Annotated in this window: 44 protein-coding genes; 17 read left to right on the top strand and 27 right to left on the bottom strand. The window is 57.3% G+C overall.

All coding sequences use genetic code 11. The features are described 5' to 3' along the window. Positions 1-65 precede the first annotated feature (65 nt). Entirely contained in the window at positions 66-2249 is a 2184-nt protein-coding gene (locus AC2FIS_RS16935) for an esterase-like activity of phytase family protein (RefSeq protein WP_496774513.1), read from the top strand. A 101-nt stretch (positions 2250-2350) separates the two neighbouring features. On the opposite strand, the gene AC2FIS_RS16940 is transcribed toward AC2FIS_RS16935, so the two are convergent. The 7 genes from AC2FIS_RS16940 to AC2FIS_RS16970 form a co-directional block, all read right to left on the bottom strand. Continuing rightward, positions 2351-2977, bottom strand: a complete 627-nt coding sequence (locus tag AC2FIS_RS16940) for a hypothetical protein (RefSeq protein ID WP_496774514.1) — start codon at positions 2975-2977, stop codon at positions 2351-2353. A 226-nt stretch (positions 2978-3203) separates the two neighbouring features. Next, positions 3204-3671, bottom strand: a complete 468-nt coding sequence (locus tag AC2FIS_RS16945) for an Hsp20 family protein (protein ID WP_496774515.1) — start codon at positions 3669-3671, stop codon at positions 3204-3206. 122 nt (positions 3672-3793) lie between these two features. Further along, the gene (locus AC2FIS_RS16950) at positions 3794-4609 is read right to left on the bottom strand and encodes a trypsin-like serine peptidase (RefSeq protein WP_496705902.1); all 816 of its coding nucleotides are present in this window, start codon (positions 4607-4609) and stop codon (positions 3794-3796) included. Then, positions 4606-5400 (bottom strand): trypsin-like serine peptidase, encoded by a 795-nt coding sequence (locus AC2FIS_RS16955; RefSeq protein ID WP_496769581.1) that lies wholly within the window; start codon positions 5398-5400, stop codon positions 4606-4608. Before AC2FIS_RS16955 ends, AC2FIS_RS16950 begins: the two co-directional genes overlap by 4 nt. A gap of 118 nt (positions 5401-5518) precedes the next feature. Further along, positions 5519-6835: a glycolate oxidase subunit GlcF gene (gene glcF, locus AC2FIS_RS16960; RefSeq protein WP_496774517.1), complete on the bottom strand. Its 1317-nt coding sequence runs from the start codon at positions 6833-6835 to the stop codon at positions 5519-5521. A gap of 4 nt (positions 6836-6839) precedes the next feature. Then, positions 6840-7940, bottom strand: a complete 1101-nt coding sequence (locus AC2FIS_RS16965; RefSeq protein WP_496774519.1) for an FAD-binding protein — start codon at positions 7938-7940, stop codon at positions 6840-6842. A 25-nt stretch (positions 7941-7965) separates the two neighbouring features. Beyond that, positions 7966-9414, bottom strand: a complete 1449-nt coding sequence (locus AC2FIS_RS16970) for an FAD-linked oxidase C-terminal domain-containing protein (RefSeq protein ID WP_496774521.1) — start codon at positions 9412-9414, stop codon at positions 7966-7968. 80 nt (positions 9415-9494) lie between these two features. Between AC2FIS_RS16970 and AC2FIS_RS16975 the strand changes: the two genes are divergently transcribed. Further along, on the top strand, positions 9495-10205 hold the full coding sequence (locus tag AC2FIS_RS16975) for a DUF599 domain-containing protein (protein ID WP_496774522.1): 711 nt from the start codon (positions 9495-9497) through the stop codon (positions 10203-10205). Positions 10206-10240: 35 nt separating this feature from the next. Continuing rightward, a complete protein-coding gene (locus AC2FIS_RS16980; protein WP_058273023.1) occupies positions 10241-10588 on the top strand; it encodes a hypothetical protein in 348 nt (115 codons plus the stop codon). Between the two features lie 3 nt (positions 10589-10591). Here the strand turns inward: AC2FIS_RS16980 and AC2FIS_RS16985 are convergent, their stop codons facing one another. The 4 genes from AC2FIS_RS16985 to AC2FIS_RS17000 all read right to left on the bottom strand — a co-directional run bounded on the left by AC2FIS_RS16985 (position 10592) and on the right by AC2FIS_RS17000 (position 13470). Next, positions 10592-11077 (bottom strand): flavodoxin family protein, encoded by a 486-nt coding sequence (locus AC2FIS_RS16985; protein WP_496774523.1) that lies wholly within the window; start codon positions 11075-11077, stop codon positions 10592-10594. A gap of 1 nt (position 11078) precedes the next feature. Continuing rightward, positions 11079-11549 carry a 23S rRNA (pseudouridine(1915)-N(3))-methyltransferase RlmH gene (rlmH, locus tag AC2FIS_RS16990; protein ID WP_496774524.1) on the bottom strand — a complete coding sequence of 157 codons (471 nt, stop codon included), beginning with the start codon at positions 11547-11549 and terminating at the stop codon, positions 11079-11081. Positions 11550-11593: 44 nt separating this feature from the next. Next, complete coding sequence (gene rsfS / locus AC2FIS_RS16995; protein ID WP_209599225.1) at positions 11594-11953, bottom strand: ribosome silencing factor; 360 nt, start codon at positions 11951-11953, stop codon at positions 11594-11596. A 164-nt stretch (positions 11954-12117) separates the two neighbouring features. Continuing rightward, positions 12118-13470 (bottom strand): mechanosensitive ion channel family protein, encoded by a 1353-nt coding sequence (locus AC2FIS_RS17000; RefSeq protein ID WP_496774525.1) that lies wholly within the window; start codon positions 13468-13470, stop codon positions 12118-12120. Positions 13471-13572: 102 nt separating this feature from the next. On the opposite strand from AC2FIS_RS17000, the gene AC2FIS_RS17005 reads away from it, so the two are divergent. From AC2FIS_RS17005 to leuB, 7 genes are all read left to right on the top strand, one after another. Next, positions 13573-13671, top strand: coding sequence for an isopropylmalate isomerase (locus tag AC2FIS_RS17005; RefSeq protein ID WP_112297173.1), 99 nt, complete (start codon positions 13573-13575; stop codon positions 13669-13671). A gap of 52 nt (positions 13672-13723) precedes the next feature. Then, positions 13724-15127 (top strand): 3-isopropylmalate dehydratase large subunit, encoded by a 1404-nt coding sequence (leuC, locus tag AC2FIS_RS17010; RefSeq protein WP_496774526.1) that lies wholly within the window; start codon positions 13724-13726, stop codon positions 15125-15127. Between the two features lie 37 nt (positions 15128-15164). After that, the gene (locus AC2FIS_RS17015) at positions 15165-15719 is read left to right on the top strand and encodes an HdeD family acid-resistance protein (RefSeq protein ID WP_496774527.1); all 555 of its coding nucleotides are present in this window, start codon (positions 15165-15167) and stop codon (positions 15717-15719) included. Positions 15720-15761: 42 nt separating this feature from the next. After that, positions 15762-16367 (top strand): 3-isopropylmalate dehydratase small subunit, encoded by a 606-nt coding sequence (gene leuD / locus AC2FIS_RS17020; protein ID WP_058273030.1) that lies wholly within the window; start codon positions 15762-15764, stop codon positions 16365-16367. A 329-nt stretch (positions 16368-16696) separates the two neighbouring features. Continuing rightward, entirely contained in the window at positions 16697-17527 is an 831-nt protein-coding gene (locus AC2FIS_RS17025) for a hypothetical protein (RefSeq protein ID WP_496774528.1), read from the top strand. After that, positions 17524-18555 carry an endonuclease/exonuclease/phosphatase family protein gene (locus AC2FIS_RS17030; protein WP_496774529.1) on the top strand — a complete coding sequence of 344 codons (1032 nt, stop codon included), beginning with the start codon at positions 17524-17526 and terminating at the stop codon, positions 18553-18555. Before AC2FIS_RS17025 ends, AC2FIS_RS17030 begins: the two co-directional genes overlap by 4 nt. A gap of 166 nt (positions 18556-18721) precedes the next feature. Beyond that, positions 18722-19825 carry a 3-isopropylmalate dehydrogenase gene (leuB, locus tag AC2FIS_RS17035; RefSeq protein ID WP_108861675.1) on the top strand — a complete coding sequence of 368 codons (1104 nt, stop codon included), beginning with the start codon at positions 18722-18724 and terminating at the stop codon, positions 19823-19825. A gap of 48 nt (positions 19826-19873) precedes the next feature. Here leuB and AC2FIS_RS17040 read toward each other — a convergent pair whose 3' ends face one another. Continuing rightward, complete coding sequence (locus AC2FIS_RS17040; protein WP_496774530.1) at positions 19874-22060, bottom strand: transglycosylase domain-containing protein; 2187 nt, start codon at positions 22058-22060, stop codon at positions 19874-19876. 259 nt (positions 22061-22319) lie between these two features. On the opposite strand from AC2FIS_RS17040, the gene AC2FIS_RS17045 reads away from it, so the two are divergent. Together AC2FIS_RS17045 and amt are read left to right on the top strand one after the other, a co-directional pair. Continuing rightward, positions 22320-22658, top strand: coding sequence for a P-II family nitrogen regulator (locus tag AC2FIS_RS17045; protein ID WP_058273036.1), 339 nt, complete (start codon positions 22320-22322; stop codon positions 22656-22658). Positions 22659-22691: 33 nt separating this feature from the next. Further along, positions 22692-24002, top strand: a complete 1311-nt coding sequence (gene amt / locus AC2FIS_RS17050) for an ammonium transporter (RefSeq protein ID WP_496774532.1) — start codon at positions 22692-22694, stop codon at positions 24000-24002. A gap of 54 nt (positions 24003-24056) precedes the next feature. On the opposite strand, the gene AC2FIS_RS17055 is transcribed toward amt, so the two are convergent. The 3 genes from AC2FIS_RS17055 to sseA all read right to left on the bottom strand — a co-directional run bounded on the left by AC2FIS_RS17055 (position 24057) and on the right by sseA (position 26539). Further along, a complete protein-coding gene (locus AC2FIS_RS17055) occupies positions 24057-24353 on the bottom strand; it encodes a YciI family protein (RefSeq protein WP_496774533.1) in 297 nt (98 codons plus the stop codon). 147 nt (positions 24354-24500) lie between these two features. Beyond that, positions 24501-25685: an amino acid aminotransferase gene (locus AC2FIS_RS17060; protein WP_496774535.1), complete on the bottom strand. Its 1185-nt coding sequence runs from the start codon at positions 25683-25685 to the stop codon at positions 24501-24503. Next, positions 25685-26539, bottom strand: a complete 855-nt coding sequence (gene sseA / locus AC2FIS_RS17065; protein ID WP_496774536.1) for a 3-mercaptopyruvate sulfurtransferase — start codon at positions 26537-26539, stop codon at positions 25685-25687. Before sseA ends, AC2FIS_RS17060 begins: the two co-directional genes overlap by 1 nt. A gap of 611 nt (positions 26540-27150) precedes the next feature. Here sseA and AC2FIS_RS17070 point away from each other — a divergent pair. Beyond that, a complete protein-coding gene (locus AC2FIS_RS17070) occupies positions 27151-28257 on the top strand; it encodes a peptidoglycan-binding protein LysM (protein ID WP_496774537.1) in 1107 nt (368 codons plus the stop codon). Positions 28258-28388: 131 nt separating this feature from the next. Here AC2FIS_RS17070 and AC2FIS_RS17075 read toward each other — a convergent pair whose 3' ends face one another. Further along, on the bottom strand, positions 28389-28943 hold the full coding sequence (locus tag AC2FIS_RS17075) for a helix-turn-helix domain-containing protein (RefSeq protein WP_496774538.1): 555 nt from the start codon (positions 28941-28943) through the stop codon (positions 28389-28391). Between the two features lie 107 nt (positions 28944-29050). Between AC2FIS_RS17075 and ilvD the strand changes: the two genes are divergently transcribed. Both ilvD and AC2FIS_RS17085 read left to right on the top strand, forming a co-directional pair. Continuing rightward, complete coding sequence (gene ilvD, locus AC2FIS_RS17080) at positions 29051-30883, top strand: dihydroxy-acid dehydratase (protein ID WP_108861683.1); 1833 nt, start codon at positions 29051-29053, stop codon at positions 30881-30883. A 115-nt stretch (positions 30884-30998) separates the two neighbouring features. Next, positions 30999-31448: an NUDIX hydrolase gene (locus AC2FIS_RS17085; protein WP_496774539.1), complete on the top strand. Its 450-nt coding sequence runs from the start codon at positions 30999-31001 to the stop codon at positions 31446-31448. A 9-nt stretch (positions 31449-31457) separates the two neighbouring features. On the opposite strand, the gene AC2FIS_RS17090 is transcribed toward AC2FIS_RS17085, so the two are convergent. Next, on the bottom strand, positions 31458-32276 hold the full coding sequence (locus AC2FIS_RS17090) for a sulfotransferase family protein (RefSeq protein WP_496774540.1): 819 nt from the start codon (positions 32274-32276) through the stop codon (positions 31458-31460). Positions 32277-32420: 144 nt separating this feature from the next. On the opposite strand from AC2FIS_RS17090, the gene AC2FIS_RS17095 reads away from it, so the two are divergent. Beyond that, entirely contained in the window at positions 32421-33998 is a 1578-nt protein-coding gene (locus AC2FIS_RS17095; protein WP_496723588.1) for a DUF5928 domain-containing protein, read from the top strand. Between the two features lie 45 nt (positions 33999-34043). Here AC2FIS_RS17095 and amaB read toward each other — a convergent pair whose 3' ends face one another. Both amaB and AC2FIS_RS17105 read right to left on the bottom strand, forming a co-directional pair. Then, positions 34044-35540 carry an L-piperidine-6-carboxylate dehydrogenase gene (gene amaB / locus AC2FIS_RS17100; RefSeq protein ID WP_496774541.1) on the bottom strand — a complete coding sequence of 499 codons (1497 nt, stop codon included), beginning with the start codon at positions 35538-35540 and terminating at the stop codon, positions 34044-34046. An 18-nt stretch (positions 35541-35558) separates the two neighbouring features. After that, entirely contained in the window at positions 35559-36665 is a 1107-nt protein-coding gene (locus tag AC2FIS_RS17105; protein WP_496774543.1) for a saccharopine dehydrogenase family protein, read from the bottom strand. A 417-nt stretch (positions 36666-37082) separates the two neighbouring features. On the opposite strand from AC2FIS_RS17105, the gene AC2FIS_RS17110 reads away from it, so the two are divergent. Next, positions 37083-40721 carry a flavoprotein gene (locus AC2FIS_RS17110; RefSeq protein ID WP_496774545.1) on the top strand — a complete coding sequence of 1213 codons (3639 nt, stop codon included), beginning with the start codon at positions 37083-37085 and terminating at the stop codon, positions 40719-40721. Here the strand turns inward: AC2FIS_RS17110 and AC2FIS_RS17115 are convergent. The 8 genes from AC2FIS_RS17115 to AC2FIS_RS17150 all read right to left on the bottom strand — a co-directional run bounded on the left by AC2FIS_RS17115 (position 40718) and on the right by AC2FIS_RS17150 (position 53518). Further along, positions 40718-41881, bottom strand: coding sequence for a hypothetical protein (locus AC2FIS_RS17115; protein WP_496774546.1), 1164 nt, complete (start codon positions 41879-41881; stop codon positions 40718-40720). The two genes, AC2FIS_RS17110 and AC2FIS_RS17115, sit on opposite strands and share 4 nt — an antisense overlap. A 16-nt stretch (positions 41882-41897) precedes the next feature. After that, positions 41898-45161, bottom strand: coding sequence for an adenylate/guanylate cyclase domain-containing protein (locus tag AC2FIS_RS17120; protein ID WP_496774547.1), 3264 nt, complete (start codon positions 45159-45161; stop codon positions 41898-41900). Positions 45162-45293: 132 nt separating this feature from the next. Further along, the gene (locus tag AC2FIS_RS17125; RefSeq protein WP_108861691.1) at positions 45294-47003 is read right to left on the bottom strand and encodes an ABC transporter ATP-binding protein; all 1710 of its coding nucleotides are present in this window, start codon (positions 47001-47003) and stop codon (positions 45294-45296) included. A gap of 4 nt (positions 47004-47007) precedes the next feature. Further along, on the bottom strand, positions 47008-47958 hold the full coding sequence (locus tag AC2FIS_RS17130) for an ABC transporter permease (protein ID WP_058273051.1): 951 nt from the start codon (positions 47956-47958) through the stop codon (positions 47008-47010). Further along, entirely contained in the window at positions 47955-48932 is a 978-nt protein-coding gene (locus AC2FIS_RS17135; protein WP_113789228.1) for an ABC transporter permease, read from the bottom strand. Before AC2FIS_RS17135 ends, AC2FIS_RS17130 begins: the two co-directional genes overlap by 4 nt. Positions 48933-49104: 172 nt before the next feature. Then, on the bottom strand, positions 49105-50670 hold the full coding sequence (locus AC2FIS_RS17140) for an ABC transporter substrate-binding protein (RefSeq protein WP_496774548.1): 1566 nt from the start codon (positions 50668-50670) through the stop codon (positions 49105-49107). A gap of 126 nt (positions 50671-50796) precedes the next feature. Further along, positions 50797-52377, bottom strand: a complete 1581-nt coding sequence (locus AC2FIS_RS17145; RefSeq protein WP_496723604.1) for an ABC transporter substrate-binding protein — start codon at positions 52375-52377, stop codon at positions 50797-50799. 169 nt (positions 52378-52546) lie between these two features. Continuing rightward, positions 52547-53518: an alpha/beta hydrolase gene (locus AC2FIS_RS17150; RefSeq protein ID WP_496774549.1), complete on the bottom strand. Its 972-nt coding sequence runs from the start codon at positions 53516-53518 to the stop codon at positions 52547-52549. Positions 53519-53863 lie beyond the last annotated feature (345 nt).

Raw genomic sequence — 53863 nt, forward strand, 5'->3', positions numbered from 1 at the left:
CGTCACATCCCTGCAATGACCCGCGTTCATCCCCCTCTCATCCAAGTGAGAGAGGATACCACCCGATGTCATTGCGCTGTGTCTGCCTGACATCTGCCCTTGCGCTGACCGCCGGTCAGGCAGCGGCAGAAATGAATTTCAACCGAATTGCGTCTTTCCCCGTCGTCAAAAACATGGCCGAGGGGGCGGATACCACCCGCGAAACCTCGCCCGAGATCATCGCGGCGACAGCGGACGGCATGACGCTGGTCTATACCGACAGCCCGCTGGGCATGATTGGCATGGTCGATATCACCGACCCCGCGAACCCCGCACCGCTAGGTGCGATGGACGTGGGTGGTGAGCCGACATCCCTGGGGATCGTTGGCGCGACGGCTTTTGTCGGTGTGAACACATCGGAAAGCTATACTGCCCCTTCGGGCAAGCTGATCTCGGTCGATATTGCGGGCAAGGCTGAAACCGGTGCCTGTGATCTGGGTGGTCAGCCCGACAGTGTCGCGATTGCCCCGGATGGCAGCTTTGTTTCCGTAGCCATCGAGAATGAGCGTGACGAAGACCTAAACGACGGGGTCATCCCGCAGCTGCCTGCCGGGACACTGGCGATGGTGCCGCTGAAAGACGGCGCACTGGATTGCGCAGGCATGAAGATGGCCTCGCTGACCGGGCTGGCCGACATTGCCCCTACTGATCCCGAGCCTGAGTTTGTCGACATCAACACCCTGGGAGAAACCGTCGTCACCCTACAGGAAAACAACCACATCGCGGTCGTCGACAAGGATGGCAACGTGGTCAGCCATTTCTCGGCGGGTAGCGTGGATCTGGAAGGCATCGACGCCACCGACGAACGCGGTGCGCTGATCTTCACCGAAAGCCAGCCGGGCCGTTTGCGTGAGCCTGATGCAGTGAAATGGATCGACAACAACCATTTCGCAACCGCCAACGAAGGTGACTACAAAGGCGGCTCGCGCGGCTGGACGATCTTCCACAAGGACGGCACCGTTGTTTACGAGAACGGTACCGAGTTTGAGAAAGCCATCATCCAGATCGGTCACTATCCCGACAAACGCTCGGACGCCAAAGGTGTTGAGCCTGAAAGTGTGACCGCAGCGACCTTCGGTGACACACCAATGATCTTTGTAGGGGCCGAGCGCGCCTCGGTCGTGGGTGTCTATGACGCCACTGACCCGGCCAACCCGGTTCTGAAACAGCTGCTGCCCTCGGGCGTTGGCCCTGAAGGTTATGTTGCGATCCCGGAACGCAACCTGCTGATCTCGGCCAATGAAAAGGACCTGATCGAAGACGGCGGCCCGCGCGCGCATGTGATGATCTACGAATATCAGGACGCCCCGGCCACCTATCCGCATCTGACATCCGCAGGGGCGGATGAGCTGATCGGCTGGGGGGCGCTGTCCGGTCTGGTGGCTGATGAGGACGGCATGATCTATGCGGTCAACGACAGCTTTTACGGCTTCCAGCCTTCGATTTTCAAGATCGACCCCAGCCAGAAACCCGCCCGCATTGTGGATGTGATCCGCATCCACCGTCAGGACGGCAACCCGGCACAGAAGCTGGATCTGGAGGGCATTACGCTGGACGGTAAGGGCGGGTTCTACGTCGCCTCCGAAGGCCGCACCGACCGTGTTATCCCGCATGCGATTTACCACGTGTCCGCTGATGGCCAGATCAAGGATCGCAAAGGCGAGATCGGCCTGCCACCTGAGCTCATGGCCGTCGAAAAGCGCTTTGGGTTTGAGGGCATCACCCGCGTTGGCAACACCCTGTGGATGGCCGTTCAGCGCGAATGGAAGGACGACCCTGAAAACCACGTGAAACTGGTGGCCTACAACCTTGAGACCAAAGAATGGGGCGCGGTGCACTATCCCAAGGCGGACCCGGAAAAAGGCTGGGTCGGTCTGTCGGAAATCGTGGCCTTTGGCGACCACGTCTATGTCATCGAGCGCGACAATCAGCATGACCACCGCGCCGTGACCAAAAAGGTCTACCGCATACCGCTGTCAGAGATGACCCCGGCCCCGTTAGGCGGCCCCCTGCCCGTCGTCAGCAAGCTAGAGGTCCGCGACCTGCTGCCCGACCTGACCTCAACCGGCGGATACGTCCTGGACAAGATCGAAGGCCTGGCCATCCTGCCCTCGGGCGAGGCGTTTGTGATGACCGACAATGACGGAGTCGACGACGCCTCAGGCGAGACGATGTTCTGGTCGATCGGATCGGTTATGGCTGGGAACTGACCTTCATTGCCAAATTCAAAGATCACCCTGCGTAATTATCGCGCAGGGTTTTTGTTCGAGAACCTTTGCAGCAGCCGAATAGAGGACATATCCCAGAAAATTCAGTGGTTGCGCCAACGGAGCCAAAGAAGTCGGACCAGTGGAAAACAACTGAAAAACATCACGAGAAGCAGCATTCCCACTGCCCAGGGATCAGTCAGCAAAATAAGTATGGGCTTTGGCCTTTCCGAAACAGGCTCTGACTTTGGACGAAACACATGTTCAAACGTCCAAGCTGATTTTGTCTCGTCAGATAACTTGGACCACCCAACAACACGGATTGCATCCGTTTCACCGTAAGTGAGCAGCAGGTCTGTCTCTCCGTTGAACCCTGGGACCTCGGTCAATTCGACCATTTCCTCTGGCACGTCGCGAAACCTGATCCTATTTCCCATGGCGCTTTGATCAACGATCGTGTCAGCCCCATCACCCAATTCAAAGGTATAAGTATCTACAGCATCATAGCCAACGAGCAGGTCGTTTCCTTCTGCACCCCAAAATGCGTCTCTGAGACTGGTGCCTCCGAGATCGTTGTCAGCAGAATTTCCATTTCGAACTAAACCGATATTCAGTGCTGGACCGCTGCCAATCATGTCGGAATAATCTTTAGTCAGGGCCGGAGGTGCAACCTGAGCCGAGGCAAGAGTCGGAAGAAACAAAAACAGGACTGTACCAACAAGTCGGAGCATCAAATTTCCAGTATGACCAATGTACCCACATTGGCAGTACAGCACTTTAAAAACAAGTCTGAACAAAACCTTAGCGGTCTATGTATCGATTGGAAAATGCCGTCTGGAGACAGACTACAGTTCTTTTAGTACTCCCCAAAAAACAACGCCCCGCGTCTGGAGGAACGCGGGGCGTGTGGTGCGATAATCCAGAGAGGAACGATTATCGCGGCGTATAGCGGTCGCCTTAGTTCACGGCTTTGGCGTCGACCACGTCCTTTTCAATGGCATTGGCCGAAGAAATCTCGATCCGGCGCGGTTTCAATGCCTCGGGCACTTCGCGCTTCAGGTCGATGTTCAGCATGCCGTTTTCATGGCTCGCGCCGATGACCCGTACGTGATCAGCCAGAGCAAAGCGGCGTTCGAACGCGCGGGTGGCAATGCCGCGGTGCAGATAGCTGCGCTCTTTGTCCTCGGCGGTTTTTTTGCCAGCAACGATAAGGGCGTTTTCTTTCATTTCGACCGACAGGTCATTTTCCGAAAAACCGGCGACAGCAACCGAGATTCGATAGGTGTCGGCATCGGTCTTTTCGATGTTGTAAGGCGGGTAGCTCGGCTGAGCCACATCATTGGTCAGCACGCGATCCATCATGTCGGCGATCTGGTCGAAACCAACGGTGGCGCGGTGCAGGGGTGCAAAATCAAAACTACGCATGTGTCATATCCTCATATCAGAGCGATCTGTGTTCTGCCCTCCGTTTGGACGGGCATCTGGTTGATACGGGCCCCGTTCGTGGCGACCCGATACAGTTCACATGGGTAGCAGTTTGATCGAGTTCAACCCCCGCCCGAGCTAATGAATTTCGCGCCGGAATTCGACTTGCCGGACCCGACCTGCAACCGGCGGATCGTTGCCTGTGGACGCGGCGCATCGCGTCGCAGGTCCGCCTTTAGTTCGGCAACGATTCCAGATAGTTCCATGCCAAATCCTACTTTCTGATACCCGTTGGACGCGACTGCGGAAACCACAGACAGAATCTGCCAACGCGGGCCGTTTTTGGCAAGTAAGGCAGAACCTGAGGACCCAAAGGTGATATCGCAGTTGAAAGTTATCAATCCCTGGTTTCGATCTAATATCCGACAGGACCTTTCACGTGTAATCGCCTCGGACCGACCGCGCCCGTATGAGGCCAGGCTGACCTCATTTCCCGAGACCCTACCCTGATGCAGGGCAAAAGGATCGGCGATGGAATATGGGATTGGCTCGTCCAGACGCATCAGAGCCACATCAACCTTCACCCGCGGTGCCGACACCGGGCCGTTTGCCACGAAATCCGGGTGCGCCGCGATTTGAATTACCTTGCGGTCGGCTAATGCGTCCTCGCCGCTTAACCCCGCCCGAAAAGTCACCATTCCCGGCGGGTACGGTTCGCCGGTGGCCTTGTCCAACGCACAGTGCGCAGCGGTCAAAACCAGATCCTGCGCAATCAGGGTGCCTGTGCAAAACCCGTCATCGCCGATGTCCAGACGTCCAACCGCCTCCCACCCGTAAAGGTCATCGCGGTCCGTCAGTTTACGCTTGGCGGTCTGGGCGTAAGTTGCAGAAGCGGAAATTGAAAGAAACAAAAGAAAATTCAGAAAAAAGCGACTCATGGTTTTATGAACCTTGCTCCAATATTGCGGCGTGTCCCTCCTTGGGAGGAAGATACGCCAAATCCGCGGCCAGCCGACAATTCTGCCTGCAGCAGTTCCAATGAATCTTCGACCGCGGTGCCGACGGCCACGCGCTGCCCGTTGAATTCGGCCTTGGCTGCGACGACCGAAACGATGCGCGGCCGGTCCCCTTCAAAGGAAAAGACCGGTGCGCCCGACGACCCGAACTCGACGTCACAGGACAACACCAAAACGTTGGATGTGCGCGTCATGACCGAGCACACTTCTTGCAACGAGGGAGCCTCGGCCCGATCCTGCGCGTAGGACACGACCCCCACTTCGGCACCTCGGGCCGGACGGTTTCCGGTCTCGAACGGAATTACGCTCGTATTGCGGATCGGTTGCCACAGCTCGATCAGCGCGATGTCATTGTACAGCCGCGAGGCCGTTGCCTCGGTGCTGTATTCGTAGTCTGGGTGAACAACAGCGCGACGTGCGGCCCGATAGGCCGATGCACGCCCAAGACGCCAGGCGGCCAGAAACTCGACCTCTGCCAGGTCAATCCGTTGACCAGTTACCTTGTCGAACAGACAATGGGCAGCCGTCAAAACCTGGGTTGGAGAAATCAGTGTCCCGGTGCAAAACCCGGCGCCGTCCTTGATATCCAGGCGCCCGACCGCCATCCACGCGCGCCCCGCATCGGTGGTGTCTAGGCTTTTCAACCCGGTATCCTGGGCTGCGGCGGACAACGGCGTCAAAGCCAGCGCCAATGCTGTGATCCAGTTTCGCAAACGGCACTCCGGCTTTGCTGTTGACGTATTCTCCTACGTCTCCGGTGCGGCAAAAATAGGGCGATGACGCCCGCGTCTGTTTAACGGGGCGAGTGGTGCGCAGTTGCATCAGCATGGTCTACCTAAGGACCGGAACCTCAGGTTTGGCTGGTTCATGCAATGCCCGCGGCTCCGGCCCGCCGGTTGCCCAATCCAAAAGCTCGACCGTGTGCAGCACGGGAATGTTGGTGCCAGAACCGATCTGCATCATGCATCCGATATTGCCCGCCGCGATCACGTCCGGTTTTTTGGCTTCCAGCGTTTTAATTTTACGGTGCTTCAGCTTGCCCGAAATCTCTGGCTGCATCAGGTTGTAAGTCCCCGCGCTACCGCAGCACAGGTGACTATCTGCAGGCTCTAACACGGCGAAACCAGCCTGTTTCAGCAGGCTTTTGGGGTGCGTTTTGATCTTTTGACCGTGCTGCAAAGAACAGGCTGCATGATATGCAACGGTCAGGCCCTTGTCTTCACCTACAGGCAGTTCCAGCTGGATCAGCAGTTCGCTGATATCCATTGCAATCGACGACACCTGCGCCGCGTCTTCGGCCATGGGATCATTGCGAAACATATGGCCATAATCCTTGACCGTCGTACCGCAGCCCGAGGTATTGATGACGATGGCGTCCAACCCGTCGCCGTTCATTTCTGCGGTCCAGGCCCTGATATTGGCTTTTGCGGCCTCATGGCTTTCGCGGGTCTTGCCCATGTGATGGGTCAGCGCGCCGCAACACCCTGCCCCTTCGGCCACGACGACCTCGCATCCTATCCTGGTCAAAAGCCGAATAGTTGCGTCGTTAATGTCAGTATTTAAAGCTTTTTGCGCACAACCCGTCATCAGTGCAACACGCTTGCGCTGTGGTCCTTTAGCCGCAAATCTCTGCGGGTCGTCATTGCGACTGACGGGCGGAATATGTTTGGGGGCCATATCCAACATGGCACGCAACCGGGCGTCAGGCATCAGAAAGCGGAATGGCCGCCCCAGTTTCGCCCCGATCAAAGCCCAGCGGAACCGCATCGGATAAGGCAGGATCTGTGCCAGCACCCTACGCAGTGCACGATCCGAGAAGGGGCGTTTATAGTTCTCTTCGATGTATTCCCGCGCGTGATCGACCAGATGCATGTAGTGCACGCCAGATGGACACGTGGTCATACAGGCCAGGCATGACAGGCAGCGGTCGATATGCTTGACCGTTTTCTCATCCGGCACACGCTCGTTTTCCAGCATGTCCTTGATCAGGTAAATGCGCCCCCGTGGACTATCCAACTCGTCCCCCAGCACCTGATAGGTCGGGCATGTGGCTGTACAAAACCCACAATGGACGCAGTTTCGCAGGATTTCATTTGATCTTTGGATCGCGGGATCTTGCAACTGCTTTTCGGTGAATGTCGTCTGCATCGGCTTACCCCATCAACCCCGGATTTAACAAACCGCGGGGGTCGAATCTTTGACGAATTCCTTTGATTAGAGCCGCAATGCCGGGTGCCTCCGGTTGAAAACGCCCCAGTTCGGCCAGTGTTTCGGACCCTGCCCGCACGATGTTTGCGTGACCGTCAAACGCGCCTAATTGCGCCCGCAGATCAGTACCAACCGGCACCAAGGCCCAGATCAACCCACCGCCCCAATCAAACAACGTCCGATCTGCCCGGATGCGCGCAACGATGTCCGGCGCATCCGTGGGTTTGACCGAAATACGCCAGACATCACCGCTTTGTTCGTGGAAACCGGCTGCATCACGCAGGTCGGCCCACAATGTGCCAGGATGCTCAAGTTCGGCAACCTCGCCGAAACCAGACAGTAGGGATTTCAGTTGATCCGACCGGTATGTCACCGAACCCGCAAATCCTTCGAGGCGCAGTAAGGCGCACCCCATGTCTGGGTCGTACGCTGCTCCGCTGACTTCAAAAGGGGATTTCAATGCGGCGGACAGCGCTGCAATTGCGGTGGTCACATCGGGTACCTGAATAGACAGCGTTGCCGGGACTTCGGGCTTGGGCAGTACCTTCAACGACACTTCGGTCAAAACACCCAGAGTGCCCCAGGATCCCGCCATCAGCTTGACCAGATCATAGCCGGTAACGTTCTTCATGACCCGACCGCCATTCTTGACGACCTGCCCCATGCCATCGACATAGCGCACGCCCAGCAGAAAATCGCGGCATGCCCCTGCCTGTACCCGCCGAGGCCCAGATACGTTGGCCGCCACAACGCCTCCTATTGTCGGTGTGCCACTGGTTCCCAGCAATCCCCGGTGATCCATCGGCTCAAAGGCCAATTGCTGACCTTCAGCGTCTAACGCGGCCTCAATCTCTCCAACCGGCGTGCCGGCCTTCGCCACCAACGTCAGCGCGCCGGGTTCATAAAGTGTGACGCCGGTGAGCTCGCTGGTGTCGATCACCGCGTCTGGCCCCGCAATACCGCGCGTACCGCCTCCCTTGATATGGACCGGTTCATTCAACCCGGCCACCATCTCGGCCAGTTCGGCTTCTGTCTTTGGTTTCATGACAATTCTTCTTTGTTAGAGCCGATTATTCTGCGGCGATCCGCGCGTTGCGTCGGGACTTCGACGCCTGCAATGGGAACACTTTGGCCGGGTTCAGCAGCCAATTCGGGTCGAACACATCCTTGATGACCATCTGAGCCTCAAGGTCCGCAGCCGCGTATTGGTGGGACATCAGATCGCGCTTTTCGATCCCAACGCCGTGCTCACCTGTCAGGCAGCCACCCACATCAACGCAAAGCTTCAGGATATCAGCTCCGAACGCCTCGCATTTCTCAAGATCACCAGGTTTGTTGGCATCGAACAGGATCAATGGGTGCATGTTGCCATCGCCTGCATGAAACACATTGCCGACCGGCAAGCCGTATTCTTCGCTCATTTCACCAATCCGACGCAACACTTCCGGTAGGGAAGAAACCGGGATCGTCCCGTCCAGACACATGTAATCGTTCAGCTGACCCATCGCGCCGAAAGCCGACTTGCGCCCCAGCCAGATTTTCGCGCTTTCTTCGGCCGACTGGCTTTCGCGCAGTTCGACCGGATTGTGACGCTTGGCAATTTCGATGATTTTTGACAACTGATGGTCCATCTCGGCCTCGGACCCCTCGACCTCGACAATCAGCAAAGCGGTGCAGTCGGGGTAACCGGCATGGGCGAAATTTTCACAGGCCTGGATGCACAGAGTATCCATGAATTCGATCGCAACCGGCAGGATGCCCGACTTGATAATGTCCGAGACGCATTGCCCGGCAACCTCGTTGTCATCAAACCCCATCAGCACGGGTCGCGCGCCCTCGGGTTTGCGCAGGATACGCAGCGTGGCTTCAGTCACCACGCCCAACTGCCCTTCAGACCCACAGATGACACCCAACAAGTCGAGACCGCCAGAGTCCAGATGCGCGCCGCCAATCTCGACCACGCTGCCATCCATCAGCACCATCTTTACGCCCAACAGGTTGTTGGTGGTCACGCCGTATTTCAGACAATGCGCCCCGCCCGAGTTCATCGCGATGTTCCCAGCAATGGCACAGGCGAGCTGTGAGGACGGATCTGGCGCATAGAAGAAGTCGTCTTCCTCGACTGCACCGGTCACGCTCAGGTTCGTGCGGCCTGATTGAACGCGAATGAAGCGGTTGTCATAGTCGACCTCCAGCACCTCGTTCATCCGGGCGACTCCAAGGATGACGCAATCCGCCGTTGGCAACGCGCCACCTGCCAAGGAAGTACCCGACCCGCGCGGAACCACAGGGACGCCTTCTTCATTGCAAATGCGTAAAACGTCCGAGACCTCTTGCGTGGTCGACGGTAGAACCGCCAGCATCGGAGGGCACCTATACGCCGTCAGTGCGTCACATTCATAAGCGCGTGTCTCGGACGGCTCGTGAATAACCGCCGCTTCGGGCAAGACCTGCAACAAACGTTGAAGAACCACGGCCTTGCGGCGCAGAACGTCAGGATTTGGCGTTGGCATTTCCATGGTCGATCCCCTATTTGGTAAAATAATATTACCAATTTCTTCATCTGGCAAGTTCTCATGTCTGGTCCTAAGGTCGCAGCATGACTTGGATTGATCGGGCACAATTGTTTTCACCGCTGGATTATGCGGCCATTGCCGTGTTGCTGATCACCTGGCTGTGGATCGGTTGGCGAATCGAAAATCCCTCACCCAATAAGCATTCCGTCACGGTGATGATGGATGACTATCGTCGAGAATGGATGCGGGAAATGGTCACCCGGCAACCCCGAATGTTTGACGCGCAGGTGGTCGCGGCGATGCGGCAGGGCAGTACGTTTTTTGCATCGACCACGATGATCGCCATCGGGGGCGGATTGGCCCTGCTGGGCAATACCGAACGCCTTGCCGGCGTCGCCAATGATCTGGCCATCGGCAGCGCACCGGCCATGGTGTGGGAGATCAAGATTCTGATCATCATCCTTTTTCTGGCCAATGCATTCCTGAAATATGTCTGGGCGCACCGGTTGTTTGGCTATTGTGCGGTTCTGATGGCCTCGGTGCCCAATGAACCGTCGGACCCACAAGCCTATCCGCGCGCAGCACAAGCGGCCGAGATCTGCGTCACCGCGGCGCGCAGCTTTAACCGCGGTTTGCGCGTGACTTATTTTGCCCTGGCATCCGTTGCCTGGATACTTGGGCCTGTGGCGTTGCTGCTGGGCACGGCGATCACGTTCGGTGTCCTATACCGGCGCGAGTTTGCGTCGCATTCCCGGCTGGTCCTGCTGTCCCAACCGCGCGACACGGATTCGTGATCGCGAAGCCGACGGACACAGCCTAGGATCGCCACATGCGGTATTTGATTCTCAGCCTTCTTCTCGCCAGCCCAGCGCTTGCCGACCCTTCCGTAATTGAAAAAGTGGCGGCCAGCCAAAGCGGTGACACGTGGCGATTCGACGTGACGATCCGCCATCCCGATACCGGGTGGGATCACTATGCCGATGGCTGGCGCGTTCTGGACATGGACGGCAATGAACTGGGCATGCGCGTATTGCATCACCCACATGAGAATGAGCAGCCCTTTACACGCTCACTATCCGGAGTGGCGATTCCAAATGGCGTGACACAGGTTCAGATTCAGGCGCGGTGCAGTGTCGATGGCTGGGGTGACGAGACGACGTTGGTCACACTGAACTGATCTTCAGAACACACCCAGCGCCAGACCCGCACCCAACGCAGCCCCAATATCACGGCACTCATCCAGTTGGTTTTGCGGGATGGTCTTTTCGGCCAGAATAGCCTCGGGCGTTTGCGCATGGGTGCAGATGATCAACGGAGGCTGAACCTCTTTCAACCGCCAACCGGTGGCAATCCGCGCGGTTTGACGGGCCGCATTCTCGCCATCGGACCCAGCACAAATCATCTGCGCATACGGTCGCCCTTCGATCTTGCCCAGCACAGGGTAGTAGCAGCGGTCAAAGAACTCTTTCATCAGACCTGAAATCGCGGCCAGATTCTCGGGCGCGCAGAAAATATACCCATCCGCGGCCAATAGATCCTCAGAGGTCGCCTGATCTGCAGTTTTCAGAACCGTTTCCGCTTCGTCCCGCGCTCCTGCCGCAGCGGCTTGGGCCATTTGACGGGCTCCGCCGGTGCGCGAATGGTAGACGATCAAAAGCTGCGCCATGTCAGACCCGGTGATAGGGACCGCCCGACAGGATGGTCGCGGCCCGGTAAAGTTGCTCGGCCAGCATCACACGGACCAGCATATGGGGCCAGACCATCGACCCGAATGAGATGGAAAAATCGGCCTCGGCCCGCAGATCAGAGTCTATTCCGTCCGCACCGCCAATGATCAATGCCAGATCCTGCCGCCCGGCATCGCGCCAGCCACCCAGTTTCTTGGCAAAATCAGGCGAGGACATCACCCGCCCGCGTTCATCCAACGTGCAGATCACCGCGCCTTTGGGCAGGGCCTTGCGCAGCAACGCGGCCTCAGCCCCCATGCCTGCGTTTTTCTTGTCTTCGACCTCGACCACCCGTGCTGGACCAAGGCCCAGCGCGCGGCCGGTCCGGTCAAATCGGGTCAGGTAATCGTCAAGCAGGGACTTCTCCGGTCCGGCACGCAATCGCCCGACCGCACAAATGCTTATACGCATATTTCTCTCGCCTCCGGCCTGTTAATGCAGGCCGGGATGGCGCCTCAGTTGGCCGAGGCGCTGCCGCCCTGAGGCAGCCACATCTTTTCCAGCTGATAGAATTCACGCACTTCGGGGCGGAAGATATGGACGATCACGTCGCCCGTATCGATCAGCACCCAGTCGCCGGTATCCTTGCCTTCGACCTTCGAGGTGAAACCGAATTCCTGCTTGATGCGATCCGTCAGCTTTTCCGCCATGGCCGAGACCTGACGTGTCGAACGCCCGGACGCAATGACCATGTGATCCGCGACAGACGACTTGCCTTGCAGGTTGATCTGCACGACATCTTCGGCCTTGTCATCGGAAAGTGAGGAAAGGATACGCTCAAGCAGCTTGTCGCTGATTGACTGAGAGTGGGCCATTACATTGGCCCCATCATCGGCGGGCAAACCCGCCTGTGTATGTAGAGACAGGACATAGTCCTCCTTTGTTGCGCGCCGCCAAACCCCGGCGCAGGGGTACTAATAAGGTAACAAGGGGAATGCAACATTTCAATGAACGGGCGCTTTTGCGGCCGCACGGGCGCTCACTCTTTGGCGATCTGTTGCGAGTCTGCGCCGTCGGGCAGCAGCCGAACCTCGCGCTGGGGGAAAGGAATCGATATCTCCTCGGCCTTGAAAGCGTCCCAAAGGGCGAGGTAAACATTGCCCCTGATATTGGTAAGCCCCTTGGTCGGATCGCTGATCCAGAACCGCAGCACATAGTCCACGCTGCTGTCGCCGAACCCGGTTATATGGCAGACCGGCTCATGCGAACCGCCGCTGAGAACACGTTTCACTGTCTTGACCGACCGGATCGCCGTGGCGCGTACCTGATGCGGATCGTCGTCGTAGCTGGTGCCAAAATCCAGATCCAGACGCACATACCGGTCCGAATGCGACCAGTTCACGACCTGATTGGTGATCAGATCCTCGTTCGGGATCAGGTATTCACGCCCATCTCGGGTGACCACTGATACATAGCGCGCGCCCAGCGCATTGATCCATCCAAAGGTGTCACCTAACGAGATCACGTCGCCCGGTTTGATCGAGCGGTCCATCAGGATGATGATCCCAGAGATCAGGTTCGACACCACCTTTTGCAGGCCAAACCCGATGCCCACGCCGATCGCGCCTGACAACAGCGCGATACCTGTCAGATCAAACCCAAGCGTGCGGATGGCCGCCATAAAGACAGCGCCGTACAGTAGAACCTGAATGCCCTTTGCCAACAGAACCTGCATCGAAGGCGTGATGTCGTCGTTCCTCTGCAATCCCCGCTCGGCCGTGCGGGTCCCGATGCGGGCCAATGTCAGCAGCACGCCGATCAGCAATACGGCCTTGAGAATCCCCAGCGCCGAGATGTGCAGATCACCGATGGAAATCGCCACGCCGTCCAAAAACTCGGCCACATCATCGGTCAGATTCAGCGCAACCAGCGTTGCATAGACCCACATTGCCCATTTGAAGATCCGCCGCAGCGTACGGTTGCGGACAAGTCGCGCCACCAGCGCGATCGCCAGCCAAGCGGCGGCCAATGTCGCGATCACGCCGATAATGTAACTGTGCGACGGCCAGGTCACATTCTGCATGAACAGGTACAGCGTCCAGGACAACAAAACGAAATAGACCAGTGTTAGGCGCTGCATCAGCTGAACCAGAGTGCGCAGCCGCCATTTGGGCCAGCCGGTGCGGGCACGTGCCCAGGTTTCCCACCGGTTTTGCGTGACCAGCTTGAGCACATATGCCAAAGCCCACAGAGCGAGAATGATGATCAACTGGTGCCGCCGCCAACCCGGCGTGACGATCAGATCAACAAGTTTTCCGAACTGCACGGAAAACCCCGCCACCATGTTTTCATAGAGTTCCGACAGCGAGCTGGGGATCAGGTCTTGGTTCATACAGGTCTCCTGAATAGCAGCTTGGACAGCAACTCGGGGTGATGCAAGCCCGAGGCCGGATTGAACCTTGATTGACGGGCACCCGCGATATATCTGGTGCGCATGAGACTCAACTTGGCCCCTGCTCCGACACTGCAAGACCGCACGCGCCTGCGTGAACGGTTCTTTGGGGCCGCCCGCACGGTTCTGGCCTGCCTATAGGCGGCACCCAGCCACTCGCCAGCTATTTCTCATTACATACGGGAGAGGACCAATGTCCCCCAAAACACTCTATGACAAGATCTGGGATGCCCATGTCGCGCACGAAGCCGATGATGGCACCTGTTTGCTGTATATCGACCGCCATCTGGTTCACGAAGTAACCAGCCCGCAGGCCTTTGAAGGGCTGCGCATGGCCGGCCGCCCGGTGCGCGCACCGGAAAAGACCATTGCGGTACCGGACCACAACGTTCCGACCACCGCCGATCGTGTGAACGGGATCGAAAACCCCGAATCACGCATTCAGGTCGAAGCGCTGGACAAAAACGCCAAGGATTTTGGCATTCACTATTATCCAGTTCATGACGTGCGTCAGGGCATCGTCCACATTGTCGGCCCGGAACAGGGATGGACCCTTCCCGGTATGACCGTGGTTTGCGGCGACAGCCACACCGCAACGCACGGTGCCTTTGGCGCGCTGGCCCATGGCATTGGTACGTCCGAAGTTGAGCACGTTCTGGCCACGCAGACCCTGATCCAGAAGAAATCCAAGAACATGAAGGTCGAGATCACCGGCAAATTGCAGCCGGGCGTGACCGCCAAGGATATCACTCTTGCTGTGATCGGCGAGACCGGTACCGCCGGCGGCACCGGCTATGTGATCGAATATTGCGGTGAAGCGATTCGCGATTTGTCGATGGAAGGTCGCATGACCGTCTGCAACATGGCGATCGAAGGCGGCGCGCGCGCCGGTCTCATTGCTCCGGATGAAACCACCTATGACTACGTCAAAGGTCGCCCACACGCCCCGAAGGGCGCGCAGTGGGAAGCTGCCTTGAACTGGTGGAAAACGCTCTATACCGACGATGACGCACATTTCGACAAGGTCATCACCCTGCGCGGCGAAGACATCGCCCCTGTAGTCACCTGGGGCACCAGCCCCGAGGACGTGCTGCCGATCACCGCAACTGTACCGAACCCCGAAGATTTCGAAGGTGGCAAGGTCGACGCAGCCCGCCGCTCGATCGAGTATATGGGTCTGGAAGCCGGTCAAAAGCTGAGCGACGTCGAGATCGACACCGTTTTCATCGGCTCCTGCACCAATGGCCGCATCGAAGACCTGCGTGCCGCGGCCGAGATCCTGAAAGGCAAAAAGGTCAAGGACGGCATGCGTGCCATGGTCGTGCCCGGTTCGGGTCTGGTCCGTGCTCAGGCCGAAGAAGAAGGTCTGGCCGAGATTTTCAAAGAGGCCGGCTTCGAATGGCGTCTGGCAGGATGTTCAATGTGTCTGGCGATGAACCCTGACCAGTTACAGCCGGGCGAGCGCTGTGCCGCGACCTCGAACCGCAACTTCGAAGGCCGTCAGGGACGGGGAGGACGTACCCATTTGCTAAGCCCTGCAATGGCTGCCGCAGCGGCAATCACAGGACGGCTGACAGACGTCCGTGAATTGATGTAAGGTCCCCTCATATCTAGATATTTGAGGAATAAAAAACATGAGTGACTGGGTCAAATGGCTCCTGCTGGGGCTTCTGTCCATAGCGTTCGGTATCTTTGTACTGGGCGCGCCAGTTGTGGCGTCTGTCGCCGTGACAGTAGTAACCGGAGTGTTGCTGCTGATCTCGGGGGCGCTGCAAGTTGTTGGCGGCTTTACGGTAGAAGGCACCGGCAACAAAATTCTGTCATTCATCATGGGTGCGGTGATGCTGTTTCTGGGCTGGTCCTTTCTGGATCACCCGCTGCAGGGAACCCTGACACTGGCAACCGTGATGCTGATCCTGTTCATGGCAGGCGGCATCGCGCGGGTCATTCTGTCGTTCCAGATGAAAGGAACACAGTTTTTCTGGCCCACGATGACCTCGGGCATCTTGTCGATCGTCCTCGCGGGCATCATCTGGACATATGTGGGAAGCGATCCTCAGGTGCTGCTGAGCATTTTGGGTATCTTCCTGGGCATTGAGATGCTGTTCAACGGGTTCGGTTTGGTCTTCATGGCGTTCTTCATCAGGAACGCACCCGACGACGCAACAACAGAAGCGAAACAAGCTTAAACGCGGGACACGGGCGCGGCCCTCTCTCGCAGGAGTGTAGACATGGAAAAGTTTGACAAAGTCCACGGGGTGGCCGCCCCAATGCCGCTGATCAATATCGACACCGATATGATCATCCCGAAAGTGCATCTGAAAACCATCAAACGGTCCGGCCTTGGTGTCGTGCTGTTTGATGAGATGCGCTATCATGAACATGGTGGCGAAAACGAAGACTTCGTGCTGAACAAACCCGCATATCGTCAGACAGAGATCCTGGTAGCTGGCGACAATTTCGGCTGCGGCTCGTCGCGCGAACACGCGCCCTGGGCGATCAAGGATTTCGGCATCAAGGTTGTGATCTCAACCAGCTTTGCCGACATCTTCTTTAACAACTGCTTCAAGAACGGCATCCTGCCCATCGTGGTCGAAGAAGAACACCACGCGATCTTGATGGAAGATGCGCATAAAGGCGAAAACGCCCGCATGACCGTGCATCTGGAAGATCAGCAGATCACCACCTCGGATGGCGTTGTGATCGAGTTCAGTGTCGACCCACATCGCAAGCATTGCCTGCTGAATGGTTTGGACGATATCGGCCTGACGATGGAAAAAGATCATCACATCGACAAATTCGAGGATCACGCAAGCCAGGCCCGCCCCTGGGTGTGATTCCAAGAACGAATCTGTGGATACTCAACCTATCGGGGTCGCCTGGGCGACCCCTTTCGCGTTCTTGGGGTTGATGACCCGGCAACCACAACATGTGGTACTCCCCTTCTGATACACGCCGAATTTGCGACAGAAATGATGCAAAGGCGCACCAGTTTTGCCATCTTTTTGCCTGAAATTCCGTGTTTTCTGCAGCTTGGCTTGAGCGGATTGCCGCTTATCGTCAGTGTTGGCGATAATAGAGGCACCCGTCGATTAACAATGATCGGGCACAAGTTGGGACGAAACCGTCAAAGAAGCGGTCAATCCGGTTTGAAAGGGTTTGGATAGTGATTGCGCGCACAACAGGGGCGGCGATTCGGGGATTATTGGTCGCACTAATGGTGCTGACACCCGCGTTGTACCTGCCTGTAACGTCTACGAATGGGACCGAGATTGTCGTCTTTCTCGCCATTCTTGCGTTTTTCCTGACATTCGCTGAATACAACTCTGCTTTTCCCAGCTTTATCGAATTCCGCGATGCGCCGCCTGTGAACCGTTTGCGCTTTGTCGGGCTGATGTCGATGATCACGTTCCTGACGTTGATCTGCAAGAACGCATATACGCCGACCGGCCTGACGACGACCTTCTATTCCTTTGGCCTGGGCGTCGCAAATGTGGTCGACTTTCCCTATTCGCCAGTACGGCTGATCATCCTGATGCTGCCAACTGATGCAAGCGTGCCCTTGATCGAACTTGTCCGTATTTCTGCCAGCGTCGCGTATGTCGCTGCTTTGGTGACGATCGCCAGCTTTGCCTACGCGGTGAAAGTGCGCGGCTGGCCGACCGGAAATGGCGCCTTCAATGTCTGGACCAATCTTCCGCTGTTCGACCCCACCAAAGGCGGTGACGTAGTTACTCGCCTGCAGCGCGACGGTCGGCTGAACATTTGCATCGGTATTCTGCTGCCCTTCCTGATCCCGGCGCTGATCAAACTGCTGACTGACTATGCCGATCCGATCTCACTGAGCAATCCTCAGACCCTGATCTGGACGCTCAGCGCCTGGGCCTTCCTACCGGCCAGCATGATCATGCGTGGCATGGCGACCCTGCGCATTGCCAATCTGATCGTTGAAAAACGGCGCGCCTATTCCACAGCCGAGTCTACCCAGACCGCATGATCCGCATCCTGATCCTGCTGCTGTTGCCCGTTGTGGCGCAGGCAGAGACGATCCGTATTGCCACCTACAATACAGAACTCAGCCGCGATGGTCCGGGGTTGCTGTTGCGCGATATTCGCCGCGGTGATGATCAGGTGATGGCGGTCGTTGCGGTTTTGGCGGACACCCGCCCCGACATCATTGCGTTGCAGGGGATCGACTGGGATTTCGAGGCGCTGGCGCTGGCGGCGCTGGCAAACCGGTTGCGCGAGGCCGGATTGGATTATCCCTACACTTACACGGCCCAACCAAATTCCGGCCTGGAAACGCATCTTGATCTGGACGGAGATGGTCGCACCCACGGCCCTGGTGACGCACAAGGCTGGGGTCGCTTCACCGGTCAGGGCGGGCTGGCCGTGATGTCCCGTTATCCCATCGCTTCGGATCAGGTTCAGGACCTTTCCAACCTGCTATGGATGGAACTGCCCGGCGCTGAACTGCCCCAACATGACGCAGGCCCCTACCCGTCAGAACCGGCGCAGAACGTTCAGCGGCTCTCATCCGTGGCGCATTGGATTGTGCCCATTAAAACTCCAGCGGGGCAGCTGGATTTGATGACTTTTCATGCCTCACCCCCCGTGTTTGACGGACCCGAGGATCGCAACGGTCTGCGAAACCGGGATGAAATTCGCCTTTGGTCCGCAGTCATGGATGGGGCAGTCGGGCATAAACCTGATCGTCTGTTTGTCATCGCGGGTGATGCCAATCTAGATCCAGTGCGGGGTGATGGACGCAAAGAGGCGATCCGAGAGTTTTTGAACGACCCCCGCCTTCAGGACCCTTCACCCGCAGACCCCTCAGGCGATTTGACCACGGTGGTTTGGAAAACGGTTGGTCCAATGCGGGTCGATTACGTCTTGCCATCGGCCCAATGGCAGGTGGTGGATTCCGGGGTGCACTGGCCCGCCGCGGGCACCGAAGAACGCAAAACCGCCGAAAGCGCCAGCCGTCACCGGCTGATCTGGGTCGACCTGACACTGCCTCGCTAATAGGGCCCTTTGCGCCATGATCTGGCCCGCAAAACAGGCCTGACGCAATTTTCAGACGCTAACGGAAACAAACCTGTATTTTCCTAGCTCTCAGGCGGGATCGTCTCATTGACCCGATGCCGCGCAGGCGCTAGGGCCTGTGCTGTAAAACGCAAGGAGATCCTTCATGTCCAACCCCTCGCTCCTCATCCTGCCCGGAGACGGAATTGGCCCCGAAGTCATGGCCGAAGTGCGCAGAGTCATCGACTGGTTCGGTGCGAAACGCGGCCTGGAATTCGACGTGAGCGAGGATCTGGTCGGTGGTGCCGCGTATGACGCGCATGGCAAGCCCCTGTCGGACGAGACGATGGCCAAAGCGCAAGAGGTCGACGCGGTTCTGCTGGGTGCTGTTGGCGGCCCGAAATATGACGATCTGGATTTCAGCCTCAAGCCCGAGCGCGGCCTGCTGCGCCTGCGCAAGGAAATGGACCTGTATTCCAACCTGCGTCCTGCACAGTGCTTTGACGCGTTGGCCGATTTCTCGTCGCTGAAGAAAGACATCGTTGCCGGTCTCGATATCATGATCGTGCGCGAGCTGACCTCGGGCGTCTATTTCGGCGAGCCGCGCGGCATCTTCGAGGAAGGCAATGAGCGTGTTGGCATCAACACCCAGCGCTATACCGAATCTGAGATCGAACGCGCCGCGCGCTCGGCATTTGAGCTGGCAATGCGCCGGAACAAAAAGGTCTGCTCAATGGAGAAGGCCAATGTCATGGAATCGGGCATCCTATGGCGCGAAGTTGTGAACCGTGTGGCCAAGGATTACCCCGAGGTTGAGCTGAGCCATATGTATGCCGACAATGGCGCGATGCAGCTGGTGCGCGCGCCCAAGCAGTTCGACGTCATCCTGACCGATAACCTGTTTGGCGACATCCTGTCGGATTGTGCCGCGATGCTGACCGGCTCGCTGGGAATGCTGCCGTCGGCCTCGTTGGGTGCCCCGATGGCGAATGGCCGCCCCAAGGCAATGTACGAACCCGTCCACGGCTCGGCCCCGGATATCACTGGACAGGGCAAGGCCAACCCGATCGCCTGTATCCTCAGCTTTGCCATGGCGTTGCGGTATAGCTTTGATCAGCTTGAAGAGGCGGATCGTCTGGAAGCCGCGATCGAGAAGGTTCTGGCCGACGGTGTTCGCACCGGCGATCTGCTGGCCGATGAAGGTGTCACACCGGTTTCGACCACGGAAATGGGCGACGCCATTTTGGGTGCTCTCGACGACAGTCTCTGATCAGGCCCGCATTCAATTAAAAAGGCGGTGCCCAGGGCACCGCCTTTTTTAGTTTCCGCCGAAGATGTTGTTCAGCAGGTTGTTGATGGCCCGGTCCAACCCAGTTTCATTCTTTCGGCGCTGCTGCTGCGGCTGAGCAGTTCTAACCGGTGGGTCCGGGGCGAGCATCGGCAATGGCGTCGGCGTCATACCTTCAGTCACGCGCAGCATGGTTTCTTTCCAGATTTCCGCAGGCAAACCGCCTCCGGTCACGCCGGACAGCGGCGTGTTGTCGTCATAGCCCATCCAGATGCCCGTCACGTAATCGGCCGTAAAGCCAATAAACCAGGCATCCCGGGCGGCTTGCGTGGTTCCTGTCTTGCCCGCGACCTGCCATCCGGGCAGTTGTGCACGCGCGCCGGTGCCTTCGGACACGACGCGCTCCATCATCCAGGTCAGTTGTTTGGCGGCTTTGTCGTTGATGACCCGCTCACCAATGCCGGTTGTCGTCACCATGACCGGGGTAACATCGCCTAACAATTTCAGTTCGGTCAGCCCATAAGGTTCAACCGCCGAGCCGCCATTCAGGATACCCGCATAGGCCCCTGTCATCTCGATCAACGTGCTTTCCGACGCGCCCAGCGCCAATGCGGGGCCCTGCGCCAGATCGCTATCGATGCCGAATTCGCTGGCCACCGTGCGGACATTGTCCAGCCCGGATATCTCGGCCACTCTGACCGCCGGGATATTCAACGAGTTTTTCAACGCATCTGCTAGTGTGACGCGCCCGTAAAACTTGTTGGTATAGTTCTTGGGACACCATTGGCCAGAGCCCGGAATGTTCACGCAGTAGGGCTCATCCACCACCGTATCCAATGGCGAATACCCCAGCTCAAGCGCGGTGGCATAAACGAAGGGTTTGAACGAAGACCCCGTTTGCCGCAGCGCCTGCGTGGCGCGGTTGAATGCGCCGGACACGCGGGTCTTGCGCCCGCCAACCATGCCGCGCACGGCCCCGTCCGCCGACATCACCACGATCGCGGCCTGCGCCTTTGATCCCTCGCGGACCTTTTCTTGAAAGATGAATTGCAGCGCTTCTTCTGCTGATTTCTGGATACGTTGATCCAGCGTGGTGCGGATCACCACATCTTCGGTCGTGTTGCGCGTAAAGAACTCGGGCCCGCTGGCCATCACCCAATCGGCGAAATAACCGCCCGCCCGCGCAGCCGCAGCTTCGGACAGTTGCGCTGGATTGCTGCGCGCACTGCTGGCCTGCGCCGAGGTCAGATACCCCTGTGCCTCCATCAGGCCAACCACCAGCCGCGCCCGATCTTGCGAGCGTTGCAGGTTATTCGTCGGTGCATAGCGCGTCGGTGCCACCAGTAGACCAGCCAACATCGCGGCCTGCGACGGGCTGACTTCTGCCGCCGAGATCCCGAAATAACGTTGGCTTGCGGCCTCGAACCCGCGCGCACCCGCGCCCAGGAAGGCCCGGTTCAGATAGATGGTCAGGATCTCGTCCTTGGAATACTTGACCTCCATCGCCATCGCATAGACCGCCTCTTTGGCCTTGCGCCAAAGCGAGCCCTGACGGCAATCGGACTCATAGGCAGCCTCGGATTCCCATTCACTGGGCTCAAATGGCACACCAAGGCACAACAGCTTGGCCGTCTGCTGCGTGATGGTCGACCCACCATGCCCCGACAGCGGTCCGCGCCCTTCGCTCAGGTTGATGCGCACAGCGCTTGCGACACCGCGCGGGCTGACGCCGAAATGGCGATAGAACCGCTTGTCCTCGGTCGCGACGACAGCGTTCTTCAGATGCGGCGAGACGGTATCGGCGGTGATCACCCCACCAAATTGGTCCCCACGCCAGGCAAAGACCTTGCCGTCCCGATCCAACAGGGTCACCGATCCGCGCGCGCGACCGTCTAGCAAGGCATCGACGTCAGGCAGAGATGAGTAGACAACCCCAACCGCCAAAGCCAACAGCATGGCAGCCACCGCGCCCACACGCCAGGTCACACCCCAAATCAACCGCCAAATCCAACGGAACATGCGGCGAAAGAAGCCGCCGCCGCCACCGGACGTCTTGCGGATTTTCTTTCGGGCGGTTTTGCGAGTCGACGTTTTACGCGCCGTCGCCTTTTTGCCGGCGGGCTTTGTCGTCCGCTTTGTTGCAGCGGGTTTGCGCCCCTTTGAAGGGTATCTTTTGTCTGCAACAAGCGATGTCTTGCGACGCCTGGACTCAGTCATGCTCAAACTCTGCCCGGTTATCATTTTGAGGCACCATACCCTGCCACTGGCGCGAAGTAGAGGTATGAAATCCCGCTAACCAGCCTCAATAGTTCGCCCGCTTTTTAGGCATCAACGTTTTTTTGTGCAAAAATTGTGCACCTCACCCCCCTTTTCGCCTGCGTCCACCCGCCCTGACCGTTTCTTACTGCGGTCAGTCACGCTCTCTTTCTGCAGGTGCAAACAAACCGGTTCCGCCGGACAGGAAGAGGGGACAGACGTGAAACTGATCATTGCGACAATCAAGCCGTTCAAGCTGGAGGAGGTGCGCGAGGCACTGACCGAGGCCGGCGTGCGCGGCATGATGGTGACCGAGATCAAGGGCTTCGGCTCGCAATCGGGCCACACCGAAATCTATCGTGGGGCCGAATATGCGGTGAATTTCGTGCCCAAGATCAAGCTTGAGATCGTGGTGCCGGCCACGATGGCCGACCAGATCGTCGAGACCATCACCAAAACCGCCAAGACCGGCAAGATCGGTGACGGCAAGATTTTCGTCCTTGATGTCGAGCAGGCGCTGCGCGTGCGGACCGGGGAAACCAACGAAGAGGCGCTGTAAGCGCCGCCACTCCAAATCATTCGAGGACTGACAATGAACCTGATGAAATCTCTCATCCCAGCCGCCGCGCTAGTCGTGTTGCCGCAGATGGGTCTGGCGCAAGAGGCCGCCGAGGGCGAAGCCGCGCTGCACACCCAGTATATTTTTACCACCCTGCTGTTCCTGATGGCAGGCTTCCTTGTCTTCTTCATGGCTGCAGGATTTGCCATGCTCGAGGGCGGTCTGGTGCGCTCCAAGAACGTTGCCATGCAAATGATCAAGAACATCGCGCTGTTTTCGATTGCCGCGATCATGTACTGGCTGGTCGGCTTCAACACGATGTACCCGGGCGACTTCAATGGTTTCTTTGCCCTTGGCGGCCCGACCGTGCTTGATGCCGTGGGTGTCGCGCCAGCGGACGCGGCGCTAGATTACGCGTCGATCGGTTCGGACTTCTTCTTCCAGCTGGTCTTTGTGGCGGCAACCGCGTCCATCGTGTCCGGTGCCGTGGCCGAACGTATCAAGCTATGGCCCTTCCTGATCTTTGTCATCGTACTGACCGGTATCCTCTACCCGATCTCTGGATCGTGGAAATGGGGCGGCGGCTGGCTGGATGCTATGGGCTTTTCCGACTTCGCCGGTTCGACCGTTGTTCATTCGGTCGGTGGCTGGGCCGCTCTGGCGGGCTGCCTGATCCTTGGCCCTCGCATTGGCAAATACAAGGACGGCAAGGTTCATCCGATGCCCGGTTCCAATCTGGCGCTGGCGACTCTGGGTACGTTCATCCTGTGGCTGGGCTGGTTCGGCTTCAACGGCGGCTCGCAACTGGCAATGGGCACAGTGGGCGACGTATCCGACGTGTCGCGCATCTTTGCCAACACCAACATGGCGGCGGCCGCAGGCGCGGTTGCCGCGCTGATCATGACGCAGCTGCTGTACAAAAAGCCCGACCTGACCATGGTTCTGAACGGAGCACTGGCCGGTCTGGTCTCGATCACGGCGGAACCGCTTGCCCCGACTCTATTCGGAGCGCTGTGGATCGGTGCCGTAGGCGGCATCATCGTGGTCTTCGCGGTCCCCATGCTGGACAAGTTCAAGATCGACGACGTAGTCGGTGCCATCCCGGTTCACCTTTTTGCCGGTATCTGGGGCACCATCGCAGTGATCTTCTACGGTGAGGCCAACCTGATCACCCAACTGACCGGTATCGTAGCTTATGGCGTGTTCACCTTTGTCGGAGCCGCAATCCTTTGGACAATCCTGAAGGCCACGGTTGGCATCCGCGTCAGCGAAGAGGACGAGATCAACGGTCTGGATATGGCGGAGCTGGGCATGGAAGCCTATCCGGAGTTTTCCAAGGGTTAAGGCCTGAGAAAAACGTCCGAAAGCCGGGTGTTCGCACCCGGCTTTTTCTGCCCATCACAGCACCGTCGTCTGATCCTCGAGCAGCTTGCCCCACGCGTAGATCTCAAAACTACGGAACTCGGGCACATAGAACGGATCGTTTAAGATCAAATCGACGACGTCATCTTTTGACTGTGCCTCGACGATCCACAGCGCACCGCAGAATTCGGCGTTTTCATCGGGTTTAAGACCTCCACCGATCAACAATTCAGGATGCGCCTTGGCATAGGCTACGTGCGCATCCCGCAAATCGTCCCGCGCACGGATCGAGAGCATCTCTTCCACATCTTTAAAAATAGCTGCCCAACGCATGTTCACCTCACTCTCGAATAACTTCGAAAACGTTATGGGCGAGGATCATCTGAACTTAGGGCCAGTCAGGCGAAATACAGCGTCCAGACTTGGGACAAAAAAAGCCGCACCGGTACGTGCGGCTTTTGTTAGTCGATGAATGGTCGATCAAACCCCGACGTCGACGATCGCCTTGGCCAATATCGGCACGGTTGTCGCGTTCAGTCCGGCGACATTCAGGCGGCTGTCTCCAACCATATAGATGCCATGATCCACCCGGAGTTTTTCGACCAGTTCCGGAGCTGCCCCAAGGCGCGAGAACATGCCGCGATGCTGAGCGACAAAACCGAAGCGATCCGAACCGCTCAGGCGCTGCAATTCGTCGGCCAGCTGCTGGCGCAAGCCCAGCATGGACAGGCGGATCTCTTCCAGTTCTGCTTCCCAATCGGCGCGTAGGGCGTCGTCGTTCAGAATCGTTGTCACCACGCGCGCGCCGTGATCCGGCGGGAAGGAGTAGTTCTGGCGGTTCAGGAACGCCAGAGTGGACTGGTTCAGAGCCGTTTGCGTCGGGTCATCGCTGATTGCCATCAGCAGACCTGTGCGCTCGCGGTAGACACCGAAGTTCTTTGAACACGACGCCGCAATCAGGCAGCGCTTGACGGACGAGGCGACCAGACGAACTGCCTGCGCGTCCTCCTCCAGCCCGTCGCCAAAGCCCTGATAGGCGATGTCGATCATGGCAACCAGACCACGCTCGTTGATCAGGTTCACGACTTCTTGCCATTGCACCATGTTCAGGTTGGCGCCGGTCGGGTTGTGGCAGCAGCCGTGCAGCAGGACCACGTCGCCCGCATTCGCGGTTTTCAGGTCCTCGATCATGCCGTCGAAATCTACGCCACGGGTTTCACCGTCGAAATACCGGTATTGGACCGTCTCCATCCCCAGGTAGTTCAGGATCGACAGGTGGTTCGGCCATGTCGGGTTCGACACGAACACGCGGGCCGAGGGGTTGGCCATGCGGATCATCTCAAACGCCTGACGGCAGGCACCGGTTCCGCCGGGCGTCGCCACGGCAGCGATGTTGCTGCGTGGAACCGAGGTGCCCAGGATCAGGCCAATCATCGCATCGGCATAGGCCGGATCGCCCGCCAATCCGGTATAGGCCTTGCTCTCTTGCTCTTCCAGAATACGCTTTTCGGCCGCTTTCACCGCGCGCATCACCGGGGTAACCCCTTCGGCATTCTTGTAGACGCCAACACCCAGGTCGATTTTCTGATCGCGCGGGTCTTCGCGGTACATCTGCATCAGCGCCAGAATCTTGTCGGCAGGCTGCGGTTTGAGGTGTTCGAACATCAGTTCTCTCCGGTTGAGACGGGCAGGGTCGGGAAAGCACCCCATTCAGCCCAGGAGCCGTCATAAAGCGAGTGGTCTTTCTTGCCTATGCGCTCAAGCGCAAGGCTGAGGATCGCGGCGGTCACACCCGACCCGCAAGATGTGATGGCCGGTTTCGACAGGTCGACGCCAGCGGCCTCGAAGATGGCGCGGCATTCGTCGGGTGATTTCATCGTGCCGTTCTTGTTCAGCAGCGTGCCAAAGGGCACGTTGCGCGACCCCGGAATACGGCCTGGGCGCAGACCTTCGCGCGGCTCTGTCCCGGTTCCGGCAAAGCGGTCCGCAGAGCGCGCGTCGATGATCTCGTGATCGGCCAGCTTGGCGGCGGCGGACACCTGTGTGACATCGCGGACCAGATGGTTCTGGACCCGAACGGTCATGTGACGGTCGCGGATCACCGGCGGCAGGTCTTCGATCTCATGCCCTTCGGCTTGCCACTTGGGCAGACCGCCATCCAGAACGGCGATGTTTTCCTGCCCCATCAGTCGGAACAACCACCAGACACGGGCCGCGGACATCAGGCCAGCCCCGTCATAGACAACGACCTGATGGCCATCCCCTACGCCCATCGCCCGCAGGCGGGACATGAACTTTTCGACCGGAGGCGCCATATGCGGCAGGTCCGATCGGTGGTCCGAAATATCATCGATGTCAAAGAACCGCGCGCCGGGGATGTGAGCGGCATCGTATTCGGCCTTTGCGTCGCGTCTTTGCTGTGGCAGATACCATGACCCGTCCAGCACCCGCAGATCCGGGTCCTTGAGATGGGCAGCAAGCCATTCGGTAGAAACGAGGGTTTTCGGATCGTCCTGCATAAAAGCCTCCCCTAAACGCGTTTGGTTTTTCCCTATACGCGCGCGCATGCGGGTTCAAGACTGGATGGGATGATGACGCTAACGGACGCCTTGTAACCTGCGGTTCAGGGCGATTGGGGTCAATTTGAGCAAAACCAACAGGCCCAAGCGCACCCGTAACTCTGTTTAACTTCCGCACACGGTTTGCCCATATGCACATTCTGAGTTGTAACCATCGGAAATGGTCATGGGTGTAAGAGTGCCGTTCAGCTTTGTAGACTCGCGCCTGCATAATATTTTTCACTCCACTAGGGGTTGAACTCAAAAAAACGCACTTTCCGCCGTAAAAAGGCCGGTTTTCCCTACGTCAATGTACCCCGGAGTATCTGTGAAAGCGCCCATGTTAAGGCCGTGAAAACAGCCAATACAACATCGGTGCTGGAACAAAGGGAAACGGGCAAATTGGAAGAATAAAAAGCGCTTTCCCCCGCAGTCTGCAAAATTTGAATCAGCGCGGAACACCTTTCCTAACGTTTCGTTAGTGAAAGAAAAAACGCAACGCCACCAGGGTAGTAGATCAAAAAACCCGGACCCTGGTGCACGTTAAAGCACTCACTCGACAGGAGAACGAAATGAATACCCCTGGAACTAAGTTTGGCCTGGTGGCCCTGGGTCTGGCTGCCTTGATCTCACCGATAAGCGCTGCGGCGCAGGTTGCGTGCGAATCGTATACAGTAGAATCAGGCGATACGCTGGCGACTATTTCCGAAACAGCTTATGGGTCTCGGGACTACCAAATCATCTTCAACGCGAACAGAAACGTCGTTGCCGGTAATCCGAACAACCTGACGCCTGGTACTGTTCTGAATTTGCCATGCGCCGACGGTCGCTTGACCGCCACATCGCAGTTCAACGAAGTTGTCGAGCGCGAGGAAGAAAAAGCCGCGAAGATCACAGCCAGAAACGTTTACGAACCACCGATTCGTCTTTTGGCCGGTAACGATTGGGCACCCTATACGGACGAAGGTCTTTCGGGTGGCGGCTTTTTGATGCGGCTGTCGACAACTGCCCTGCATCGTGCTGGCAACAAGCGCGAGTACAACCAGGGTTGGGTGAACGATTTCAACTCACATCTTTATACACTTCTGCCCGCCGGAGCGTATGACATCGCAGTTGCCTGGGTTGTGCCAGATTGCGCAAAAAACCCCGATGCCATGGGTGAAGACAGCCTTTATCGCTGTAACGGGTTCTACGCGTCACAGCCATTGTATGAATCGGTCGTTGGGTATTTCACTCTGCCCGACAGCAAATATGCTGGCGCAGCTTCTATCGAAGAGCTGGAAGGGGCCGTTTTCTGTCGTATGGACGGGTTCTTTACCAATGACCTGGAAGAGGCCGGTCTGGTCGAGCCCAAAATTACGCTTGTTCGCCCCCGCACCCCGGAAGAGTGCATCGAGGCGGTCATGAACGGAACGGCGGACGCCACCGGGATGGCCATCCAGCAAGCCAATGGTGCAATTGCGGCTTTGGGTTTGGAGAACGAGGTGGTTCAGAATGAGAACTTCACTCATCTGTCCACCATTCGCCTGCTGGCCCATAAATCCAACCCGTACGGGCTGCAGTATATCTCGATGCTGAACAATGGCCTGAACGAAATGCGGCAGTCGGGCGAGTGGTACGATATCGTTTCCAGCTCGCTGTCCGAGTACAGCTCTAAGCTGCAATCCGCGTCGAACTGATCGGTTTGTCCAAAAGAACCCGTACACAGCGCGCCCTGCGCTGTGTACCACCTCGACCCAAAGTCATTAGCTTTGTACCGGGGTTACATATTTGAATCAGGTCGCCCACCCTTTCCAGCGAGAGCGTTGCCTCAGGTGACCTCGGCTGGTTGCGCATAGTGATGCATGTTCAAAAACGCAGCACCATTCGTCCCGGCCCTGTAGCCATGCGGCAGATCGGCTGCAAAGCGCAGGCCCTGCCCGGCCTGCAGCGGCACCCAATCCCCGTCGCGCAGAATCTCAAGTGATCCGTTCAGCACAAACACCTCTTCGATCACCCCTGCGGCATGGGCTGCGGATTCGTGGCTTTGGTTCGGGGCAAGGTCGACGTGAAACGTTTCGGCACCCAGCGCCGGATCGAAGGGAAAGACGATCTTGACCTCGATACTGCCGGGAAAGGTCACGGTGTGGAACACGTCGGGCATGGCGGTATCCCGCAGGGCCGCCGTTCCAATCAATGCACTCAGCGGCAGCTGAAACCCTTTGGCGATTTTCCACAGCGTTGCGATGGTCGGGCTGGATTCGCCACGCTCAATCTGGCCCAGCATGGCTTTGCTGACACCCGTCATCTCGGCCACTTTGGACAGACTCAACCCCGAGGCCGCCCGCACATCGCGTAGTTTTAGCGTAATTTCGTCCGGTGCCATCTTGATCGTCTCTCGAATCCTCTTGTGCGTTATAGCGCACATGTGATACGTGCGCTATAACGTACGCAACCCGAATATCGCAACCGGGGCAAAAGGGAAACAGCATCATGCCAATGTACCGATCCAGAACCTCTACCCATGGCCGTAATATGGCCGGTGCCCGCGGCCTGTGGCGCGCCACCGGAATGGGTGACGACGATTTCGGCAAACCGATCATCGCCATCGTCAACTCTTTCACCCAGTTCGTCCCCGGCCACGTACACCTGAAAGATCTGGGCCAGATGGTCGCGCGCGAGGTTGAAGCCGCTGGCGGTGTTGCGAAAGAGTTCAACACCATCGCGGTCGATGATGGTATCGCCATGGGCCACGACGGCATGCTGTATTCTCTGCCCTCGCGCGAAGTGATTGCGGATTCGGTCGAATATATGGTCAACGCCCACTGCGCTGATGCAATGGTCTGTATCTCGAACTGCGACAAGATCACCCCCGGCATGCTGATGGCCGCGATGCGTCTGAATATCCCGGCGATCTTTGTCTCGGGCGGGCCGATGGAGGCTGGCAAGATCGACATCGCCGATCTGGACGCCAAGAAGATCGACCTGGTTGACGCAATGGTCGCCGCCGCCGACGACAGGTTCACCGACGAACAGGTCCAGCACATCGAAGAGAACGCCTGCCCAACCTGTGGCTCATGTTCCGGTATGTTCACCGCAAACTCGATGAACTGTCTGGCCGAGGCTCTGGGGCTGGCGCTGCCGGGCAATGGTTCGACCCTGGCCACGCACGCGGACCGCAAAGAGCTGTTCCTTGAGGCAGGTCGCCGGATCGTGGAAATCACCAAACGCCACTACGATCTGGACGAAAAAGGCTTCCTGCCACGCGAAATCGCAACGTTCGACGCGTTCGAGAACGCAATGTCGCTGGATATCGCCATGGGCGGTTCGACCAACACGGTGTTGCACCTGCTGGCCATCGCACATGAGGGTGAAGTGCATTTCACCATGACCGACATGGACCGCCTGAGCCGTCAGGTGCCGTGTCTGTGCAAGGTCGCGCCCAACACTGAGAATGTTCATATGGAGGACGTTCACCGCGCCGGTGGCATCTTCTCGATCCTTGGCGAGCTCAGCCGCGCCGGACTGCTGCACGAAGATTGCAGCACCGTGCATTCGGCAACCATGGGCGAAGCAATTGCCAACTGGGACATCAAGGTCGCCAACAACCCCGCAGCGCAGGACCTGTTCAAGGCCGCGCCCGGCGGCGTACGCACGACGCAGGCGTTCAGCCAGTCGAACCGGTACAAGGAACTGGATACCGACCGTGAAGGCGGAGTAATCCGATCCAAGGAGCACGCGTTCAGTCAGGATGGCGGTCTGGCGGTCTTGTTCGGCAACATCGCGCGCGAAGGCTGTATCGTGAAAACGGCAGGCGTTGATCCCAACAGCCTGACATTCACCGGCTCTGCCTATGTCTGCGAAAGCCAGGATCAGGCCGTGAACGACATCCTAACCGGCAAGGTCAAAGAGGGCGACGTGGTTGTGATCCGCTATGAAGGCCCGCGCGGCGGTCCGGGGATGCAGGAAATGCTGTATCCAACCTCGTACCTGAAATCCAAAGGTCTGGGCAAAGCCTGCGCCTTGCTGACCGATGGGCGTTTTTCGGGCGGCACCTCGGGCCTGTCGATCGGCCATGTTTCACCTGAGGCCGCCGAGGGTGGCGAAATCGGGCTGGTCAAGCAGGGCGACAAGATCGAGATCGACATCCCCAACCGGACAATTCATCTGGCCGTGTCAGACGAAGAACTGGCCGCCCGCCGCGAAGAGCAGGACGAAAAGGGATGGGTGCCCGCCGCACCGCGCAAGCGCAAGGTATCTACCGCGCTCAAAGCCTATGCCAAGCTAGCGACAAGTGCCGCGAAAGGTGCCGTGCGCCAAGTCTGACGAAGCGGTTTCCAAACCACCCAAACTGCAATAGCTTCAAAGGTCTCGCTAGTTCGTTTAGCGAGACCTTTTTCTTTTGTATTCAACGACATCTATAACACAATCGGTGAGAAGCATGACATTCTGGCGCCCGCATAACGGTATCCGTGTCAAAGCCATCGGCTTGCATTGGCGGGGGGACCGCCTTCTTGCTGCCGAAGTCCCAAATGACGACGGTCGCATCAAGGGTGTTCGTCCTTTGGGCGGATCGGTCGAATTCGGCGAAACTTGGCGTGACGCGCTGAAACGTGAGTTCCGGGAAGAACTCGATGTGACGGTTGAAGTCAGTGGGCAACCGCTGGTGATCGAGAACCTGTACCAGCATGAAGGGCATCAGGGGCATGAGATCATCTTTGTGGCAGAGATTCAGTGCACCGAGCTTTTGAACTGGCCCGACGCGCCGATTTCATTCACCGAAGACAATGGCCTGAATTGGACGGCAAGATGGTTCAGTCTGGATGCTCTGGATACCGGCGGTCCAGAGCTATACCCGACCGGCCTGAAAGAGCGCCTGATCGATCGCTGATCCCTTCGCCTAGTCGCCCAGTTTGGCGTGAACCTCGTCCAGATCAATCTCACCAATCGGCATCTTGTTGCCCGGGTTTTCAAAATCGTATTTGAACAGTTCGAAATCGTGTTTGTAGATTTCGTAGACCAGGTGCATCGACAGGTCGTCAAAGTAGTCCTCGACCGGATGCGCGCGTTTCGGCCCGTGCCCTTCGGATTCATTGAATCGCGGGATTTCGGACAGGTTCACAGCGTGCGGTGTCTCTAACCGATCAAGGACGCCTTGCATCCCGTCATTGAACTTTTCAGTCCAGAAAATCTGATCGTACTGACCACCGTTCACGATGAAGGTCGAGACATGGCCGGACATGGCCGACCAGTGAATGTCAGGGTCCATCGGACGCCGCCAGCGGATCGTATCACGTGCAAACAGCAAAAAACGGCGGAAACTGGCGATCTGATCGAACTCACCCTTACCGTCTTCACCGCCAACTTCGATCCCGTAATTATAGATAAGCGTGGGCACCAGATTGCCCCGATACCGCTTGCCGTTGCGCTGAATGCCACAGATCTTGTCGAAGAACGAGCTTAGAATTCGGGTGTAGGGATTGCGCACGCATGTAAACGCCAGGGATTTGTGGTCCCGCACATTGCCCGAGATCTGATCCTGACTTGGACCGAAGGCCCATTTGTGCATCCCGTCCTTTGCGTCATGGATATCACCGTCAAAAAACTGCCCGTGATCCGAATAAAACATAATCTGACCAATGGTCGAACAGGCGCATTTCGGCACCACACGGTAAACCATGCTTTCGCTCTCGGTCATCCATGTACCGGGAAAACCCATCTGCTGTGCCTCCTTTGCTGATCTGGTCTCAAAATTGACGCGCCAGCATTTGAAACCAAAAAACCAAAAATATTCTATTTATTCAATCGCTCATCCTCAGTATCACGGTTGGAAACGGGCAGAAACGGAAAACAATAGGCCGATATGGCAAGAATTGCCTACATATTGCTTTGTCACAAAGACCCTGACGCGATCATCGCGCAGGCCGAGCAACTGACCGCAGCCGGGGATTGCATGGCGATCCACTTTGACGCGCGGGCCAGTGCGGCCGCCTACGCACGCATTCGCGAGGCTTTGAAAGACAACCATAATGTCACCTTTGCCAGCAAGCGCATCAAATGTGGCTGGGGGGCGTGGTCACTGGTTCAGGCCACGCTGAATGCCCTGCAGGCCGCTGTGGATGCGTTTCCCCGCGCCACTCATTTCTACATGGTGTCGGGTGACTGCATGCCGATCAAATCGGCTGAATACATCCACGACTTTCTGAATCAACACGACGTTGATTTTGTCGAAAGCCATGATTTCCTGGAAAGCAACTGGATCAAGACCGGCATGGTTGAGGACCGGCTGATCTATCGGCACTATTTCAACGAACGCACACAGGCCAAGCTGTTTTATGGGTCGTACAATCTGCAAAAACGGTTTGGTCTGACGCGCGAGATTCCGTCAGACGTTCAGATAATGATCGGCAGTCAATGGTGGTGCCTGCGCCGCAGGACCATCGAAATGATCCTGGATTTTCTGCAAAAGCGCCCGGATGTGAAACGGTTTTTCTCGACCACCTGGATTCCGGACGAGACCTTTTTTCAGACTTTGGTGCGCCATCTGATCCCCAAGACTGAGATCGACAACCGCACGCCCACGTTCCTGATGTTCTCGGATTATGGTATGCCGGTGACGTTCTACAACGATCACTATGACATGCTGCTATCGCAAGATTACCTGTTCGCCCGCAAGATCAGCCCCGAAGCCCATGAGCTGAAGGACAGGCTGGGGCAGATGTACGCAACCGAAGGGATGACTTTTCACATCTCGGACGAAGGGCGCAACCTGTACAGCTTTCTGACCGGGCGCGGCCGGGTGGGGCGGCGCTATGCGCAGCGGTTCTGGGAGGCAGGCAATTCACTGGGCCCCGAGCGCGAAGTGTTTCTGATCGTGAGCAAGAAATGGCATGTTGCCAAGAGGTTGGTGGACCAAATCGTCTCGGAAACCGACATTCCATGCGTGGAATACCTGTTCAACGAAGAAGACACTTCTTTGCCTGATCTGGGTGGCATTGAATCGTCTCTGGCCAAGCGCTCGCGGCACAGACGCGCGGTGGCCCGCATGCTGTTTGAAAGTTTTGATTCCAACAAGCTGGTCTTGTGCGTGGATCCCGCAGATCTGGATATCATACAAGATTTCTGCTCGGTTCAGGCCCGCAGCCATGTTCTGGAAATCGAGTGCGAGTACTCCGACGATTATCTGATCGGCCACGCCCGCCGCGTGGGGTTAGCCGGAGAAAGCAGTCCTCGGGATTCCGTGGCCCGTCTGATCCCGGCGCTGCGCAGTTCACTGGTGCACGAATCCGAATTGATCCGCGAGGCAGAGTTTGACGGATACCTGCGTATCCGCGAGACCAACTCAAATATTGAGAATGAGACCGCGATTGCCGAGTTTCTGGGCGTGTCGCTGGACAAGGCGCAAGCCATCATGAGCCTTGATTATCTTTTTGCTGATTAACGCGGATCGTCCAGCGGCGCGCCGAGGCGCCGCTGGATAATTGGTTTAGATGTCGAACTTTACGCCCTGCGCCAAGGGCAGTTCAGCCGAGTAGTTCACCGTATTCGTCTGACGTCGCATGTAGGCTTTCCACGCGTCCGAGCCGCTTTCGCGCCCACCGCCGGTTTCCTTCTCACCGCCGAAGGCTCCGCCGATCTCGGCACCTGACGGGCCGATATTGACGTTGGCGATGCCGCAATCCGACCCGGCTGCGGTCAGGAACTGCTCGGCTTCGCGCATGTTCAGGGTAAAGACGCAGGAAGACAGGCCTTGCGGAACGTCATTCTGCAGCTCAATCGCATCATCAAAATCGTCATAACCCATGACATACAGGATCGGCGCAAAGGTTTCGGTTTTCACAACAGCCGTTTGGCCTGGCATTTCGACAATGGCAGGCTCCATATAGACACCAGCAGGCATACCCTCGGTCACGCGACGACCGCCGTGCACGGTGCCACCTTCGGTCTTGGCGGCCTCTAGTGCTGCGGTCATGGCCGTGCCCGAGGCTTCGTCTACCAACGGGCCAATCAGCGTGCCTTCGACCAGCGGGTTGCCGATGGGCAAGCCCGCATAGGCTTTTTTCAAACGGCCCACTAACTCCTCGCGGATCGAGTTGTGTACGATCAGGCGGCGCAACGTTGTACAGCGTTGACCGGCCGTACCTACTGCCGAGAACACAACCGCACGGACAGCCATTTCCAAATCGGCCGAAGGACCAACGATCATCGCGTTGTTGCCGCCAAGCTCCAGAATGCACTTGCCAAAGCGTTGCGCCACGATGGGTGCCACGGCGCGACCCATGCGGGTGGACCCTGTGGCCGAGATAATCGGAATGTCTTCGCTCGCGACCAAGGCCTCGCCCAGCGCTGCACCACCGATCAGCGTTTGCAGCAGATTGTCCGGCGCATCGCCAAACCGGGCCAGCGCGCGTTCGAAAATCTTCTGGCAGGCCATCGCGGTCAGCGGGGATTTCTCGGATGGTTTCCAGATCACCGGGTCACCACAAACCAGCGCCAATGCCGCATTCCACGACCACACTGCAACCGGGAAGTTGAAGGCCGAGATCACTCCGACCGGACCTGCCGGATGCCACGTCTCCATCATCCGGTGACCCGGACGTTCCGACGCAATGGTCAGACCATACAATTGACGCGAAAGACCAACCGCAAAATCGCAGATGTCGATCATCTCTTGCACTTCGCCCAGACCTTCCGAGGTGATCTTGCCAGCCTCCCAACTGACCAGAGCACCCAGATCGTCCTTGGCGGCGCGCAGTTCCTCGCCCAACAGGCGGATCAGTTCACCCCGGCGCGGTGCCGGTACTGTCCGCCATTCTTTGAACGCCGCCTTCGACCGGGCAAAGATGGCGTCCATGTCGGCAACGGGTGTTTCATGCACGTCGGCCAACACGCTGCCATCAATCGGAGACGTCACTTTGAGCGTGCCGCCGGTCAGTTCGGCCTCGGTCAGATCCAGGTTGGCGAGGGTTGTTTGGGCTGTCATCACGATGTCTTTCATATCTCAGGCCGCCTTGTTCTGTTCGGTTACGTCGCCGGCACGATAGAGCCGGCCAAATTCGGTGTTCAGGAAATCGGACAGGTTCACCTGTTCCTGCCGGACAAAGCCATTCGCAGGCAGCGCGCCGGTCCGCATCAGATCAACCACGCCCAGAACGCCTGCGGCGGTGGTGACCTGAATGGCGCTCCAGATCTGTCCGTTGATCGTGCGGGCAAAGCTTTTGTTGATCAGGGATTTCTCGCGCAGCGCGCCGTCGATCATGCCCTTTGCGGTGCAATAGACCAAAACCACATCTTGGTCGGTGCGCGGCAGCGCAGTCTCAAAAATATCCTTCAACAGGTCGCGGCGATGTTCCAGGCCAAGGTCCTTCAGAAGCAATTTCAGGATATCGCAATGGCCCGGGTACCGGATCGAACGGTAAGACACTGCCCGCGCCTTGCCGTCCAGCGTTTCGGGTAACGTTCCCAACCCACCAGAGGTGTTGAAGCATTCGTACTCCACCCCGTCATGGCCAAGCAGCTCATAATCCTCCAGCGGAGCGGTCTTGACCCGTTCACCATTCACAATTGCATCGCAAGGGTTGCAGTATTCGTTGATCAACCCGTCGGTGGACCAGGTCAGATTGTATTTTAGCGCGTTGGTCGGATAGAGCGGCAGCGCCCCCACCCGCATATGCAGGCTGTCGATTTCATCGAATTCCGCCGCCAGCGATGCCCCCGCGATACCGACAAAACCCGGTGCCAGACCACATTGCGGCATGAACGCCGTATCACTGCCTTGTGCCAAGTCACGCACTGCATTGGTCGCCGCGACATCTTCGGTCAGGTCAAAATAATGCGCACCAGCGGTCTTGGCCGCTTTGGCAATCTTCGGCGTCAGAAAGAACGGGGCGGCTGAGATCACGGCATCGAACCCACCCAGGCCTTCGGTCAGTTGCGTTTCGTCGCTCACATCGATCTGCCGGGTCGAAATGCCCTGCTTGTTCAATGCTGATAACGCAGCCAAATCCCGGTCGGCCACTGTGACCGAGTAATTGGCCGATGACTTCAGCAAGGTCGCGATCATCTGACCGATCTTGCCTGCCCCGATGACACAAATGTTCCAGCTCAAAACACGCCTCCTCTTTCGTTTTTGAAAGTATGAGGCCGCTTCTGTCCGAAACGCAGGGGCAATCTTGACGAAATCGTGGTTATGCTTGTCAGATTGACAAGAATTTTGTCAATTCGTCGTACCACCTGTGCGAGATTCCGCGCTCGGCGGCACGATGAACGACATGATCACCCTATGGCTGCAACGCAATTGGCCCAATCAACAACGCCAGTGATTTTTATATTCAGATATTATACAGTGCGCTCAATTGGACCCTTTTGTTCGCGCATATCAATGTGTTCAATCGGTCCGCCCAGCGCGGGAAATTACGTCAGGCCGGTCTTTTATTCAGTATGACCGATGGGTGCCTGACCCAAAAACAAGCTTCTGCGTTGGGTCTTTGACAATTTTCACGGCGAAGTTCAGGGGGGACAAGACGTGCCTAAAGATCCAATTGAAAGCTCTCAATCATTCAATCCATCCCAAGACGATCTGAAATTGATAGATGAGGTCCTGCCATCCAAGGATCCATCAGTCATTCATTCGAAATTCGAATTCTACGAAGTATCCGAAGAGACGGTCCTGCCCTCTGAGGGTATGTTTGTGGTCCTCGGCGGCATGGTTCAGCTTCGGCAGGACAAAGCGGTTCTGGCGACCGCAGACACCGGGGACTATTTTTACGAAGAACATCTCGAAATCGAGGACATTCCCGTCAGTCTTCAGGCGCTGGCCACTCCGGGCACCCGGTTGGCCTATCTGCCCAAACACCAATGGAAGGCAATCCCGAAAAAGATCAAAGATGCCTGTGAAGATACGCTATTTGGCGATCTGGTCAGTGTGCATCTGAAGAACTATCAACAGCCGATCAATTGCTGCAGCGTGACTGCGGCAGCCCTTAGCATGTCGGCGCTTGGGTTCAGCTACGAAGTCAACGACATCTTTCGCGAATGCGGCTTACCTACCTCGTTTGTCGTAAACGACGGAATATCGCTGGGCGAACTTTTCGATGTTGCCTGCACATTCATCCATACCCAGGACCTGCGCGATGTCATTCAGGTGCAGGCCTATTTCATGGATGAGGCCACGACATCCGTGGATCTGTTGCTTGAGGCAATAGACGAATCCAATCGGCTGGGTGGAAAAAACGATATCCTTGTGGCGAACTTTCAAGTCGGTGTCGCACATGGCAAGGAAAACATGCCGGGTGGCCATTTTGCCATTATCGCAAAGTGTAACCCCAGCACCGGCCTTGTGCATATGATGGACGTTCACCCGGAAAAGTACGGCAAGCTATGGGTGACAACCATTGATCGTCTGTGGGCCGGGATGACCGACCGCGATGGAACATCGATGCGATCACGGGGGATGCTGCGGTTTTCGGCGCTAGACGCAGTCAAAACATACCTGCAAACTCTGAAGCAGGACTGCAATTATGTCGACAGTACGGAATACCTGGCCAAGGACCCTAAAATGCGGCGCAACCTGTTCAGGCGGGCCAGCCCGAACATGAACTCGATGGGCGTTCTTGCGGAAAGCCTGGCCATCCTTGGGGATGAACAGGTTGACGAGGATAAACTGCTAAGGGCAACGCAAACCGATTTGGCCGAAGCGCTTAGCCGTGTGTCGACAGCCCGGGAAATGCACGCGATGGCGCAACGGTACCTAAGTCAGGAACCGGACGTGCATCTGGGCAGCTCTTTCCGCAGCTATGCCAATCGTTCGGACAAAAGCATCAGATCACCCGAAGACTGGTTCCGCTACCAATTGCTAGGCCTGAACGAACACAAAGATTGTCGTCATCTGATGATCAATATCGATTTCAATAAGGTACTGGGGTCTGAGGTCATTTGTCCCCCAAAGAATGCGTTCCGTGAAACGGCCCTGTTGGAGGAGTTCTGGTGCCTGTGTATCGCTTATAAAGAGGCAACCGATATGGTGACGGTTGTGGACATGAGCCCCGCAACCTCACAGGTATGGCAAGCACCGCGCGGGCATTTGTTCCGCGGCCTTCGGGACCTCAAGGACCCGGCCTTGCTCGTGATCGAAAAACACGATCCGCCCGAAGACCCCAGCGATGTAGATCAGATCGTCAAAAACAACCCGCTTGTTCTTTTTTATGCGGATGAAGACCCCTGGTCCTACATGCTGCGCAGTATCCTGGCCAATATCGGCATCACCGACATCAAGCTGATTGATGTCGAAGGGCACGGTGCAAATGTTATGAAAATGCGCCGGCAACTGATCGCCCGAACCGGCAAGGAAACCGTTCCGTATCTGTTTTTCAATGGCGTTTGCCTGGGCCGGCGAAACGACATCGTGGACAGTATCCTGAAAGGTGAATTTCAGAAGGACGTGGAAAAGGCCGGGTTGCCGGTTCTGCTGCGTCATGAATCCCCCAGCCTGGACAAGAACATCTTTGGGTACCCCAAGGGCGGGCTGACCGATGCCCCCAGCGAAAAGCGCAACGTGTTGCTGTGTGCTTGCGGATCATCGGCGGCGGACAAGGTGCCGCAACTGGTGAAGAAAATCACCGATGCCGGCCACAATGTGAAACTGATCCCTTCAGTGTCCGCTGAAAGGTTCTTTCGCGATATTGAGATTGAAGCGGATGTCGAGATTGAAAGGGGGTATGAGCCCGAGAAGGTCGAGGACTATATCTCTCACAACGACTATTACCGCGACGACGACGAATGGAACTTCCGCTACACCAAGTTCGGCATGCCGCTGCGCGCCTCACATCTTGCGTTGTGTGATTGGGCCGATTGCGTGATCGTGGCACCCGTGACCTGCAATACAATGGGCAAGATCGCCAATGGGATTGCCGACAATCTGCTGACCTCGGTCTTTGTCGCCTGGCAGTACCGGAACAAACCGGCGATCCTTTGCCCGGCGTGTAACACCAACATGTGGAACAACGTCACAACCCAAAGGAATGTCGAAAAGCTGCGTGATCTGGGTGTTGATCTGGTCGGTCCCCGCAAAGGGCGATTGTCGAACGGCATGATGGGGATCGGTATGATGGCCACCCCGGACCAGATCATGGAAGTTCTGGACGAAGCGTTCGAGGAACTAGCCGATCAGGAACACAACATCTGCAAATGGGCGCAAGAGGCCGCAGCTTCGGATGAGTTCGCGCAATGGCACCGTGTTTTCGACGCGATAGAAAACGGGATGGCCGGGATCGACATCGTGGATGAGCACAATGGCGATACGCTGTTGCATTACGCAGCTGGCGGCGAAGGTGAGTTGCGTGAAAACGGAAAGGGCTTGGGCAAACCTGACATTGAGGCCGCGCAAGAGCTGATACGGCGCGGCATTAACGTGAATGCGACCAACGACCATGGGTTTACCAGCCTGCACGTGGCGGTGATGAACAACTCGGTTGATATGGTCAAAACACTGTTGGCCGCAGATGGCATTGACGCAAGTTCGTGCATCCACTTCCTGCAAAGCCCCAAAAACGCCGAGGACGTCAATGAAGCCAAAATTTCGAGTGAAGTGCTGGCCATGCTGGATGACTGGGCCAACAGCCACACGCTTGCAGAGATCGAGGAAGAGAGCGAAGACGATGTCGTAGATGACCGTGAACGTACCTATCTCTACTTCACCTATGGCTCGTTGAAGAAAGGCTTCCCGAACCATGAGGCCCACACAGATGTGCTGGATGACTTCGTTGGCAAGGCCGTGACCCGACAGCGAATGCCCCTGATCGTGCCGCATGAGCCGCATTGCGACAATCCGAACTGTGGCTTCCTGCATCGGATGGCCACGCTGGTCGACCAGAAAGGCCGTGGCAAGCCAATTCGTGGAGAGGTGTATCGGGTGACTTCGTCCGGTATGAAAGAACTCGACAAGCTCGAAGGTTTTCACGGACCCGGATCACCCGAGAACGTCTACGTCCGTAAGCGGATCAACGTGCTGATCGAGGGCGTAATGAAACCCGCATATGCCTATGTGATCGCGCAGCCCACCAAGTATCTGGATCAGTTGGAGAAAGGCGCAGCCGGGGTTGTCGGGGAATACACGCTGGACATGGCCACAGGCACATTAAAACCCGGGTGGCAGCCGCCCGCCTAGTTTTGAACCTGTATCCCGACCTCATCCTTAGGACTGTCCTTGAGGCTGAGGTTATAGGCCGTGATGATCACCATGCACGACAGGACAAAGGGCCAGAAACAGGCCTTGGGTATTAGGTTGTCTTTATAGTGGATGAACCACAGGGACGGCACGGCCTCGGCTGCAAAGAAGTAGGTGTTTACCGACACTGCCAGCAGCAGGAAATACATCAGGAAAAAGAACGATTCCATGTAGATCACGGGCGATCCGGCGAACCCTTCACGTAACTGTACATGCGCCAGCAGGATCACGAAAAACAGGACTGAGCAGGTGCCGATAACGCTGGACGTACTGAAATCGTGCCGTTCCACCAGATTGGGGCGTCGCGTGACTGTCATGACGGCCCCGAACAGCAGCATCGTCACAACAATCAGGGGGATCATGTGGACGATAAAGGCATTCGCAAAGTTCCGTTTGATGACGAAATTATAGTGCAGCTCAGGCAGGTTGGTCTGATATTCGTTCTTGCCGATGCCAAGGGTCGTATCCAGATCGGACAGGCGGTAGTCGAAATAGGTGTTTTCACGCTCCCACGTTCCCATGACGATCCGGTTGTCGATGCCAAAGATATCGTGCGGCCCCGTGGCCGGATAGGCCGAAAAGTCAGGGATTAGAGCCACATTCACGTCAAACTCACCCGGCCAGAAACGGACCCAGACGGTTTTGTGGTCAAACGGATAACTGGTATAGTCAAAGGCCTGGCGCAAGGTCTGTTCAAAATACCAGCCGATCAACTCGGACCCGCCCTGATCTATCCTGTAGGCTTCTTCAATCAGGCCACTCGCTGCCTCGGCAGCTTCCGGCAGGATGAACCCCACTTCGCCTTCGGCTGGTTTGATGGCGTCATGCACTCCGTCCTCGTAATGCTGCCAGATATAGCCGCTGACATGGACATCACTGGCTCCGGTAAAACTGAAGGATTTGATAAATATGCCAGTTTTGACCTGGTAGCCTGGCAAATTGGGAAGGTCTTGCAGGTAAGCGTCGACCGACGCCTGATCTGGCAGTTGCGTCGGGTCTTCGTCGAAATGGTTCAGTTCAATCCAGAGTTTGAACAGAACAAGGGCCAGACCCAGCGTAACAAAACCCGAGATCAGCCAGACTTTCTTTTCTATGCTCATTCAGCCCCTCACCTGATTAGTCCAGCGGCCCGACCAGCGATTGTTTGATGCCCAGGTTCTGAAACCGCGCCTTCAACTCGTCGAACCCTTCATGTGCCGTCAAAGGAATGCCCCAACCCCCGCATTCAGCCAGCGTTCGAGCCTGCAAGATCGACAGATCAACCATCGGCAAAGGCTCATCCGCTGTGAAATCGGCCAAGGCATCTGCGTACCGCGTGGCTTCGTCCCACTGCTTGCGCGCCAGCATGACGGCAGCGGCGTCCGTATAGAAATGCAGGTGGCTATGGCCAACACAGCCTTCGGCGATGATCTTCTCGCCAAGCTTTAGGTTTTCATCCTGCGCAGTTGGGTCCTCCTCGGCCATTGCCAAAGCTGACAGCGCTTTTGGTCCAACAAAATTCCGACCGTGCTCAAGGGCGATGTCGACCGCGCGGCGACCGGTTTCGCGAGCCTGTTCCAGTTGTCCGGCATAGACCTGCGTGCGGGCAAGGTGTTCCAGCGCCTGCGCCTCAAGGCGTTTCGCGCCAACGCGGTTTGCGATCTCGGCAGACAGGGTAAAGACGTCCAGCGCCTGATCTATTTCCCCTAAAAAGGTGTGCGCGACACCCAAACAAGTTTGTGCCACGCATTCCGGAACAAAGGCGAAATACTTCTGTGACACCTCGATGGCTTCCTGCGCATCCAACTTTCCTTGCGCTACATCGCCGGTATAGCTGCGCGCGACGCTCAGATTGTGCAGGTTTGCGGCCAAATCACGGACCAAACCCTTTTCCCGCGCCCGTTCGACCGCCTGCGTGTAGAATCCCGTTGCGGTCTGCATCGTGGCATTCATGAAATTGGCGTCGCCAAATCCACTGAGCGCGCCAACTTCAAGTCGCGCGGATTCAAGCTTTCTGGCCAGTGTTAGAGCCTTTTCGTTACTCTCAAGCGCCTTTGTCACCTGCCCCAGCGGGAAGTATACATTGCCACGCACATAGTTGATCTGGGCAATGTCGCGGTCAGACCCGCAGCGTTCCGCAGCTGCCTCGGCAATGTCCAAACTTTCCAGTGCTTCCTGATACAGGCTGGCCTGCCGCGCAGCCTGCGCCAGGCCGATTTGTGCACGGCAGATTTGTTCATCCGTGTCAGCCAGTTCTGCGGCCTCTTTGAATTCACGCAGGGCATCATTGGACAGGCCCTGCAACCGGTGCGTCTCACCCCGGGCGCACAGCAGATCAAAACGAACCCCTGCCGGCGCGGGCAGTTCCAGCGCCCGTTCGATCAACGGACTGGCATCGTCGAACTGAAAGACCTGTATCAGCTTGTCTGCGGCTTCCAGATATGCCTGGGCCGCATGGGTTGCGCCCGCGCGATCCAGATGCTGCGCCCGCAGGGTGGCGTCACGGTCCTCAAACCAACTCGCGGCCTGACGATGCAGGCGCGCACGTTCGGATTTCACCAAAGTTGCATAAGATCCGTCGCGGATCAGCGCGTGGGCAAACATCAGATCGGCCTCAGCCTCGCGGATCAGGGCCGAGCGGATCAGGGTCGAGGTATCCAGATGCCCTTCACCCAGAACAAAATTCAAAACTTCGGGCGAGAACCGCTGCCCCAGCACGGACGCCGCCTGAATCGACGTCCGGCTGGTCCGGTCCAGCGAATCCAGACGGGATTGAACAATGCCCTGAATGCTGCCGGGAACAGATTCCTGTTTAAGCACATCGATATTGCGCAATAACTGCTCAAGAAACAGCGGATTGCCCCCGGCGCGTTTTACGCAGGCATCTAACAGTTCCGGATCGATCCCGGTGAACTCTTCGACCAATTGCCGGGCCTGTTCGTCCCCCATCGGCGCCAGTTCCAGCTTGGAAATCAACGCACCATCCGTCGCAAGTTGCCATTCGCGGTCAATCGGATCGCCTTCCACACGGCTGGTCATCAGCAACACGCAGGGCAGATTGCGCGTCATGGCCGCGATATGGGCGCAAGCGGTCAGGATCTCGGGTGAAGCCCAGTGGATATCCTCGATATGGATCAACAAAGGCGTTTCCTGGCTGCGGGCCGAGATCAGGTCGTCGATGACCTGACGCCGCCCCCGCAGACGGGTTGCATTGTCCATCACCGCATAGACCTCGGCCAGACCGGGGTCTTGTTCAAGCTCAAGCAGCGCATTCAGATGCGCGGCATTCGCCGCTGTCACCCAACCCTTGCTAATTGCGTCCTTCGCTACAGTTGCACAGGTTTCCGTATCATCCGTCGGCTCCAGCCCCAAAATACTGCGTGTCACGGATTGGATGGCTGAATGCCCCTCGCGCGCACCGAAATCCATGACCACGCCATTGTGGATGGAATAAGATAGGCTGTCGGCCAGCTCAGCCACCTGTTCGGACAGGTGGGTTTTACCGATACCGGGCTCGCCCAGTACGATATGGACTTCACCCTTACCGTGCCGCTGGCATCGATCGAACGTTGCCGAAAACAGGGACAGCTCTCGCTCGCGGCCCACAAAGCGATGCCTGCGCGACCGGATGTTGCGCGCCATCCGGTCCAGCCGCCACAGCTCAACCGGATCACCAAGGCCTTTGATCGCCTTTTCGCCCATCGACTCACCAACAAAAAGCGGCCCTAACGCACGCTGAATGTCATGTGAAACCAAAGTTTCCCCCGGCACTGCCATGTCGGTGATGCGCGACGCCAGGTTCACACCATCACCTGTCACAGTGTATTCCGTATGGGCCTGACTGCCTGTCGTACTGGCAATCACCTGCCCTGACGCAATCCCGATATGGCAGGTCAGCGGCGGGTTCAGGCCGGGCAGAACCGTGTGAATTTCCAGCGCGGCCCGCGCGGCTCGTTCGGTATCATTCGTGTGCGAGATTGGCGCGCCGAACACGGCCATGACCGCATCGCCAATATGCTTGTCGATCCGGCCACCGTATTTTTCGACGACTTTGTCCACTCTGGTAAAAAACGCGTTGAGCAGCGCGTGCATGTCCTCGGCATCCAGTTCGCTGGTCAACCGGGTAAATCCGGTCAAATCGGCGAACATGACTGTCACCTGCCGCTTCGCAGGCTCCAGCGATTCCTCAGGCTGAAATGACGGGGTGGTTTCGAACGTCTCAAGCTCGGCAATCGCGCGCAAAAGCCGCCGACGGTCGCCGACAGCAGTGACTCCGATTTCGATCAGGTCTTCACCCGTCAGATCGGGTAAAATTCCAAAATCAATTTTGTTATCCAAAAAGGCTTGCGCGTAGTCAGATAGTCCAAGTGCGCTTAGCCAGTCCCTAAGGTCCTGAGACATGTCGCCCCTCTGAAGCCCCCAACTCCAAAGACAGACGTAGCACAACAAACCCGGATGAGTCTGCAAAGTTTGAATATTTTAATGTATATGCACACCCAATTGCCCGCGTGACGGGCAATTGGGTCTTTGGAGTTAGGTCTCGGCCTCTAGCCCGTCCGTCGACAGATCGTCCAGTTTCGGCATCAACCGCAGCAACTCGCTTGCATATTCGGTCTGCGGGTTGGCGAAGAGTTCGCTGGTTTCTTGAAGTTCAACCACCTTGCCTTGCTTCATCACGGCCACTCGGTCGCACATTTGCCGCACTACCGGCAGGTCGTGGCTGATAAACAGCAGCGTCAGACCCAGATGCTCCTGCAAATCCTTCAGGATGTTCAGGATTTGCGCCTGAATGGACACATCCAAGGCGCTGGTCGGTTCGTCACAGATCAGGAACCGCGGCTGCGTCGCCAGCGCGCGGGCAATCGAGATACGCTGCCGTTGACCGCCTGAGAATTCGTGCGGGAATTTCAGCCCGGCCTCATGGCCCAGCCCGACCTGATCCAACAGTTCGTCTACGCGGCGCTTGATGTCGGACCCTTCCATCAGCTTGTGATGGCGGATCGGTTCGGCCACGATATCGTCTACCCGCATCCGGGGGTTCAGCGACGAATACGGGTCCTGGAAAATCATTTGGATGTTCTTGCGATACGCATCCAAAGCGGCCCTGTTGGTCAGATCACTGACCACCTGACCGTCAAAGGTGATCGTACCGCCATCAACCGGGTACAGTCCCGCGATCATCCGCGCGATGGTGGACTTGCCCGAACCGGATTCACCCACGACCCCGAATACCTCACCCGCACGAATGTCGAAGCTTACGTCGTCAACGGCGGTGAAATAAGTGCGGTCCCACGGCAGCAAGCCTTTGCGCTGCAGGAACTTCTTGGTCAGATTGCGAATCTCGAACATCGGTTTGCTGGTGTCATTGTCCACCTTGGGCCAATGCCGCGCCATATCGTCGATGGCAAAACGGGTCTCACGCCCGCCATAGCTGATCTGCGGGAAACGGTGCAGTTTCAGAGTCGGGCGCGGCACAGCGGCGATCAGCGACTTGGTGTATTCGTGCGCGGGCTGACCCATGACCTGAGACGTCGGGCCGGTTTCCACCACCTTGCCCGCATACATGACCGTCACCTTGTCCGTGGTATCCGCGATCACGCCCATGTCGTGAGTGATCAGGATAACGCCAACCTGCCGTTCCAGCGCCAGCTCTTTGATCAGGTCTAGGATCTGCGCCTGAACGGACACGTCCAACGCCGTCGTCGGTTCATCCGCGATAATCACGTCCGGCTCTGTACAAAGCGCTAATGCGATGACCACGCGCTGCCGCATCCCGCCCGAGAACTGGTGCGGATATTGGTCCAACCGCGTGTCCGGGTCAGGAATGCCCACCCGGTCGATCAGATCACGGGCACGCTGGTTCGCCTCGGCATCCGTTCCGCCCAGATGGGCCTGGATCGTCTCGGTCAGCTGTTCGCGCACGGTAAACAACGGGTTCAGCGAGGTCAGAGGATCCTGGAAGATCATCGAGATTTTCTTGCCACGCAGGCCGCGCATTGCGACAGCATCCAGACCGCTGATCTGGTCACCGCTCAGCTTGATGGTGCCACTGGCAATCCGGCCGGGCCGGTCCAGCAGACCCATGATGGCCGCTCCGATTGTGGATTTGCCCGCACCGGATTCGCCCACCAGACCGTGGATTTCGCCCGGTTCAACGGACAGGTCCACGTGGTCCACGGCGGTGAACAGTTGGCGGCGCGTCGGGAATTCGACCGTCAGGTCGTTGATCGTCAGAAGACTCATGTAATCACCGCAGCTTGGGGTTCAGCGCGTCGCGCAGCCAGTCGCCCAGCAGGTTGACAGACAAGGCCAGCGCCAGAAGGGTGCAGGCCGGGAAGAACAGGATCCACCACTCACCCGAGAACAGGAAGCCCTGTCCGATACGGATCAGTGTTCCCAGCGACGGCTGGGTCGGCGGTGCACCCACGCCCAGAAAGCTGAGCGTTGCCTCGGCAATAATCGCCAACGCCAGCGAGATCGTGGCGATCACCAGAACCGGGCTGAGGACATTGGGCAGTATATGGCGGAACATGATCGGAATTGGCCCGCGCCCGATCAGACGGGCAGCCTGTACGTATTCCTTGTTCTTTTCCACCAGAGCAGCGCCGCGAACGACCCGTGCAAATTGGACCCAATCAGACAGGGCAATCGCGATGATCAGAACATAGATCGCCATTTCGTTGCGGTATTCGGGGGGCGTCACGCCCTTGGCAATGCCAAAGATGAGCATCGCGACCAGAATGGCCGGGAAGGTCAGCTGTACATCGGCAATCCGCATGATCAGGGTTTCGACCCAACCGCCAAAATACGCCGCAACCAGCCCAAGGATGACACCGATGATCAGCGCCAACATCACTGCCGACACGCCAACAAACAATGATATGCGCATGCCATATAGAATGGTCGAGAATACGTCGCGCCCCTGATCGTCAGTCCCCAGAAAGAAGGTTTCCTGCGTAAAGGCATTAGGCGTGCCCGGCGGTGTAAAGCCGTTCATCAGGTTCAGCGACGCCGGATCGAACGGATTATAGGGCGCGATGACCGGGGCAAAAACGGCAGCCAGCAAAAGGATCAGCACCACCAGTGAGGCGATCAAGGCAACCGGAGAATGCCGGAAGGACCACGCAAAATCGCTGTCCCAGAACTTGGCAAATCGCGATTTGGTGGGGGCGGTCGGGGTTTCGATGGTATCGGTCATGTGGCCCTCGCGTCGACACGCAGGCGCGGGTCAATGGCATAATAAAGAAGATCGACGATCAGGTTGATCGAAACGAACATGACCGAAATCAACATCAGATAAGCGGCCATGACAGGGATATCGACAAACTGGATCGCGTTGATGAACAGCAGGCCAACGCCAGGCCACTGGAACACCGTCTCGGTGATGATGGCGAACGCGATGATCGAGCCCAGCTGCAGACCGGTGATCGTGATCACGGGAACCATAGTGTTCTTCAGCGCGTGGCGGAAGTTGATCACCCGGTCCGACAAACCGCGAGCGCGTGCAAACCGGACATAATCGGCGCGCAACACCTCAAGCATTTCCGACCGGACCAGACGCATGATTAGGGTCATTTGATACAGACCCAGCGTAATCGCGGGCAGGATCAACGCCTTGAGGCCAGAGGCCGTCAAGAAACCGGTGGACCAGTTGCCAATCATAACGGTCTCGCCCCTCCCAAAGCTGGGTAAGAGGTCTAATTCAACCGAGAAAATGTAGATCAATAAGATCCCGATCAGGAAGGTCGGCAGGGACACCCCTATCAGGGAAACGGTCATGATGAGATTCGCAGCAATCCCTTGTCGTCGGATGGCTGTGAACACGCCCAGTGCAATCCCCATGGTGATTGCCAGAAAGCCGGAAACAAAAGCCAGTTCCAGTGTGGCCGGCGCGCGCTCGGCTATGATGGTCGAGACAGGACGTCCCTGACGATAAGACACACCGAAATTGCCTTGAACGGCATTTTTCAGGAACTTGTAGTACTGAACCGGAAACGGCTGATCCAACCCCAGTTCAGCCCGCAGCCGGTCGATATCGGCTTGCGTACGCTCCTGACCCAGCATGTTGTCGATCGGATCGCCGACAAACCGGAACATAGAAAATGCGACCAGACCCACGACCAGCAGTACGATCACGGATTGGAGCATCCTTCGGACGATATATGCGAACATTCACTTTCCCCATTGATCCGCTTCTCTATGCACGGGTCGGCTAAATGGTCAAGGTATCGCTAACGGATGGTATCAGAGCGATCCTTATTTCCTGCGTCACCGGTTTTATGCAGGGTACGATGCGGATTGGCGGTGCCGAACCGGCCCTCGCCAATCCAATGCTAAAACGTCTTCAGTTCACGGTCACCCAGCGCAGCAAAAAGAAGTTGTCGGGGCGCTGTGTCAGCTCGACATTGCTGCGCGTGCCCCAGACCAGTGGCTGCACATACATGGGCACATAGACCTGTTCGTCCTGAATGATCTTAGCCACTTCGTCCAGCATAGCCTGACGCTTGGTCTCATCCAGCTCGGACTGGATGGCAGGCAGCAGTTCATCCACGCGTGCGTTCGAAAAGCCGCCGAAGTTCCAGCTGCCCAGCTTTTTCTCTTCGTTTGGCGTCGCGACAAGGAACCGAACGGGGTGTTCCGCGTCAAATGTGCCGGGGCTCCAGCCCAGCAGGTACATGTCATAGTTATCCTCGCGCAGCTCGGGCCAGTAGTTGCGCACGGGCATCGCTTCCAGCTCGGCCGTGATCCCGATCTGGGCCAGCATGCTGACTACGGCCTGACACACCGCTTCGTCGTTCAGATAGCGGTCATTGGGGCATTTCAGTCCAAATGAGAATCCATCCGCGTATCCTGCTTCGGCCAGCAGAGCCTTGGCACCCTCAACGTCAAATGCGGGACGTTCGGCATGGGCCGATGAATAGCCGCTCATGGCCGGGCTCACCAATTGCGACGCCGCTTCGGCATTGCCGCGCATGATGGTGGCCAGAATGGCATCCACATTCACGGCCTGTGCCACCGCCTTGCGCACGCGTGGATCGCGGAACGGGTTAGGCTTGCCTTCATCGTCTGTGTATTTCAGCGTCTCGGCTTCATGATCAAAGCCCAGCATGATTACGCGGGCCTCGATCCCCTTGATGACTTCGACATCACTGTCTTCCTGCAGGCGCGCGACGTCCTGGATTGGCACCGGGTTGATCATATCCACATCGCCCGACAACAGCGCCGCAACGGCGGTCGCAGGATTCTGGATCGGGTTGAACTCGGCGCGGGTGATATTGTGCTCGACGTCGCCCCACCAGCCCTCATGAGGCTCCAGTACGGTTTTCAGGCCAGGCTCACGCTCGGTGACCTTGAAGGCCCCTGTGCCATTGGCATTGATGGTCGCAAAATTTCCGGCCTCTTTGTCAGGCACAGCGGCATCATTGGCTTCGGTCCAGCCCTGATCCATGATCATCCAGTTGGCAATCGAAGACGGGAACAACGGGTTCGGAGCGGTCGTCATGATATCGACGGTATAATCGTCTACGACGATGACTTCGCTGACCGGCGCAAACCAGCTGCGCGTATCAGCGGCCTCGCCCGAGGCGCGCTGATAGCTGAACAGAACGTCCTGCGCGTCAAAGGTACTGCCGTCGTGGAAGGTCACGCCCTCGCGCAGCTTGAAGCGCCAACCGTCGCCTTCGCCAATCGTCTCCCAGCTGACGGCCAAGGCCGGCTGAACGCTCATGTCCTTGTCGCGCCGGACCAGCCCTTCGTAGACGTTGTTGAGAAATCCCAGAACCGGGGCCGAGTTGACCGCGTGCGGGTCCATGGTTTGCGGGTCGGTGGTCGAGGCCCATTTGAAATCTGCGGCCTGAACACTGGTGGCAGCCAGCATCGCAATGCCAATGGCGCTGTTCCTGAGGATCATTGTTATGTCTCCCTGTTTCTGTGGCCGAGTTTTCTTGGTTTTTGCCGCATGCGCAAGGAAATCCCAGATCGCAACAAAAAACAGGGCGCGAAAATCGCGCCCTGTCTGATCGTCAAAGGTTTTGACTTACTTAATGGTGAAGTATTTGACCTTGGGCTGGTCTTCGGCATCCACGTCGATACCCACACCGTCGGCCATGCCCCAGTTCAGAACCTGGTGATGAATGGGGATGTAAAGCGCCTCATCCTGCACCACACGCCAGATGTCGGCGATGTCGGCATTCCGGGCGTCCAGGTCGGTGTTCGAAGCGAGCGACTTGATCTTCGTGTCCAGCGCGTCGTCCTGATAGCCGGTTCCGTTCCATGTGCCGATGTCGTCTTCGCGACCGTGGACAAGGAAGTTGAAGATGTATTCCGAGTCATATGTCGGAACACCCCAACCCAGCATGTAGAAATCTGTCTTGCCATCGGTGATCAGCGGGAAGTGCTGCGCCTTGGGCTTTGCGTCCAGATTCACGGTCACGCCGATCTGGCCCAACATCCCAACGGCCGCCTGACAGATCCCTTCATCGTTGATGTATCGATCATTCGGGCAGTCCAACCGGAGCGAGAAGCCATCGGCATAACCTGCCTCTGCCATCAGTTCCTTGGCCTTTTCCAGGTTAGTGGCGGATTCGCCGTCCATCGCTTCGGTCCAGCCGTTCACGAATGGCGGTGCGATCATGCCCGCAGGCTGCGATTGGCCGCGCATCACGACCTGCTTGATCGCATCGCGGTTGATCGCCATCGACATCGCTTGACGCACCCGCACATCGGCCAGAGGGTTCTTGCCGTCTACGTTGTCTGCTTCGAGATCGTCCGCACCCTGGTTCATGCCAAAGAAGATCACACGGTTCTGTGGGGCTTGCTTGACCATCAGGCCATCGGCACCATTGACACGGTCAATGTCTTGCACCGGCATATCCTGCAGGAAGTTCACCTCACCCGACAACATCGCCGCAACACGGGTCGCAGCGTTCTGGATCGGGGTATAGACAATCTCGGTCACTTCCATCGGGAACTGGTCGATGCCCCAATAGTTGTCGTTGCGCACCATCACGGTTTTGACGTCAGGCTCGCGGCTTTGAAGGACATAAGGCCCCGTACCGTTGGCATTGGTGGTGGCAAAGGTGATCTCGCCACCCTCGAAATCCTGCACATTGACAGTGTTGTTTGCCTCGGCCCAGCCTTTGTCCAGAATGAACAGGTTGGTCAGGTTCGACGGCAGGATCGGGTTCGGACCATCCGTAACAATCTCGACGGTGTAATCGTCGACCGCGCGCACTTCGGTGATCGAACCGATCAGCTCTTTCATGTCCGAATTAGGCTGCTTGGCCCGTTCAAAGCTGAACACCACATCTTCGGCGTTGAAGTCCGCGCCGTCATGGAATTTCACGCCTTCGCGCAGTTTGAAAACCCAAACATTCGGATCATCGGCCTTGGGCCCCCACTCGGTCGCCAGCGCCGGCTCGAATGCTCCGGTCACGTCGCGAATGATCAGCGGCTCGTACATCTGGTGCCGTATTGTGTGTGACGGGCCTTCGTTTTGCGAGTGCGGATCCAGCGTCAGTGCATCACCAGCACGTGCCCATCGCAGCGTTTCCGCCGATGCGGCACCCGCCATCAATGCGGTCGCACTGGCAGCGATCATCAGGTTCTTCAGGATCATTATAATCTCCCCGTTTTTTCGTTAGTACCGTTCCGTGGAACGGCAGACCGGTTTTGTCGGTCTTGGTAGTGCTGATCATCCAGATCATTCTGAAGGTTGCAACACCAGATTGTGAACTATTTGGATTTCCGATCAAATTTGAAAAGCCGACATATCGCGAACACACGATTCAGCGCAAAATGACCGAGCGCTGATGCGGATCATCCGGGAAAACGCGCCCGGATTGGACGCATTGAAAAATATGCCGGAACACCAGGCCCGCCTCGCCGCCCGGCGAAACCGGACCAAAATACTTGTGGCCGGTGGGGGTGTCATAGGCCGTATTGATATCGTCACAGTCGACCTGAAATATGTTATGCGGCGTTCGATCGATATTCTCTGGCCCCGTATGACCCAAACGGCGAGACGCCACTTTGTTCTTGAGGTTTGCTGCCTTGCTGGCCCGCAGCGCGAGATCGTCGGATGCGAAATAAACAACCACATTCCGCGACGCATGGCTGACCAGCACACCGGGTTCATGTTCATGCACGGTTTCATTGACGACATCTGCGGCGACCATGAACGTGTTTCGGAACAACAGCGGCACGCCCGACGCCAGATCATACCGATCCCATTCCATCAAAGTCTGGCGCAAAACCCGATTGCCCATCGAATGCGCCAGCAGGTTGATCCGTTTCAAGCAGGGAGCGATTTCGGGCTCGTTATCCTCACTGTTGCGCCATTCCAGGAAACGCTCCAGCACCCGCGCAAAGGAAAAGCCGCTTTGGTCCGCGGATTTCTGGTCATCCCAGTACTTCTGTACGATGCCTTGCTTGGCGTCGCTGGGCCAGATCAGGGGCAACACCATCACCTCTTCAGGTTTGGCCTGATCACACAGACGCTGCAGTTCAGCTGTTGTTTCGAACACGTCGTCGGGCAGGTTATTGAACCCGTGAAGATACAGCAGGATCTGACGGCAATTGTTGTCACGCACCCGCCGCAGCAGCTCCTTGCTGGTTATTTCGGTGTGATGTTCATCTTCACCCTTTTCACAATAAAACACCGAATTTGAAGGCGCATTGTTGTCCAGATCAAAGGTAAAACGGCGTCCTTTTCGGGTGCGAATACTCTGGGTCGGGAATCTGTTCGTGATAAAAAGCATAAAACCCCCCTCTTGTTCAGGATGGAATCAGCCTAACAAGTCAACCGCATTGGTGACACAAAAAACCCGGAACTCTGACCGTATCTATGGTCGTGTTTTTTCAAAGGGTTTCGCATCGGGCAGGTCATGGACGACCAGAACAAAACCGGGGCGGTCCCGCCCAAGCTTCAACCTCATAACTCGCGCTCATCATCAGGCATCAGGTACTGGCTGGGGGACTCCACGACAGGCTCACCCCTTCAAGAGGCGGCCTTGCGTCCACTGTTAATTCACTGCTGCGTTTATTGGTGTTGTTATGAGTGATGGAGTGATTTGTGAGATTGTTCTGCCCCATTTTGTGACGGG

It is taken from the genome of Ruegeria sp. CDSB113, from assembly GCF_059611045.1.

What these genes read in the sequence shown, in the direction of transcription:
- AC2FIS_RS17030 (WP_496774529.1), top strand. Translation starts at nt 17,524, where the DNA reads ATGATCCGCATCCTGATCCTGCTGCTGTTGCCCGTTGTGGCGCAGGCA.
- AC2FIS_RS16980 (WP_058273023.1), top strand. Translation starts at nt 10,241, where the DNA reads ATGCGGTATTTGATTCTCAGCCTTCTTCTCGCCAGCCCAGCGCTTGCC.
- AC2FIS_RS17135 (WP_113789228.1), bottom strand. Translation starts at nt 48,932, where the DNA reads ATGTTCGCATATATCGTCCGAAGGATGCTCCAATCCGTGATCGTACTG.
- AC2FIS_RS17070 (WP_496774537.1), top strand. Translation starts at nt 27,151, where the DNA reads ATGAATACCCCTGGAACTAAGTTTGGCCTGGTGGCCCTGGGTCTGGCT.
- leuC (WP_496774526.1), top strand. Translation starts at nt 13,724, where the DNA reads ATGTCCCCCAAAACACTCTATGACAAGATCTGGGATGCCCATGTCGCG.
- rlmH (WP_496774524.1), bottom strand. Translation starts at nt 11,549, where the DNA reads ATGCGTATAAGCATTTGTGCGGTCGGGCGATTGCGTGCCGGACCGGAG.
- AC2FIS_RS17000 (WP_496774525.1), bottom strand. Translation starts at nt 13,470, where the DNA reads ATGAACCAAGACCTGATCCCCAGCTCGCTGTCGGAACTCTATGAAAAC.
- AC2FIS_RS16950 (WP_496705902.1), bottom strand. Translation starts at nt 4,609, where the DNA reads ATGAGTCGCTTTTTTCTGAATTTTCTTTTGTTTCTTTCAATTTCCGCT.
- AC2FIS_RS17055 (WP_496774533.1), bottom strand. Translation starts at nt 24,353, where the DNA reads ATGCGTTGGGCAGCTATTTTTAAAGATGTGGAAGAGATGCTCTCGATC.
- AC2FIS_RS16965 (WP_496774519.1), bottom strand. Translation starts at nt 7,940, where the DNA reads ATGAAACCAAAGACAGAAGCCGAACTGGCCGAGATGGTGGCCGGGTTG.
- AC2FIS_RS17120 (WP_496774547.1), bottom strand. Translation starts at nt 45,161, where the DNA reads ATGTCTCAGGACCTTAGGGACTGGCTAAGCGCACTTGGACTATCTGAC.
- AC2FIS_RS17075 (WP_496774538.1), bottom strand. Translation starts at nt 28,943, where the DNA reads ATGGCACCGGACGAAATTACGCTAAAACTACGCGATGTGCGGGCGGCC.
- AC2FIS_RS17005 (WP_112297173.1), top strand. Translation starts at nt 13,573, where the DNA reads ATGAGACTCAACTTGGCCCCTGCTCCGACACTGCAAGACCGCACGCGC.
- AC2FIS_RS17140 (WP_496774548.1), bottom strand. Translation starts at nt 50,670, where the DNA reads ATGATCCTCAGGAACAGCGCCATTGGCATTGCGATGCTGGCTGCCACC.
- amt (WP_496774532.1), top strand. Translation starts at nt 22,692, where the DNA reads ATGAACCTGATGAAATCTCTCATCCCAGCCGCCGCGCTAGTCGTGTTG.
- AC2FIS_RS17150 (WP_496774549.1), bottom strand. Translation starts at nt 53,518, where the DNA reads ATGCTTTTTATCACGAACAGATTCCCGACCCAGAGTATTCGCACCCGA.
- AC2FIS_RS17145 (WP_496723604.1), bottom strand. Translation starts at nt 52,377, where the DNA reads ATGATCCTGAAGAACCTGATGATCGCTGCCAGTGCGACCGCATTGATG.
- glcF (WP_496774517.1), bottom strand. Translation starts at nt 6,835, where the DNA reads ATGCAGACGACATTCACCGAAAAGCAGTTGCAAGATCCCGCGATCCAA.
- ilvD (WP_108861683.1), top strand. Translation starts at nt 29,051, where the DNA reads ATGCCAATGTACCGATCCAGAACCTCTACCCATGGCCGTAATATGGCC.
- amaB (WP_496774541.1), bottom strand. Translation starts at nt 35,540, where the DNA reads ATGACAGCCCAAACAACCCTCGCCAACCTGGATCTGACCGAGGCCGAA.
- AC2FIS_RS17015 (WP_496774527.1), top strand. Translation starts at nt 15,165, where the DNA reads ATGAGTGACTGGGTCAAATGGCTCCTGCTGGGGCTTCTGTCCATAGCG.
- AC2FIS_RS17130 (WP_058273051.1), bottom strand. Translation starts at nt 47,958, where the DNA reads ATGACCGATACCATCGAAACCCCGACCGCCCCCACCAAATCGCGATTT.
- AC2FIS_RS17060 (WP_496774535.1), bottom strand. Translation starts at nt 25,685, where the DNA reads ATGTTCGAACACCTCAAACCGCAGCCTGCCGACAAGATTCTGGCGCTG.
- AC2FIS_RS16970 (WP_496774521.1), bottom strand. Translation starts at nt 9,414, where the DNA reads ATGGAAATGCCAACGCCAAATCCTGACGTTCTGCGCCGCAAGGCCGTG.
- leuB (WP_108861675.1), top strand. Translation starts at nt 18,722, where the DNA reads ATGTCCAACCCCTCGCTCCTCATCCTGCCCGGAGACGGAATTGGCCCC.
- AC2FIS_RS17125 (WP_108861691.1), bottom strand. Translation starts at nt 47,003, where the DNA reads ATGAGTCTTCTGACGATCAACGACCTGACGGTCGAATTCCCGACGCGC.
- leuD (WP_058273030.1), top strand. Translation starts at nt 15,762, where the DNA reads ATGGAAAAGTTTGACAAAGTCCACGGGGTGGCCGCCCCAATGCCGCTG.
- AC2FIS_RS17085 (WP_496774539.1), top strand. Translation starts at nt 30,999, where the DNA reads ATGACATTCTGGCGCCCGCATAACGGTATCCGTGTCAAAGCCATCGGC.
- AC2FIS_RS16975 (WP_496774522.1), top strand. Translation starts at nt 9,495, where the DNA reads ATGACTTGGATTGATCGGGCACAATTGTTTTCACCGCTGGATTATGCG.
- AC2FIS_RS16985 (WP_496774523.1), bottom strand. Translation starts at nt 11,077, where the DNA reads ATGGCGCAGCTTTTGATCGTCTACCATTCGCGCACCGGCGGAGCCCGT.
- rsfS (WP_209599225.1), bottom strand. Translation starts at nt 11,953, where the DNA reads ATGGCCCACTCTCAGTCAATCAGCGACAAGCTGCTTGAGCGTATCCTT.
- AC2FIS_RS17090 (WP_496774540.1), bottom strand. Translation starts at nt 32,276, where the DNA reads ATGGGTTTTCCCGGTACATGGATGACCGAGAGCGAAAGCATGGTTTAC.
- AC2FIS_RS17095 (WP_496723588.1), top strand. Translation starts at nt 32,421, where the DNA reads ATGGCAAGAATTGCCTACATATTGCTTTGTCACAAAGACCCTGACGCG.
- sseA (WP_496774536.1), bottom strand. Translation starts at nt 26,539, where the DNA reads ATGCAGGACGATCCGAAAACCCTCGTTTCTACCGAATGGCTTGCTGCC.
- AC2FIS_RS17115 (WP_496774546.1), bottom strand. Translation starts at nt 41,881, where the DNA reads ATGAGCATAGAAAAGAAAGTCTGGCTGATCTCGGGTTTTGTTACGCTG.
- AC2FIS_RS17040 (WP_496774530.1), bottom strand. Translation starts at nt 22,060, where the DNA reads ATGACTGAGTCCAGGCGTCGCAAGACATCGCTTGTTGCAGACAAAAGA.
- AC2FIS_RS16945 (WP_496774515.1), bottom strand. Translation starts at nt 3,671, where the DNA reads ATGCGTAGTTTTGATTTTGCACCCCTGCACCGCGCCACCGTTGGTTTC.
- AC2FIS_RS16935 (WP_496774513.1), top strand. Translation starts at nt 66, where the DNA reads ATGTCATTGCGCTGTGTCTGCCTGACATCTGCCCTTGCGCTGACCGCC.
- AC2FIS_RS16940 (WP_496774514.1), bottom strand. Translation starts at nt 2,977, where the DNA reads ATGCTCCGACTTGTTGGTACAGTCCTGTTTTTGTTTCTTCCGACTCTT.